The sequence below is a fragment of the Dickeya sp. CFBP 2040 genome (genome assembly GCF_012273755.1).
GTDB classification, from domain to species: domain Bacteria; phylum Pseudomonadota; class Gammaproteobacteria; order Enterobacterales; family Enterobacteriaceae; genus Dickeya; species Dickeya poaceiphila.
Window position 1 is genome coordinate 1 of sequence record NZ_JAAVXH010000070.1, and the last position, 48,179, is coordinate 48,179.

General features: G+C 53.0%; 42 protein-coding genes, 1 tRNA gene and 1 pseudogene. 27 read left to right on the forward strand and 17 right to left on the reverse strand.

Annotated features, from left to right (window positions below; genetic code table 11):
• A partial coding sequence (locus Dpoa2040_RS08530) for a Tar ligand binding domain-containing protein (protein ID WP_371810602.1) occupies positions 1-657 on the reverse strand: 657 nt, incomplete at its 3' end.
• Between the two features lie 663 nt (positions 658-1,320).
• Positions 1,321-2,949: a methyl-accepting chemotaxis protein gene (locus tag Dpoa2040_RS08535; protein WP_168641005.1), complete on the reverse strand. Its 1,629-nt coding sequence runs from the start codon at positions 2,947-2,949 to the stop codon at positions 1,321-1,323.
• A 616-nt stretch (positions 2,950-3,565) separates the two neighbouring features.
• On the opposite strand from Dpoa2040_RS08535, the gene Dpoa2040_RS08540 reads away from it, so the two are divergent.
• The 4 genes from Dpoa2040_RS08540 to Dpoa2040_RS08555 all read left to right on the forward strand — a co-directional run bounded on the left by Dpoa2040_RS08540 (position 3,566) and on the right by Dpoa2040_RS08555 (position 7,069).
• On the forward strand, positions 3,566-4,429 hold the full coding sequence (locus Dpoa2040_RS08540) for a LysR family transcriptional regulator (protein ID WP_168640982.1): 864 nt from the start codon (positions 3,566-3,568) through the stop codon (positions 4,427-4,429).
• Between the two features lie 114 nt (positions 4,430-4,543).
• Positions 4,544-5,665: an S-(hydroxymethyl)glutathione dehydrogenase/class III alcohol dehydrogenase gene (locus tag Dpoa2040_RS08545; protein ID WP_168640983.1), complete on the forward strand. Its 1,122-nt coding sequence runs from the start codon at positions 4,544-4,546 to the stop codon at positions 5,663-5,665.
• 19 nt (positions 5,666-5,684) lie between these two features.
• Positions 5,685-6,530, forward strand: coding sequence for an S-formylglutathione hydrolase (fghA, locus tag Dpoa2040_RS08550; protein ID WP_168640984.1), 846 nt, complete (start codon positions 5,685-5,687; stop codon positions 6,528-6,530).
• A 326-nt stretch (positions 6,531-6,856) separates the two neighbouring features.
• Positions 6,857-7,069, forward strand: coding sequence for a KTSC domain-containing protein (locus Dpoa2040_RS08555; RefSeq protein WP_042873877.1), 213 nt, complete (start codon positions 6,857-6,859; stop codon positions 7,067-7,069).
• A gap of 70 nt (positions 7,070-7,139) precedes the next feature.
• On the opposite strand, the gene Dpoa2040_RS08560 is transcribed toward Dpoa2040_RS08555, so the two are convergent.
• On the reverse strand, positions 7,140-8,228 hold the full coding sequence (locus tag Dpoa2040_RS08560) for an oxidoreductase (protein ID WP_168640985.1): 1,089 nt from the start codon (positions 8,226-8,228) through the stop codon (positions 7,140-7,142).
• Between the two features lie 247 nt (positions 8,229-8,475).
• Between Dpoa2040_RS08560 and Dpoa2040_RS08565 the strand changes: the two genes are divergently transcribed.
• The 3 genes from Dpoa2040_RS08565 to Dpoa2040_RS08575 all read left to right on the forward strand — a co-directional run bounded on the left by Dpoa2040_RS08565 (position 8,476) and on the right by Dpoa2040_RS08575 (position 12,373).
• Positions 8,476-9,987: a sugar ABC transporter ATP-binding protein gene (locus tag Dpoa2040_RS08565; protein ID WP_168640986.1), complete on the forward strand. Its 1,512-nt coding sequence runs from the start codon at positions 8,476-8,478 to the stop codon at positions 9,985-9,987.
• A complete protein-coding gene (locus Dpoa2040_RS08570) occupies positions 9,984-10,991 on the forward strand; it encodes an ABC transporter permease (protein WP_168640987.1) in 1,008 nt (335 codons plus the stop codon). The genes Dpoa2040_RS08565 and Dpoa2040_RS08570 overlap by 4 nt, the downstream gene beginning before the upstream one ends.
• A 194-nt stretch (positions 10,992-11,185) precedes the next feature.
• Positions 11,186-12,373: a sugar transporter gene (locus tag Dpoa2040_RS08575; RefSeq protein WP_168640988.1), complete on the forward strand. Its 1,188-nt coding sequence runs from the start codon at positions 11,186-11,188 to the stop codon at positions 12,371-12,373.
• Between the two features lie 110 nt (positions 12,374-12,483).
• Here Dpoa2040_RS08575 and Dpoa2040_RS08580 read toward each other — a convergent pair whose 3' ends face one another.
• Entirely contained in the window at positions 12,484-13,959 is a 1,476-nt protein-coding gene (locus Dpoa2040_RS08580; protein WP_042870139.1) for an amino acid permease, read from the reverse strand.
• Positions 13,960-14,122: 163 nt separating this feature from the next.
• Positions 14,123-15,001 carry a DNA-binding transcriptional regulator YeiE gene (yieE, locus tag Dpoa2040_RS08585; protein ID WP_042870136.1) on the reverse strand — a complete coding sequence of 293 codons (879 nt, stop codon included), beginning with the start codon at positions 14,999-15,001 and terminating at the stop codon, positions 14,123-14,125.
• A 106-nt stretch (positions 15,002-15,107) separates the two neighbouring features.
• On the opposite strand from yieE, the gene Dpoa2040_RS08590 reads away from it, so the two are divergent.
• Positions 15,108-16,199, forward strand: coding sequence for a YeiH family protein (locus Dpoa2040_RS08590; RefSeq protein ID WP_168641006.1), 1,092 nt, complete (start codon positions 15,108-15,110; stop codon positions 16,197-16,199).
• 78 nt (positions 16,200-16,277) lie between these two features.
• A complete protein-coding gene (gene nfo / locus Dpoa2040_RS08595; protein ID WP_168640989.1) occupies positions 16,278-17,138 on the forward strand; it encodes a deoxyribonuclease IV in 861 nt (286 codons plus the stop codon).
• Positions 17,139-17,203: 65 nt separating this feature from the next.
• Here nfo and Dpoa2040_RS08600 read toward each other — a convergent pair whose 3' ends face one another.
• The 4 genes from Dpoa2040_RS08600 to fruB all read right to left on the reverse strand — a co-directional run bounded on the left by Dpoa2040_RS08600 (position 17,204) and on the right by fruB (position 21,829).
• Entirely contained in the window at positions 17,204-17,914 is a 711-nt protein-coding gene (locus Dpoa2040_RS08600; protein WP_042870132.1) for a hypothetical protein, read from the reverse strand.
• 120 nt (positions 17,915-18,034) lie between these two features.
• Positions 18,035-19,732, reverse strand: a complete 1,698-nt coding sequence (gene fruA / locus Dpoa2040_RS08605; protein ID WP_042870130.1) for a PTS fructose transporter subunit IIBC — start codon at positions 19,730-19,732, stop codon at positions 18,035-18,037.
• Positions 19,733-19,748: 16 nt separating this feature from the next.
• Entirely contained in the window at positions 19,749-20,687 is a 939-nt protein-coding gene (gene fruK / locus Dpoa2040_RS08610) for a 1-phosphofructokinase (RefSeq protein ID WP_016942527.1), read from the reverse strand.
• Complete coding sequence (gene fruB / locus Dpoa2040_RS08615) at positions 20,684-21,829, reverse strand: fused PTS fructose transporter subunit IIA/HPr protein (protein ID WP_168640990.1); 1,146 nt, start codon at positions 21,827-21,829, stop codon at positions 20,684-20,686. The genes fruK and fruB overlap by 4 nt, the downstream gene beginning before the upstream one ends.
• A gap of 333 nt (positions 21,830-22,162) precedes the next feature.
• Between fruB and Dpoa2040_RS08620 the strand changes: the two genes are divergently transcribed.
• Positions 22,163-23,344 carry a sugar efflux transporter gene (locus Dpoa2040_RS08620; protein WP_168640991.1) on the forward strand — a complete coding sequence of 394 codons (1,182 nt, stop codon included), beginning with the start codon at positions 22,163-22,165 and terminating at the stop codon, positions 23,342-23,344.
• A 6-nt stretch (positions 23,345-23,350) separates the two neighbouring features.
• Here Dpoa2040_RS08620 and Dpoa2040_RS08625 read toward each other — a convergent pair whose 3' ends face one another.
• Positions 23,351-23,605 (reverse strand): YkgJ family cysteine cluster protein, encoded by a 255-nt coding sequence (locus tag Dpoa2040_RS08625; RefSeq protein ID WP_168641007.1) that lies wholly within the window; start codon positions 23,603-23,605, stop codon positions 23,351-23,353.
• A gap of 234 nt (positions 23,606-23,839) precedes the next feature.
• On the opposite strand from Dpoa2040_RS08625, the gene yeiP reads away from it, so the two are divergent.
• The 7 genes from yeiP to yejF all read left to right on the forward strand — a co-directional run bounded on the left by yeiP (position 23,840) and on the right by yejF (position 32,231).
• Positions 23,840-24,412, forward strand: a complete 573-nt coding sequence (yeiP, locus tag Dpoa2040_RS08630) for an elongation factor P-like protein YeiP (RefSeq protein ID WP_042870121.1) — start codon at positions 23,840-23,842, stop codon at positions 24,410-24,412.
• Between the two features lie 70 nt (positions 24,413-24,482).
• Positions 24,483-25,460, forward strand: coding sequence for a GTP-binding protein (locus Dpoa2040_RS08635; protein WP_168640992.1), 978 nt, complete (start codon positions 24,483-24,485; stop codon positions 25,458-25,460).
• A gap of 416 nt (positions 25,461-25,876) precedes the next feature.
• Positions 25,877-26,452 (forward strand): bifunctional murein DD-endopeptidase/murein LD-carboxypeptidase, encoded by a 576-nt coding sequence (mepS, locus tag Dpoa2040_RS08640; protein WP_042870117.1) that lies wholly within the window; start codon positions 25,877-25,879, stop codon positions 26,450-26,452.
• Between the two features lie 244 nt (positions 26,453-26,696).
• Positions 26,697-28,508: an extracellular solute-binding protein gene (locus Dpoa2040_RS08645; RefSeq protein ID WP_168640993.1), complete on the forward strand. Its 1,812-nt coding sequence runs from the start codon at positions 26,697-26,699 to the stop codon at positions 28,506-28,508.
• A 9-nt stretch (positions 28,509-28,517) separates the two neighbouring features.
• Positions 28,518-29,615 (forward strand): microcin C ABC transporter permease YejB, encoded by a 1,098-nt coding sequence (locus tag Dpoa2040_RS08650; protein WP_168640994.1) that lies wholly within the window; start codon positions 28,518-28,520, stop codon positions 29,613-29,615.
• Positions 29,612-30,637 (forward strand): ABC transporter permease, encoded by a 1,026-nt coding sequence (locus Dpoa2040_RS08655; RefSeq protein WP_168640995.1) that lies wholly within the window; start codon positions 29,612-29,614, stop codon positions 30,635-30,637. Before Dpoa2040_RS08650 ends, Dpoa2040_RS08655 begins: the two co-directional genes overlap by 4 nt.
• Position 30,638: 1 nt before the next feature.
• On the forward strand, positions 30,639-32,231 hold the full coding sequence (gene yejF, locus Dpoa2040_RS08660) for a microcin C ABC transporter ATP-binding protein YejF (protein ID WP_168640996.1): 1,593 nt from the start codon (positions 30,639-30,641) through the stop codon (positions 32,229-32,231).
• 60 nt (positions 32,232-32,291) lie between these two features.
• On the opposite strand, the gene Dpoa2040_RS08665 is transcribed toward yejF, so the two are convergent.
• From Dpoa2040_RS08665 to rsuA, 3 genes are all read right to left on the reverse strand, one after another.
• Positions 32,292-32,636, reverse strand: a complete 345-nt coding sequence (locus Dpoa2040_RS08665; protein ID WP_042870107.1) for a YejG family protein — start codon at positions 32,634-32,636, stop codon at positions 32,292-32,294.
• A gap of 354 nt (positions 32,637-32,990) precedes the next feature.
• Positions 32,991-34,115 carry a Bcr/CflA family multidrug efflux MFS transporter gene (locus Dpoa2040_RS08670; RefSeq protein WP_246867272.1) on the reverse strand — a complete coding sequence of 375 codons (1,125 nt, stop codon included), beginning with the start codon at positions 34,113-34,115 and terminating at the stop codon, positions 32,991-32,993.
• A gap of 169 nt (positions 34,116-34,284) precedes the next feature.
• Positions 34,285-34,983 carry a 16S rRNA pseudouridine(516) synthase RsuA gene (gene rsuA / locus Dpoa2040_RS08675; RefSeq protein ID WP_042870100.1) on the reverse strand — a complete coding sequence of 233 codons (699 nt, stop codon included), beginning with the start codon at positions 34,981-34,983 and terminating at the stop codon, positions 34,285-34,287.
• Positions 34,984-35,263: 280 nt separating this feature from the next.
• On the opposite strand from rsuA, the gene Dpoa2040_RS08680 reads away from it, so the two are divergent.
• The 3 genes from Dpoa2040_RS08680 to rplY all read left to right on the forward strand — a co-directional run bounded on the left by Dpoa2040_RS08680 (position 35,264) and on the right by rplY (position 37,724).
• Complete coding sequence (locus tag Dpoa2040_RS08680) at positions 35,264-35,503, forward strand: YecH family metal-binding protein (RefSeq protein WP_168640998.1); 240 nt, start codon at positions 35,264-35,266, stop codon at positions 35,501-35,503.
• On the forward strand, positions 35,503-37,278 hold the full coding sequence (locus Dpoa2040_RS08685; protein ID WP_168640999.1) for a DEAD/DEAH box helicase: 1,776 nt from the start codon (positions 35,503-35,505) through the stop codon (positions 37,276-37,278). Before Dpoa2040_RS08680 ends, Dpoa2040_RS08685 begins: the two co-directional genes overlap by 1 nt.
• Positions 37,279-37,436: 158 nt before the next feature.
• On the forward strand, positions 37,437-37,724 hold the full coding sequence (gene rplY, locus Dpoa2040_RS08690) for a 50S ribosomal protein L25 (protein ID WP_042870095.1): 288 nt from the start codon (positions 37,437-37,439) through the stop codon (positions 37,722-37,724).
• Positions 37,725-37,916: 192 nt separating this feature from the next.
• On the opposite strand, the gene Dpoa2040_RS08695 is transcribed toward rplY, so the two are convergent.
• The 4 genes from Dpoa2040_RS08695 to yejK form a co-directional block, all read right to left on the reverse strand.
• The gene (locus Dpoa2040_RS08695; RefSeq protein ID WP_168641000.1) at positions 37,917-39,134 is read right to left on the reverse strand and encodes an OFA family MFS transporter; all 1,218 of its coding nucleotides are present in this window, start codon (positions 39,132-39,134) and stop codon (positions 37,917-37,919) included.
• Between the two features lie 185 nt (positions 39,135-39,319).
• The gene (locus Dpoa2040_RS08700; protein ID WP_042870091.1) at positions 39,320-40,057 is read right to left on the reverse strand and encodes a LytTR family DNA-binding domain-containing protein; all 738 of its coding nucleotides are present in this window, start codon (positions 40,055-40,057) and stop codon (positions 39,320-39,322) included.
• A 23-nt stretch (positions 40,058-40,080) separates the two neighbouring features.
• Positions 40,081-41,781: a sensor histidine kinase gene (locus Dpoa2040_RS08705; protein WP_168641001.1), complete on the reverse strand. Its 1,701-nt coding sequence runs from the start codon at positions 41,779-41,781 to the stop codon at positions 40,081-40,083.
• Between the two features lie 231 nt (positions 41,782-42,012).
• Complete coding sequence (gene yejK / locus Dpoa2040_RS08710; RefSeq protein WP_042870086.1) at positions 42,013-43,023, reverse strand: nucleoid-associated protein YejK; 1,011 nt, start codon at positions 43,021-43,023, stop codon at positions 42,013-42,015.
• Between the two features lie 161 nt (positions 43,024-43,184).
• Here yejK and Dpoa2040_RS08715 point away from each other — a divergent pair, with 161 nt between their 5' ends.
• From Dpoa2040_RS08715 to Dpoa2040_RS08745, 7 genes and pseudogenes are all read left to right on the forward strand, one after another.
• Positions 43,185-43,415 (forward strand): YejL family protein, encoded by a 231-nt coding sequence (locus tag Dpoa2040_RS08715; protein WP_168641002.1) that lies wholly within the window; start codon positions 43,185-43,187, stop codon positions 43,413-43,415.
• Positions 43,416-43,428: 13 nt separating this feature from the next.
• On the forward strand, positions 43,429-45,201 hold the full coding sequence (gene yejM, locus Dpoa2040_RS08720; RefSeq protein WP_168641003.1) for an LPS biosynthesis-modulating metalloenzyme YejM: 1,773 nt from the start codon (positions 43,429-43,431) through the stop codon (positions 45,199-45,201).
• A gap of 78 nt (positions 45,202-45,279) precedes the next feature.
• Positions 45,280-45,356, forward strand: a tRNA-Pro gene (locus tag Dpoa2040_RS08725).
• 191 nt (positions 45,357-45,547) lie between these two features.
• Positions 45,548-46,806 (forward strand): annotated as a pseudogene (locus Dpoa2040_RS08730) (integrase domain-containing protein).
• A gap of 211 nt (positions 46,807-47,017) precedes the next feature.
• Positions 47,018-47,620, forward strand: a complete 603-nt coding sequence (locus tag Dpoa2040_RS08735) for a hypothetical protein (protein WP_231389453.1) — start codon at positions 47,018-47,020, stop codon at positions 47,618-47,620.
• Between the two features lie 187 nt (positions 47,621-47,807).
• Positions 47,808-48,050, forward strand: coding sequence for an AlpA family transcriptional regulator (locus Dpoa2040_RS08740; protein ID WP_246867273.1), 243 nt, complete (start codon positions 47,808-47,810; stop codon positions 48,048-48,050).
• 10 nt (positions 48,051-48,060) lie between these two features.
• Positions 48,061-48,179 (forward strand): transposase (locus Dpoa2040_RS08745; RefSeq protein ID WP_168641004.1); only part of this gene is annotated, 119 nt, incomplete at its 3' end.

Genomic DNA, 48,179 nt, shown 5'->3' on the forward strand with positions numbered 1-48,179 from the left:
CGGCGTCACCAGATAAGCGACCATATAGCGATCACTCAAGAACAGTATGGCAATCCCAATCAACAATGCAGCCAGCAAGATATTTCTACTCAAGGTGATGTAATATTCTACATTCACAATGGTATTGTCGGACTGGATAGCCGCAGCATATTTTTCCGTCAATTCGCCGAACTCCACACTCATCGACGGATATTGTTTCAGGAAAAGTTGCTTAAACGCATCCATTCTCCCTTCTTTTAGCGCTGCCATCATCGGTTCTACCGCATTACCGAGAATCTGTTCCCATGATGAAATCAGTTGCCGAATCAGCTCATCGTTGACACCGACCTGGCGGCTCTGACTGAATTGTGCCAATGCTTCTTTGGCATTTTTAAGCGCTTCTGCCGCAGAGCCGAGCGTTTTTTGCGCATTGTCCATGTCACCCTGCTGTATAAATTCAGGTATACGCGACATGCGTGTTACTGCACGGGAATATTGATCATTACCACGGACCAGAATGGAATAACTTTTTTTCTGAACCTGATTATCACTTAATAAGCCACTGACATTACCCAGCGAATACAAAGTAAACGAGGAAGCAATACCCCATACCATGGTAAATAGCGCAAGGATAATTAACATCATTCTTCTGACAGTAATATTTCTCAAGAAGGTCACAGCAGGCTCCGAATTATTTTTGCGTGATGAGCACGTATGGGGTTATGGTCACCTGCGTTAGCGATTACCGAATGCAATTAAAAGTATTGTTCAGCACTGCTTATTTATATTAGCATCGTGACAAAATAATCCCTGGTCAAACCGGTAAAGACGGCGTTGAAATTAGCAACCTCATCTATCTTTTTGGTATAAAATATGTCCAATTAAGCGAGTAAAAACCCAGTGCAATTTGTCCATTTTATTGTTCGAAAAAATTCGAACTCCTGACAATTTTCAATTTAAAGATTACATTGCAAAAATTAAGCGAGCCTTAATTTTATTAATTACCAGCATTGAGAATCACTATCTTCAACAGAACGTTGTGCTTTCTCCTTCATATCATTGGTAATTTTCATTTCATAGACCATGCTGATTGTTGCTATTGGTATTTCCGTTCAATTGCAGGTTAAGAACCTCTCACAATAGACGTAATTGGTACAACACGTTTTGACACAAGCAACAGTAAAAAGCACAGAAATAATAAATAACAAAAATAGTGAGTTAGCCAGTACCAGCCAGAAAAAACCACCTGTATAAAATACAGGTGGTGGGTATTACGATGATGTGGTCAGAGAAACAGCCATCGTGTTCACGATAAACCTCTGACCATGAGTAAGAAGCCGCTCAGCGCAATGACGGCGAAACTAATGCCAATCGTGACACAGGCGGTATACCGCTGGTGGAATAGTAGCGGTTCTCATCTTCCGACAGATTGAATACGGTGACAGCATCCGCCAACTGCTGAGCCTGGAGTTCCAACGATGCCGCCGCCGATGCCGCTTCCTCTACCAGTGATGCATTCTGCTGTGTCACGCTGTCCATTTCCGTTACTGCCTGCCCTACCTGCATAATGCCGCGCTTTTGTTCTTCCGATGCCGAAGCAATATCACGGAGCAACTCATCCACTCCCATGATGCCATTAATGATGTCGCCCATTGCCGAACTGGCTTGCGTCAATTGTACAGAGCCTGCTGCCACGCGCTGAACAGAATCACTGATCAACGCGCTGATATCTTTGGCGGCCTGAGCGCTGCGTTGGGCCAGATTACGTACTTCGCCTGCTACGACGGCAAAACCGCGACCGGCTTCACCTGCTCGCGCCGCCTCCACCGCCGCATTCAACGCCAGGATATTGGTCTGGAACGCAATACCATTAATCAAAGTAATAATGTCGTTGATCTGGCGAGAGCTGTTGGAAATTCCAGCCATCATCTCTTCCAGTGCCTTCCCAACTTCACCACCGGCAACAGCCCGCTTGGTAGCATCCTGCGCCAACTGGCTGGCTTGTTTCAGGTTATCCGCATTATGGATAACAGTAGCACTCAGTTGCTCCATACTGGCAGCCGTCTGTTGTAGCGCCGCGGCCTGCTCCTCAGTGCGGCTGGCCAGATCATCATTGCCGCTTTTAATCTCGCTGGCACCAACATGCAACGCCGCCGAGTTATCACGAATAACACTCACGGTATCGCGCAAATTGCTTTGCATTTGGCGAATGTAAGGAATCAGTTGCCCGACACAGTTACGGCCAAACTCCTGCAAATTCACACCAAGGCGCCCTTCCGTTAAGGCGCTCAGATGACGTTTGATATCCCCTACCGGTTTAACCAGATAGTTGACCAGATAACGATCGCACAGCAATAACATCACTATCCCAAAAATCAACGCAGCACTCAGCACATCTCGGCTGATCGAGGCCAGATGGTTGGCTTTCGTTAATGAGTCATCAATCTGTATCGTCTCACCATACTGGGCCACATTGTTGCCAAACGCCTGCGCCAATGCGGGATAAATATCCAGATAATAATGCTGGTATTCGTCAAAACGACCAGCGCGGCTGGCATTCAACATTGGAACTAATGCCTGGGAAATGGCTTTATCCCAGGAGTCAGCAATTTGCCCTGCCTGCGTAGCGTTAATACCTTCATGACTGGAGGCACGGAAGGTTGCCAACAATGCACGGGTTATATCGAGATTGTTCTGCACTTTTTGCAGCAGTACCTGAACCTGATCGGTATCTCCCCGTTGTTTAAATAGCGTACTGCGATTAATCAGCGCAATTGACTGGGTAAAAGCTTCACGGCCATTGGCTAAAATAGTGTAATTTTTTTTCTCAATTTGATTGGTATTCAATAATGACTCCACCTTATTTAAAGACACAATGGTGGTAATCGCACTACCTCCCCAGATTAAGGTAAATCCGGTGAGTATGATTAAAAGCATGGCTCTGATGGTGATATTGTTTAAAATTCGTATCATGATGTCCAGATAAGCTAATTTGATTGGAATAATGATTCATCCACAGCGCGAAAAACGCGATGGCGCCGAAGTGAATAAGGTGTTAACCCTAAATAATTCGTACACAGGTAAATTGCGACAGAGAGGAACTCCAGGCACTTATAACAGGTAAGTGACCGGGCCAAGCAACACAGCCACCACACCTGTAACCTGAAGCAATTAAGGGTATTACGGGTAAATGATCAGTCAGTTATGACTGTCAATGTCATCCGTACATATGTCATACAAAAAGAGTATAGGCTCCATGCCAAAACCCGAATCCCAACTTTATCGCTACTCAGCAATAAAAAAAAGCCATACTATTAAAATGTAGCTAATTAAAATGTCACAAAAAATAAAAAAACGGCGATACACACTCAGCGTTGATACCCCAAACCCACTGAGTGACATAAATATGACAATCAATTACGTTATTGAAAATAAATAAATCTCTGAGAATTTATTCAGGTTAAGTGGGCTGGAGTTGCCAGACACCAACGAACTGACAAACAACCCGATTGCCAGTGTCAGACACAACCGTTACACTCAATATAAATAAACAAATTAAGTAAAGTTATTCACAAAAAGAGAATACATGGATCTGACCCAACTGCGTATGTTCTGTCTGGTGGCGGAAACCGGCTCACTGGTACGCGCCGCCGCCCAGCTTGGCCATGTCCCCTCCAACCTGACTACCCGGTTACGCCAGTTGGAGCAGGAACTAGGCACCGATCTATTTATCCGTGAGCGCCAACGGGTTCGCCTTTCACCGGCAGGCCATAATTTTTTGTGTTATGCCCAACGGATTCTGGCGTTGAGCGATGAAGCGCTGGCAATGGCGCAGACCAGTGAACCTGCCGGTCTGTTCGCGCTAGGTGCGGTAGAAAGCCTGCTGATCACAGAATTGCCTGAACTGCTGGCCCTGTACCACCGCCGCTATCCGAAGGTTCAATTATCACTGCGCAGCGACACCTGCGGCGCGCTGCTGGACGCGGTTAACGCCGGCGAACTGGCAACGGCGCTGGTTACCGGCCCGGTGACGCATGACGCCATCAATAGCTGTCAGGTTTTTTCACAACAGTTGGCGCTAATTACCGCGGCAGGCCTGCCACCGGTTTCCCAGGCGGCACAGGTGCGACATCTGCCGCTGCTGACTTTTGCCGCCGGCTGCGGCTACCGTCAGCGACTGGAGAGCTGGTTTCGCGGGCAAGGTATCACACCTGTCGCTATAGTCGACATGCCATCGTATAGCGCTCTGCTGGCAGGCGTGGCAGGCGGCAACGGCGTGGCGATGGTCCCGAACAGCGTACTGAAGACGTTGCCAGCCGCACAGCAGGTCCAGCCCCATCAACTCCCAACTGATATTGCATCGGTGACGACCTGGCTTATCTGGCGGCGGGACGCGTTTGGCCCAAACGTCGAGGCGCTGAAGAAACTGATGATTGAACTCGGCGCCTGATCGCATGTCGTGCCGGCATTCAACGTCAATGCCGCATTCTCTCTGGCTGCCTCTGGGGTATTCCCGCGGTTGCACTCATCTGAACTAGCACTACTCTAAATAAGGAGTTTCACCATGCAAATGATCAAAACCCGTGCCGCTGTCGCCTGGGGTCCCAATCAACCGTTGTCGATTGAAGAAGTAGACCTGATGCCGCCGCAAAAAGGCGAAGTTCTGGTGCACATCCTCGCCAGTGGTGTCTGCCATACCGATGCCTACACCTTATCCGGCAAAGATCCGGAAGGCGTTTTCCCGGTCATCCTCGGCCATGAAGGCGCCGGCATCGTAGAAGCCGTGGGAGAAGGCGTAACCAGCGTTGCTGTCGGCGATCACGTCATTCCGCTGTATACCCCGGAGTGCGGAGAGTGCAAATTCTGCCGTTCGGGTAAAACCAACCTGTGTCAGGCTATCCGCGCTACCCAGGGCAAGGGTCTGATGCCGGATGGTACCCATCGCTTCTTTAAAGACGGTAAACCGATTTTCCACTATATGGGTACGTCTACGTTTGCAGAGCGCACTGTTGTGGCGGAAATCTCTCTGGCGAAAATCAGCAAAGATGCCCCGCTGGAAGAAGTGTGTCTGCTGGGTTGCGGCGTCACTACCGGCATGGGGGCAGTGACCAATACCGCCAAGGTGAAAGCAGGCGACACCGTGGCGGTGTTTGGTCTGGGCGGTATTGGCCTGTCCGCGATTATCGGCGCGAAAATGGCTGGCGCAGGTCGCATCATCGGCATCGATATCAATACCAGCAAGTTTGAGCTGGCCCGGAAACTTGGCGCTACCGATCTCATTAATCCGAAAGATTATGCTAAGCCGATTCAGGAAGTGATCGTTGACATGACCGATGGCGGCGTGGATTTCTCTTTTGAATGTATCGGTAATGTCAATGTGATGCGTTCCGCGCTGGAGTGTTGTCACAAAGGCTGGGGCGAGTCGGTCATTATCGGCGTGGCAGGCGCAGGCGAAGAGATCGCCACCCGTCCGTTCCAACTGGTAACAGGGCGCGTATGGCGTGGTTCTGCCTTTGGCGGCGTTAAAGGCCGCAGCCAACTGCCAGGGATCGTGCAGCGTTATCTGGACGGTGAATTCCAGCTCAGCGACTTCATCACTCACACCATGCCGCTTGAGCAGATCAATCAGGCATTTGATCTGATGCACGAAGGCAAATCAATTCGTTCCGTGGTTCATTTCAATTGATGACAGGAATCTGCACACCATGACGACGTCATTGGAATTACTGGAAGAACACAGATTGTTCGGCGGCTGGCAACGACGCTATCGCCATGCCTCCACCGCACTGAATTGCGACATGACGTTCAGCGTGTTTTATCCTCCCCTCAACGGGGAGGAGCCTGCGCCGGTGTTGTACTGGTTGTCGGGCCTGACCTGCAATGATGAGAACTTTACCCTTAAATCCGGCGCGCAGCGGGTAGCGGCGGAACTGGGGCTGGCACTGGTGATGCCGGATACCAGTCCGCGCGGCGATGAAATTCCGGATGATGCGCAGTACGATCTGGGCAAAGGCGCAGGCTTTTATGTCAACGCTACCCAATCGCCCTGGGACCGTCACTTTCGCATGTTCGACTATATCAGCGACGAATTGCCCGCACTGGTGCGCCAACACGTCAGCGCCAGTGATCGCCTTTGCATCAGTGGGCATTCAATGGGCGGACACGGCGCGCTGATGCTGGCACTACGCCACCCAGGCCGGTTTCGCTCGGTGTCTGCCTTCGCGCCTATCGTCAACCCGACGCAGGTGCCCTGGGGGCAGAAGGCGTTCAGTGCCTATCTAGGGGATGACCAACAACAATGGTTGCAGTATGACAGTTGCCACCTGCTCACTCACAGTAACGCACCGCTGCCGACACTGATCGATCAGGGCGACGGCGACAACTTTCTGCATATCCAGCTTCAGCCAGACCAGCTAAAAACTGCCGCACGTGTCCGGGAATGGCCACTGACGCTACGTATTCAGCCGGGATACGACCACAGCTATTACTTCATCGCCAGTTTTATTGAAGATCATCTGCGTTTTCATTCAAAGCACTTGCATGAAAACTAAGCGAAGTTGTTTAATAATGTGATAAAACTGCACGACGGGATGGTTCAAAACGAGCTATCCCGGATTGTGGCGTGCGATGTTAACAGTGAAATCATCACCAAAATGGGAATCTCTCCTGCTGGACCACGACTAGCCGAAAGATAGATTTCTGTAACCGTAATATCATCTGCCGATGTGCAGGTTAGACAGAAAAATGGTGAGGTTTTTTTCGTTTTTTCGTTGTTTTACTAACGATTTTTTCGACCTTTGGGATCGATATTGACCAAAAAACACCCGTCGCGTAACATAATCGTTACATAGCCACCATGAACAGGGAGCAATTTGTTTTGCAACGCAAACGTGTATCTTCCACTGAGCTGTTTTCTGTCGGTTATGATTCGGAAAACAGCATACTAGAAATAGAATTACTGAACGGCAGCCTGTATCAGTACAAAAACGTGGCGCGGATGATTTATGAAGAGCTGATGGAGTCCAACGCCAAGGCGCGTTATTACGCACGTTACATCAGGAATTCCTTTCCCTATGACAAGTTGCAGTAACACCGCCCTACGCAGTCACACTACCCAACGTATAAATAACGGGGCGGTTTAACAACGCCCCATTATTTTCTTACTCGCTCGCCAGCTCTACTAACCGAAACGCCGCCAGCAGCGATTCTTCGTCCAACGTACCGGGTAAATAATGGATAGATTCCCCCGGCTGCAAGGTACGAGCGATTACCGCCTGCAATGCGGCTTCATCGGCAATATTCACATCCAGTTCCGCTAGCGACACCGGCAACCCGAACACCCGAAACGCCGCTTTCAACTGACTCAGCATCTCGGTTTGCCCCAACAGCGCACATTGCACCAGAATGCCGTATGCCACTTTGGTGCCATGTAGAAAATGTGCTGTTTGTGGCAACACCGTCAAACCGTTGTGTACCGCATGTGCCGCAGCAACACGGGTATAGCGCTCGCCCAACCCACCCACCATGCCGCCGCCGGCAATAATCGCGTCGACGACATCCAGAAAATCCCGATTCAGCGTGCCGGTGTGCGCCGCCTTCAGTGCAGATTCACTTTGACGCAATAGCACGTCACGACTATCCTGCGCCGTTTGCAAACCCAGCCGCACGGTCAGTGGCAATCTCTCCGGCTGCGGGCTTAACACCATGGCTTCGTACCATTTTGCCAGCGTATCGCCAATGCCCGCCAACAGGTACTCTACCGGGGCAGCCAGCAGAATGCGCGGTTCCACCAACACCAGATGGTTCGCGTCATGGAAAATCTCGAACCGCAACGCCTGCCCGGCATCGTTGTACCAGACAGAAAGCGGCGTCCAGGCAGCACAGGTCGCAGCAATGGTCGGTATCGCCACCAGTGGCAGACCAAGACGACGTGCCACCACTTTCGCGGTATCCAATACCGCCCCCCCACCCACGCCAATCACCACGGTACGATCATCTCCGGCCACTGCCGCCAGTCGTGCAATTTCAGTTTCACTACAGTGGGCAGAAAAGCTGGCCGACCGGGCCGCCGGTGCGGCAAAGGCATCTGGCAAATAAGGGCGCGCCGCCGTCAGAGCACGTTCACCATGAATCCAGAACGCACGCGTCAGCACCTCGTCTGGATAAAACTCGCTCAGTTTTTCAATTGCCCCGGTGAAAGAAAAATAATTGGCCGGTCCCACCTGGACCCGGATATCAGTTGAACTCATTACGGATACATTCCTGTCTGAAGGATAATGATTGGTTTAGAACCCGGTATGGAAAAATCATATTAAAAAACATAGTTAGCGATAACTGACTCCAGTCTTAATAACGTTTTTGCTTAAGTTATGCTTTTTCATTTCGTTTCCAGTGCATTCGGAAACCCGTTCAGGCATTCCATTCTGTGATTAATATGCTATTTTTCAACATCGACTTCTTGTCATTGTCGCTGTTAAGAACACATTGTCGTCAATTATGTCCATAAACCTGCGTTCGCGTCTGGAAATGCGCTACATTTCCATCTCTTTTGCCGGCTTCCCGGCCCTCAGGCAGGTGAATTTCACGCTGGAAGGCGGTTCCATCCATGCATTGACCGGAGCCAACGGTGCGGGAAAATCCACACTGATGGCAATTCTTTCTGGTTCTTATGATCATTACAGTGGATATATCCTGCTCGATGGTGAAAAAGTCGCAATTCATTCGCCCCGCGATGCCAAACGCCATGGTATTCACCTGGTGCAGCAAGAAGTGGATGCTGCGCTGGTGCCTACGCTGTCGGTCGCGGAAAACATCATGCTGGATCAGTTAGCGGAAAGCGGCCATATCCTCAACTGGCCTGCGCTCTATCAACAGGCCCAGGCGCTGCTGGCACAGTTGGGCGTCAGCATCAATGTTCGCCAACGACTGGCGCAGTGCACGCTGGCGGAAAAACAGCAAATTCTGCTGGCGCGTGCGCTTTCTCACCGCTGCCGGTTCCTGATTCTTGACGAACCCACCGCCCCGCTTGACCAGGAGGAAAGTGCCCGGTTATTTGCGGTGGTTCGTCGCCTGCAACAGGACGGTATCGGCATCGTCTTCATTTCGCACCGCATCCACGAACTGAAAGCCATCTGCGATACGCTGACCGTACTGCGCGATGGCCAATTCGTCAGCAGCGGCCCCATGCAAGGACTAAGCGGCGGAGAAATTGTTGAGCGGATGCTGGGTCACCGGCTGGATGATATTTTTCCGCCGCGTCGTCCCCAACACGATGACAGTATGCTGTTGCAGGTAGAAGGCCTGCACGACGATACGTTGCTGCACAATATTTCGCTGCGGCTACATAAAGGCGAAATTCTTGGCATCGCCGGTCTTGCCGGCGCGGGCAAGACCGAGCTGTGCAAAGCGCTATTTGGCGCGACCCGCAGCCGGGTTGATTCCGGGCGCTATCAGGGGCGGCCATGGCGACCGACTTCGCCAGCCGATGCGGTACAACAGGGCATCGCGCTAGTACCGGAAGAACGGCGTAAAGAAGGCATCTTTATTGACGAATCCGTCACCATGAATCTCAGCATCAGCGATAGCGACAGCTTTTCTCGTTACGGCGTTTTCGGACATGGTCAAGCGCTGGCCTGGGCGCACTCCCTGATACGGCGCCTGACTATCCGCACTAGTGGGCCGCAGCAGCAGCTACGGCGACTGTCTGGCGGCAATCAGCAAAAAGTGGCAATCGGCAAATGGCTGCGTAGCGACACGCAAGTATTGATTTTGGATGAACCCACCAAAGGTGTGGACATTAAAGCCAGACAAGATCTATTCGCCTTGATTGATTCACTGGCGCGTCAGGGTAAAGGCGTGATTTACGCCTCCGGCGAGTTCTCCGAACTAGTGGGACTGTGCGACCGCATCTGCGTACTGTGGGACGGACGCATCGTCGCCGAGCTGAATGGTGCCGATGCCGACGAAGAGACGTTGTTACTTTATTCAACCGGAGGAACTCCCGCGTGAGTCAGCCAATTGCATCCAACAGCGCCCCTCACGGGGCGATCCCCTTTCATCATCGCCTGTTTGACCTGTTTTATAAGTGGGGAATGCTGATTACCGTTGTCGCGCTAATCGCCTTGTTCGGTATAGCGTCGGACAACTTTCTGGAACCGAACAACATCATCAACATTCTGCGTTCCATCGCTATTGTCACGGTGATCGCCATAGCGGTTTCCATCTCGCTGTCGGTAGGCGGGTTCGACCTGTCGGTAGGCTCAACCGCCTCGCTGGCTAACGCACTGGTGATTTCACTGTTCGTCTGGCACGGCCTGGGCACCACCAGCGCTATTGTTGTGACGCTGGCGCTGAGCCTGCTGGTCGGGCTATTTAACGCCTTTCTGATCGTGGTACTGCGTATTCCTGACATGCTGGCAACACTGGCCAGCCTGTTTGTGATTCAGGGCGTCGCCATGACCTACAGCTATGGCGGCTCCATCACACAGAACATGTTGCTGCCGAACGGCGACATAGCGGAAGGCGTGATTCCCGATATGTTCGCCTCGCTGGGACAGGTGCCGGTGATTGTGGTGATCATGCTGGTGGTCACGGTACTGGTGCAGCTTTATATGTCGCTCACCAAGCACGGTCGGCGCATGTACGCGATTGGCGGCAATCAGGAAGCGGCAAGACTGGCCGGTATCCGTACCGCACGTTACCGCGTGCTGGCCTATTTGCTTTCGGCGCTGCTGGCTGCGCTGGGCGGCATCCTGCTGGCATCCCGCATCGGCTCTTCGCAGGTCAATGCCGGCAGCGGATACCTGATGGACGCGGTGGCTGCCGCCTATATTGGCTTTTCACTGGCTGGTTCAGGCAAGCCCAACGCGCTGGGAACATTGGTCGGCGCGGTCATTCTCGGCGTGCTGCAAAACGGGTTGGTGATGCTGTCCGTGCCTTACTACGCCATGGATATCATCAAAGGCTTGGTGCTGGCGCTGGCGCTGGCTATGACTTACTTTCAAAAACGCTAACCTTCCTAAAACCCGTCGGTATCTACCGGCGGGTGCTTCCATCGGCTTCCTGTCCGCTACGACATGAAAGCATCGACGATAAAAACTTCGGATATAAAAAATCTCGCTCACAAGTGTGATCTACATCGCATTGTCATTATCTATTGACTACAATAAGTTGTTCAAAATTGGTTATACCCGACTGGAATCTGATCATGAAATCCGCTTCCCCCTCACGTTCCACCGCCTGGTTACGCGTGGTTACGCTGGCTGTAGCCGCGTTTATTTTCAATACCACGGAGTTTATTCCGGTAGGACTGCTGAGCGACATTGCCAACAGCTTTGCGATGAAAACCGAAGATGTTGGCCTGATGATTACGATTTATGCCTGGATAGTAGCAGTAGCTTCGCTTATCTGCATGTTGCTGACCAATGGGATTGAGCGCCGAAAGTTGCTGATTGGGTTGTTCAGCCTGTTTGTCATCAGCCATATACTCTCTGCCGCCGCCTGGAACTTTACCGTACTGGTCATTTCCCGTGCCGGAGTAGCACTGGCACACTCGGTATTCTGGTCGATTACCGCCTCGCTGGCGATTCGTATGGCACCGCCCGGCAAACGTGCGCAGGCACTGGGATTAATCGCCACCGGATCATCACTGGCCATGGTGCTGGGGTTGCCGCTGGGGCGGATCATTGGTCAGTACCTTGGCTGGCGCGTGACCTTCATGACCATCGCTGCCGGCGCCACACTGGCCATGATCCTGCTGGCGCGCCTGTTGCCCTTGTTGCCAAGCGAACACGCTGGGTCACTGTCCAGCGTGCCGAAATTGTTCCGTCGTCCGGCGCTGGTCGGCATCTACCTGCTGACCGTGATAGTGGTGACAGCGCATTTCACCGCCTACAGCTATATTGAACCCTTTATCCAGACGGTGGCCAGACTGCCAGAAAATTTCACTACCCTGATTCTGCTGTTGTTCGGTTGTGCCGGTATTGTGGGCAGCATGGTTTACAGCCGCTACAGCGAGCGCTTCCCCCTCGCGTTTCTGGTCACCGCCATGTTGCTGTTGCTGAGCTGTCTGATACTGTTGATGCCGCTGTCCAGCTATCCGTTCGGCCTGACACTGCTGTGTCTGGTGTGGGGGCTGGCGATGATGGCGATTGGGCTGGCGATGCAGGCCAAAGTGTTGTCGCTGGCGCCCGATGCCAGCGATGTTGCAATGTCGATTTTCTCCGGATTGTTCAATCTCGGCATCGGCGGCGGCGCACTACTGGGCAATCAGGTTAGCTTGCATTTAGGGATGGATAAAATCGGTTATGTCGGCGCACCGCTGGTACTGGCAGCGCTGCTCACCATGCTGCTCACCATCTACCGCAACGTACGACTGGTGCACTCACGTATTTGAATTGCCTCTCTTTGGCTTAATACGCACTGATACTTAATACGTGCTGATAAAAACACCCCATAAAAAAAGCCAGCCGGTAAACCCGACTGGCTTTTTTGTTTACGAAACGGTTACTGGTGATGTTCCGGGAAAGTCATCTCGCTGTATTTTACCATGCGCGAGCCTTTCACCAGCCGGTAGCCCAGCCAGATAGCCAGAAACAGCGGAATGCCAACGTAAGTTGCCGTCACCGCATACCAGTCAATCTTATCCGCCAAAAACGCCTGATAGTTCTGACCCAGCGTAATAATCAGACACAGCACAAAAGCAAAGATCGGTCCCAGCGGGAAGAAACCGGAACGGTACGGCAAGGCGTTCAGGTCATGCCCCTGTATGACGTAACCACGGCGGAAACGGTAGTGGCTGATAGCGATCCCCAACCAGGCGATAAACCCGGTCATTCCGGAAGTATTCAGCAGCCACATATACACCGTCTGGTTGCCGAACATTGATGACAGAAAGCACAGACCCGCTACTACCGTGGTGGCATACAATGCGTTACGCGGCACCCCACCTTTAGACAAGGTGCCAAAACAAGCTGGTGCCTTGCCTTCCTGTGCCAGCGTAAACAACATACGGGTGGACGCGTACATACCGGAATTCCCTGCTGACAGCACAGCAGTCAGGATGACCGCATTCATCACCGCTGCCGCCGACAACAAACCGGCGTTTTCGAACACCAGCGTGAACGGACTAACGCTGATGTCTTTCACATCATTACGCAGCAGGTTCGGGTCGGTATAAGGGACTAACAGACTGATGATAAGAATGGCAAAGATATAAAACAGCAAAATACGCCAAAATACCTGACGCACCGCACGTGGAATGTTGGTCTGCGGGTCTTTTGATTCCCCTGCCGCCACACCAATCAGTTCGGTGCCCTGAAACGAGAAGCCGACAATCATCGCCACACCGATCATAGCGGAGAAACCACCAGCGAACGGGGCATCGCCAATCTGCCAGTTATGCCAGCCCGCATGTTCGCCGCCGCGCAGAATACCGATAATCATCAGCACCCCAACGGCAATAAACAGAATTACGGTGGTCACCTTAATCAACGAAAACCAGTACTCCGCTTCGCCAAACCCTTTAACCGAAATGTAGTTCAGCAAAAACATCAGCGACAGAAACAGCGCACTCCATACCCAGCCGGGTACGGATGGGAACCAGTATCCCATTACCAGTTGCGCCGCCACCAGATCAACCGCAATAGTCACCGCCCAGTTGTACCAGTAGTTCCAGCCCAACGCGAAGCCAAACCCTTCCTCCACGTAGCGCGCACCATAAGTGGAAAACGAGCCGGATACCGGCATGAATGCCGCCAGCTCACCGAGGCTGGTCATCAGAAAATAGACCATCAGGCCAATCAGCGCATACGACAGCAGTGCGCCGCCTGGCCCTGCCTGCGACACCGTCGCGCCAGAGGCGACAAACAACCCGGTGCCGATCGAACCGCCAATGGCGATCATTGTCAAATGCCGCGCTTTCAACTCACGGCGCAGTGTGGTTCCCCGCTGTTCGGCGAGGTCAGTGTTGTGTTGAACCATTACAATCCATGCCCTTGAAAATTTGAGGGCGGATTGTAGGCAATCCGCTACCTGCTGAATAGCGTACAGCGCGGATTATAAGAGACCTTCATAACTCACACTGAATCATAAGAAATTCCTCTGAGAGGAGACCACACGCGTTGCACTGATGTTGCCGGCCTGTTTAGATGAGTCCATCACTCTGGCAATACCCCAGAAAACATTGCAGTACGCCGGATAAATGTTTCTGACGATGATGTACCAGATACAGCGTACGGCTCAGTTGCGGCAAAGGAACCGGCAACTCCACCAATACGCCGGTGGCGAGCTGTTCGGCAATGACGTGCCGTGACAGACAACTGATACCGATGCCATGCCGCACCGCGTGCTTAATCGCCTCCGAGTTGCCCAGTTCCATCACCAGCCGGAAATGCGGTAAACGTGCCAGCAACAGATGATCCAATACTTCACGCGTACCGGAGCCATGTTCACGCAAAATCCAGGGCGCATCCGCCAGCATTGGCAACGTAAAATCATGGTCAATCAGCGGATTACCCGGCGCGCAAAACACCACCAGTTCATCTTCCCGCCACGGCTGAGTAATCAGATCGGGATGGTGGCACGGGCCTTCAATCAGCCCCAAATCAACCCGAAATTCGGAAACGGCATTCACCACATCCTGCGTATTGCCCACATACAGTTCCAGTGGAATAGACGGGAAATCCTGACGGTAGCGGGCAATCATCTCTGGCATCAGGTAATTACCAATAGTGCTGCTGGCATAAATACGCAGCGCACCGTTATCACGCCGGAATAACTGCTCGATTTCTACCGATTGCTCCAGCAAGGCCAGCGCCTTGGGATACAACAGACGTCCATGTTCATTGACCACCAGTCGTTTACCGACGCGGTCAAACAGCTGTACCCCTAATTGGCTTTCAAGATCGGCCAATGCGGCGCTGACGGCCGATTGTGACAACGACAGCACCACCGATGCCTGAGTCGTTGAACCGCTTTTCAGCACTTCGGTAAACACTTCCAGTTGACGTAACGTAATATGCATAGGGGCTCTTATCGTAAATATCTATAGGTTATAAATATATAATCAATTTCTATTTTAAGCGTACTGATCATAGGCTGTGCCCTCAACCTCACGATTCAAATCAGGTCTGGCTATGTTTTTATTTTTTCCCAGGGTGCAACGGCTTTTCTCTTTATCCAGCTTATTCAACGCAGGCTACCTGCTGACCGGCATTATCCTGACCGGCCTGCTGACTCAGGGCGCATTACGGCTATCCGCTATGCCGATGATCGCAGGATTGGGGCTAGGCTCCCTGACGCTGGCGATACTGGTGGGCATGGTGCTGGGTAATACCGTTTATTCACACCTGCAACCCTGGTGTGATGCCGGTGTTCAATGGTCCCGGCATTACCTGCTGCGCTGGGGCATCATCCTGTACGGCTTCAAACTTAGCTTTCAGCAACTCACCACCATCGGGGCTGCCGGTCTGGTGATAGACCTGCTGACACTCACCTCCACCCTGCTGCTCGCCTATTGGCTGGGGCGGCGCTGGTTCCAACTGGACGGACATACCGCTTTGCTGATTGGCGCAGGCAGCAGTATTTGCGGCGCGGCAGCAGTACTGGCCACCGCCCCGGTACTGAAAAGTACCGCCGATAAAGTCGCGGTCGCGGTATCCACCGTCGTCCTGTTTGGTACCACCGCCATGTTTCTTTACCCATGGATGTACCAACATTTTATCCAGTATAGCGGCTGGTTATTTACCCCGCAGACTTTCGGCGTCTATCTTGGATCAACCGTGCATGAAGTGGCTCAGGTAGTCGCCGCTGGTCATGCCATCAGCCCGGTCACCGAAAATACCGCAGTCATCGGTAAGATGCTGCGAGTCATGATGCTGGCACCATTTCTGTTTCTACTCGGCCTGTGGCTAAAGCAGCGTCAGCCGGCGCAACAGTCTGTCACAAGCGCCAGCGCGGGTTACCCGTGGTTTGCGCTGGGCTTTGTCATGGTGTGTGGGATCAACTCGCTGGACTGGTTACCGGCAGGTTGGGTCGCCATGCTGACACAACTCGACAACGTGCTGTTGACCATGGCGATGGTAGCTCTGGGGCTGGCGACACGGCTGAACACGCTACGACAGGCAGGAATCAAGCCATTGCTGCTGGCGGCGATTCTGTTTATCTGGCTGGTAGCAGGCGGCGCGGCGATTAATCTGGCAGTACAGCATCTTTTCGCCTGATTTTCGCCTGAAAGAAACAAGGCTACAGTTGGCTATGCGGTAATGTCATAATGCGCAGGCATGAAAAAGGAGAAAAGTATGAAGTATGTCGGAGCCCACGTCAGTGCCTCAGGCGGCGTGGATCAGGCGGCAGCCCGCGCCCATGAGATTGGCGCCACGGCATTTGCGCTGTTTACCAAAAATCAGCGTCAGTGGCAGGCCCCGCCGTTAACGGCGGATATCATTGATCGTTTTCAGGCCGCCTGTGCGCAATATCAATTCACACCGGCGCAGATACTGCCGCACGATAGTTACCTGATCAATCTGGGGCATCCGGACGATGATGCCTTACAAAAATCCCAGACGGCATTTATCGATGAGATGTCGCGTTGCCAGCAACTGGGGCTGACGTTGCTGAATTTCCATCCCGGCAGTCATTTGCGCCAGATAGACGAAAGCACCTGCCTGAGCCGCATCGCCCAGTCTATCAATCTGGCGCTGGACGCAACCAACGGCGTGACCGCGGTGATCGAAAATACAGCTGGTCAGGGCAGCAATCTGGGGTTTCGCTTTGAACATCTGGCGGAAATCATCAGTCAGGTAGAAGACAAAAGCCGGGTCGGCGTCTGCATCGATACCTGCCATGCATTCGCCGGCGGCTATGATCTACGCACTGACGCCGACTGCGAACACACCTTTGCTGAACTGGAACGCATCGTCGGTTTTCGCTATTTGCGCGGTATGCACCTGAATGACGCTAAAAGCGAGTTCAACAGTCGGGTAGACCGTCATCACAGTTTGGGCGAGGGTAACATCGGCAAAACCGTGTTCAGCTATATCATGCGCGACCCACGCTTTGACGGCATTCCGCTGATTCTGGAAACCATCAACCCGGATATCTGGGCGCAGGAAATCGCCTGGCTGAAGTCACAGCAGCCGTTGCCTGCCAGCGGTGCCTGAATCCATGTTGCGGTCAGCGTCTGGCCGCCTATTCATCCACAACGACCTATTCACCTCATCCGCAACTACGCGACCTCTTCTCGTCGTAATTGCGCCGCCCGCTGAAATATCTTGTCTGATACCGTGCGTGGCTTGTGGCCTTGTCCGCTGGGCTGAACCACACACTGAAAGGCATCGCGCAGTGGCATCGGCTTGCCATGCGTATCGCGCCCAATCGCGTATTTATCGTGGAAGGGAGAAATCGCCAGCGCCAGATTCTCAACGATAGTCTCTCTCTCTGCGAAGGCGCTCTTTTTTAGCGACAGCATCTGATTGATGATCGCGCAGTCGAGCAAGGTCCCCGTCAGCCATTCGGTTTCTGAGGCATATCCGGCACACCACCGCAAGTGATTACCACTGGTGAAGGTTTCCATTAGATCAGTATGAGCACCCACAAAACAGGCGCCAAGTAGCAGACCGGTAATATTGAAATGATGGGATAATTCCCCTACCGGCAACAGCACATCACGAATATGCGTACCGCCTAGTTTTTTCCCCTGACCGTGCGCTGCGACATAAATAATGATGTTTTTGAACGGGATTTTGCACAAACAATGTAATGCGGTGCGAAAACTCTTCTTATCGTAGAAATTCGCGTAATACACCTCGGTATCACCGGCAGCTTTGGCAATGCCTTCCATGAACGGCACCACGGATGAACGATTGGCATCGTGCTCGTCCAGCTCCCAGGGTGACTCCAGCACCAAAATTCCACGACTGGCATTATGACGCGGCATAAGGTTCTCCTTCTGTTCCCCTATAGCAAGGCAAAATCATACCGCGATTAGCCGGTGCAGCGGAAAAAACGTAAAAAACGCCGGTCACAGGACCGGCGTTTCAGACGGCTGACAGCCCTATCAGGCTTTAACCAGTTGCTCTTCCGGACGTTTCAGCACAGCGTACAGCACGCCAGCCACTACCGTACCCGCCACGATGGAGAGCAGGTAACCCAACACCGGCGTAATCGCACCCGGAATCAGCAGCACGAACAGGCCGCCGTGCGGCGCCATCAGTTTCGCGCCAATCGCCATGGAGATTGCACCGGTCAGCGCGCCCCCCAGGATACAGCACGGTAGCACACGCATCGGGTCACGGGCAGCGTAAGGAATGGCCCCTTCGGAGATGAAGCACAGCCCCAGCACTACCGCAGCCTTGCCACCTTCGCGCTCGCTGGCAGTGAATTTCTTAGCGGCAATAAAGGTTGCCAGACCCATCGCCAGCGGAGGCACCATACCGGAAGCCATTACGGCGGCCATTGGCGCATACACCTGGCTACTCAGCAGCGTGGTACCGAACACATAGGCCACTTTGTTTACCGGGCCACCCATATCGGTACACATCATACCGCCCAGAATAGCGCCCAAAATGACCGCATTAGCCGTACCCATGGACTGCAGCCAGCCCGTCAGGCCAGTCAGAATTTTCGCAACCGGCGTACCGACGACATAAATCATGATGAGACCGGTAATCAGCGTAGCGAATAGCGGAATAATCAAGATCGGTTTTAACGCCGACATGCTCTGCGGTAATGTCACGTGGTTGCTGATAGCGCGTGCCAGATACCCCGCCAGGAACCCGGCGATGATACCGCCAAGGAAACCCGCACCGGTGCTGACAGCCAGCATCCCACCGACTAAGCCCGGCGTCAGGCCCGGACGGTCAGCAATCGAGAATGCGATATAACCGGCCAGTACCGGCACCATCAGGGCAAACGCCGAACCGCCGCCGATCTTCATCAGCGCCGCCGCCAGCGTTCCTTCTTCCTTGAACGCGGTAATCCCGAACACGAAGGACAGAGCAATACACAGACCACCCGCCACCACCATCGGCAGCATATACGACACACCAGTCAGCAGGTGACGATACGGACCTGCGCCGCCTTTTTTGGCGGACTCGCCGCCAGCCGACGCACCGCTCTGAGCGGATGGCTGGAACACCACCGCTTCAGACAACGCTTTATCAAACTCTTGCGCCGTCTTCTTCAGTGCCAGACCGGTAGACGTACGATACATTTTTTTACCAGCGAACTTGCTAAGGTCAACTTCGATATCCGCCGCCACGATCACCAGATCCGCCTGCTCAACTTCTTCCGGGCTTATCGGGTTTCCAGCACCCACGGAACCGCGGGTTTCCACTTTCACCCACCAGCCACGTTTTTTCGCTTCACTTTCAATTGCTTCAGCCGCCATAAAGGTGTGAGCCACACCGGTTGGACAGGCCGTCACCGCCACAATGCGTTTGGCAGCAGTCGGAGCCGCTGCGCTTGCAGTTGCGGTAGCAGCAGGCGCCTGATACGGCTGCGCTTGCGCCTTCGCTTGTTCCAGGAACTGAGCGGGCTGACTCAATGCCAGCTCCACATCTCCGGCAAACACTTTCTTGCCATTCAGACCGCTGTCTGCCTGTACGGGAGAGCCCAGCACAATGGCCAGTTCCGCATCGGCAAGTTGCTCGGTGAGGGTAAGCCCTGCGTTAGCGGCGGCCGCACCGAGCAAATTTTTCACCAGACGGCTTTTCGCCAGTCCCAGTGATTTATCAAGTATCAGCAGCGTTTTCATTGTTTATCTCCTGCTGTCAGTTAAAGGGTTGTAGATCAACACGCGCCATCATCGCAGCCAGCTGCGGACGATCACTAATGCCTACGTTACTCTGGCTAACGGCCAGCGCTGCCACCGCAGTGGCCAGACGTAACGTATGTTCACTGGACTCACGCATCAATAAGCCATAAATCAATCCCCCCACCATGGAGTCACCCGCACCTACCGTACTGATCACTTCACAGGCCGGCGGCATCGCCCGCCAGGCACCGGACGCATTGACCCATAGCGCACCTTCCGCTCCCAGCGAAATCACGACATGAGCAATACCCTGTTCGCGCAGCGCATGGGCTGCATCAACAACATCCGCCAACGTGGGCAATTTGCGTCCGGCCCAAATTTCCAGCTCGCGGCGGTTCGGTTTCACCAGCCACGGAGAGGCTTTCAGACCAGCGACCAGCGCTTCACGGCTGCTATCGAAAATAATGCACGGGCACTGGCTACGCAGACGCGACATCCAGTCGGTAAACGCATCCGGGTCAACACCGCTCGGCAGGCTGCCGCTGACGGCGACCATGTCAAACTGCCCCAGCCAGCTCAGCGAATCGTTGACGAAACGCTGCCAGTCCTGCTGCGTTACTTCAAAACCGGAGAAATTCAGGTCGGTTACATCGCCATTCTGCTCAGTGAGTTTGACGTTAATGCGTGTACGTCCCGACACCACCTGGAAACGGTTAGCGATGCCCAATTCGCTGAATAACTGTTGAAAGCCATCCTGATTATCTTTCCCCAGGAAACCGCCCACGGTGACATCAATACCGAGATCTTTAAGCACCTTGGCAACATTGATGCCTTTGCCCGCCGCATGAAGTCCAGTCGTCTGAACCAGATTGACTTCGCCGCGCTCAATTTCCGGGCAGTACCCTACTAAATCATAGGCGGGATTTAGGGTAATGGTGGCAACGCGCCTGCTCATGCTGCACCCTCCCCAAGACCAGACTGAATAGCTTCACCAATGGCGTCCAACGCGGCTTGCGCATCGCTGCCGCGAGCGGTAAAGCGCAGACGATGGCCACTCTTGACACCCAACGCCACCACTTTCATCAGGCTGCGTCCGTTGGCCGGTTTGCCGCTGCCATCAAGATTCGTCACCGTTATTTCGCTGGAGAACTGTTTGATAACATTGACCAACATCGCACCAGGGCGAGCATGAAGACCGTGCTCATTACGGATGGTAAATTCCGCCACCAGCGCGTCACTCTCTTCTTCCCCTTCCACGTCCTCTTCGCTGGTCAGCAGCGCCAGCAGTGTGGCTTCGTCAGCAGACAACAGACGGTCAGCCTTGCCGGCGATCAACAACTTACTGAGATAATCCAGCGATGCGAATACTTGTTCATCTGCGGCTGAAACCGTCAGCAACAACGCCACGTTCTCACCATCTACCGCGAAAGGTTCTGTCGGGCGGCTCACCGCCAGGGCACTTACCAGATTGCCGTTCAGGCTGTCGCTCAGCCAGATGCCCTGCCCCAGATGGGTCGGTGTAGTGGCTACCACATGGCTGACAAAGCTGGCATCGACTGCGCCAATCTGTTGCAAACGACCGGCATTCAGCGCCTGCAACGTCATCAGGTTGTCAGTTGCCACATTCAGGCTAATTAGCGAGGTGTCAAAGCGGAATGTCCCTGCCAGTTGTTCGCCCATCAACAATCCGCGCAGTTCATCTGCAGACGTGGTCGTAGCCAGTCGAGCCGCGACGCGGTCATCGCTCAGGACATGAGTCAGTTGACGCAACAGCGCCAGATGCTCGTCAGAGCGGGCTGCGATGCCCAGCACGACATATGCTGTCTGGTCTTCACCCCACGCGATCCCCTGCGGGAACTGGAACACCTGAACACCGGTTTTCTGGACCAGATCACGGGTATCGGTAGTGCCATGTGGAATGGCAATACCACTGCCAAGATAAGTCGAGGTCTGCTGTTCGCGCTGAAGCATTCCCTCAACATATCCCTCGCTTACGCAACCCGCTTCGGTCAGTGCGGCAGCCACCTGGCGGATGGCTTCGTCTTTATTACCGGCGCAAGCACCTAAATGAATATCGTGCTGTGACAACTGAAACATAATGATCCTCTCTCGCTGAACTTGAATCGTTTCAGCTTTTATGAGAAATAATTTGCTGATTTTTTCAAACCATTTCAGCAAAACGCCGCTGAAACGTTTCAAAAATTCTGCGTTTTTCGGTATGTCTATGCAAGCATTCTGCATGGATGAAATGACAGATCTTAGAGGTCACGCACACTTTCGCGCTAAAATCCCACAATCGTTAACGCGTTGTCACACTGCTGCTGAATAGGTGCTGAAGAAAAAAATGGAAACTGGCTTTCGTTTCTACCTCATTGGCGTGACATAATGTGTTGTGTTTTCTTTGCGTTCTTTTTTTAACCTGAATACCGTATGCCTCTTTCTTCTGTTCGCTCGGCCAGACGCCTGCCAGACCTGACATCGTCGGCGTTTCTGGTGATTGCTTTTCTGACCGGAATCGCCGGCGCGTTGCAGCTCCCCACGCTCAGCCTGTTTTTATCAAACGAAGTACAGGTCCGCCCATTCATGGTTGGGTTGTTTTATACCGGCAGCGCGGTGATTGGTATCGTTGTCAGCCAAATTCTGGCCTCTTACTCTGATCGTCGTGGTGATCGCAAAATTCTGATACTGCAATGCTGCCTGCTGGGTGCCTTGTCCTGCCTGCTATACGCATGGAATCGCAACTACTTTGTTCTGCTGTTCGTCGGCGTACTGCTGTCGAGTTTCGGCTCCACCGCCAACCCACAGTTGTTCGCGCTGGCACGGGAACACACTGACCGGGCAGGTCGCGGCGCAGCCATGTTCAGTTCAGTGATGCGAGCACAGATCTCCTTGTCCTGGGTGATTGGACCGCCGGTCTCCTTCGCGCTGGCGCTGGGTTTCGGTTTCCCGGCAATGTACCTGACTGCAGCCGCGGTGTTTGTCGTATGCGGGCTGTTGGTGTGGCTGTTGCTGCCGTCAATGCCTAAACTCCGGGTCAAATCTGCTGCCACACTGGAATCGCCCCGGCAAAACCGGCGCGATACGCTATTGCTATTTAGTGCCTGTACCCTAATGTGGACCTGTAACGGTATTTATCTCATCAATATGCCGTTATATCTGGTCAATGAGCTACGGTTACCGGAAAAACTGGCCGGAGTCATGATGGGCACCGCAGCCGGACTGGAAATTCCGGTGATGTTGCTGGCAGGCTATCTGGCCAGCCGGTTAGGCAAGCGCCTGCTGATGCGGCTGGCCGTGATCGCCGGGCTAATCTTCTATGCCGGGCTGACACTGCTGAACGCGTCCTGGGCGTTGCTGGCACTGCAACTGCTGAACGCGGTTTTCATCGGTATTCTGGCCGGAATGGGAATGCTGTATTTTCAGGATCTGATGCCGGGTCAGGCGGGAGCCGCCACCACACTGTTCACCAACACCACCAGAGTCGGCTGGATTATTTCCGGTTCCCTGGCAGGCATGGTGGCTGAAGTCTGGAGTTATCATGCCGGTTTTGTTATTGCCATCGCCATGCTGGCCGGCGCGGCTGCCTGCATGTGGCGCATCCGCGATGTTTGACTGTTGTCAGGGTGCGGTGGTGTCCTCCAACCGGATAAGATACAACATCGCCTCATCACGGTGATTCAGGCACATATCGCGGCTTGGTTGCAGTCCGCGACACACCGCCGGGCGCAATGGCGAAAAGAACAGCCCACAGCGCATTCGCTCGTCCAGATGGATACAGGGTGTATTGGCTGGTTTTCCCTGCGGCATACCGGGAATCGGGCTGGAGATCGACGGCGCGATACAGCAGGCACCGCAATCAGGACGACATTCCATCATTGACCTCCGGGCATTCCCGTTGCTATTTCAGGCCGCAGAGCCTAACAGGCTGCTGGCCGCAAGGCTACTACATTACATCGTTACTAACGTCGTTTTGATTAACATCGTTCTCACTGCCTTATTGGCAGTTTGTTTCGCCACTGGCAGCCACAAATCCCACTTGCCTGAACCCATCCTGACGAGTAACGTGTCGCCACAAAAATTTCTCTTCTTTTATTTAAGGTATGTTTCATGGCAAGAGCAAATGAGATCAAACGCGGCATGGCCGTTAACTACAACGGTAAATTGCTGCTGGTAAAAGATATCGATATTCAAAGTCCCAGTGCTCGCGGCGCCAGTACGCTATACAAAATGCGTTTTTCCGATGTTCGTACCGGCCTGAAAGTAGAAGAACGTTTCAAGGGTGATGACATTCTGGACACCATCACCCTAACCCGCCGTTCCGTTACTTTCTCCTATATTGATGGCGACGAGTACATCTTTATGGACGAGGAAGACTACACCCCGTATACCTTCAAGAAAGATCAGATCGAAGACGAACTGCTGTTCCTTCCCGAAGGCGGTATGCCGGGCATTCAGGTATTAACCATGGACGGGCAGTTGCTGGCCCTGGAACTGCCGCAGACGGTTGATCTGGAAATCGTGGAAACCGCGCCGGGCATCAAAGGGGCATCCGCCAGCGCCCGCAACAAACCCGCTACACTGACTACCGGCCTGATCATTCATGTTCCGGAATACCTGAGCGCCGGTGAAAAAATTCGTATTCATATTCCTGAGCGCCGCTATATGGGTCGTGCGGACTGATTATCACCGCGGATACTACCTGCGTCTGGCACCACGCCAGACGCATTTCTGCTGACGTAAGGAGTTTCCTGTGCTGACGAAAGTAAACCTGATCACCGGCTTTCTCGGTAGCGGCAAAACCACCACCATCAGGCACCTGCTCGCGGGTAAGCCCGAAGAAGAAACCTGGGCGGTACTGGTCAATGAGTTCGGTGAAATCGGCATCGACGGCGCATTGTTGAGCGACACGGGCGCACTGCTCAAAGAAATTCCCGGCGGCTGTATGTGCTGTGTCAACGGTCTGCCGATGCAGGTGGGACTCAACATGCTGTTGCAGAAAAAACCCCACCGGTTACTGATTGAACCCACCGGGTTGGGGCATCCAAAGCAGATTCTTACGTTACTGACCTCGCAAGCCTATCAACCGTGGCTTCAGTTGCAGGCTACGCTGTGTTTGCTGGATGCGCGTCAGCTTAGCGACAGCCGCTACACCGACAATGAAAACTTCCGTGATCAGCTCGCCGCTGCTGACATCATCATCGCTAATAAGGAAGATACCTGGCAGGCAAGTGACCGCGACGCGCTGCAACACTGGTATCAACAGCAGGGTCAGGCTCGCCGCCTGATCACGGTGTCTCAGGGGCAGTTGGATACGGCTGTGCTGGAGTTGCCGCGAGAAAATCACGCCGTTCTGCCGGATGCCCGTCATCATCATCACGACACGCCAGCCAAAACCGGCCTGGCCGCACTAAAACTGACGGGTCGGGAAAGCTGGCGTCGGGCATTGAATCAAGGCCAGGGCTATTACGCCTGCGGCTGGATTTTCGATAGCGAGACGCAGTTCAACACCGCCAGTCTGCTTGACTGGGTGCGTCTGGCACCGGTAAGCCGTGTTAAGGGCGTGATGCGTATCCCGGAAGGCACGCTGGTAGTCAACCGTCAGGGGTTCGACCTGCGCATTGAAACGCAACCCGCTTCACCGCCGGACAGCCGTATAGAAATCATTAATGAGTCTGAAGCGGAATGGAACACACTGCAAAAGCAGTTGCTAAATGCCCGTTTAATGTAAGTAGTATAAGTAGTTATACGCCGCTGACGCAGGAGATAACCAGTCAGAATGTCTGACAACGCGCCATAGTCTCGGTTATGTCTCGTCCTGCTCGCTTGCTGCAGATTTTTATAGGGTTGATGTGAGAGATTTCATCACGAAATCATATCAACAAAAAAGACAAAAAAACTCGCAATCTGTTTTTCGTTAAGGTATGGTCGTCGGGGTCCGTAATTTATGGGTAGACATCCGGCCAGTCAAATAACCGTTGCCACACCGATAATAATGTGCGGTGTTGCACAAATCGGCTGATGAGTAATTGTCCCATTAAAAGTAGTGTTTTAGTCTGACACACGTTTTGTTTGCCGTAGATACAGCGTTCATAAACACAGCGATAACGATTGAATCGTTAAGGACATCAAGGGAACATAACAACAATGGTCAAATCTCAACCGACTCTGAGATATATCTGGCGGGCTTTGCCTGCTATGGCAGTAGCGATAGCGCTTTCTGCCTGTACCAACAATACTGCAAATCTTAATAATCAAACTGATAGGCATGTGGTTAACGGTGGTGACCCTTCACTACAAGCCTCTCAGGATGAATTCGAAGCGATGGTTCGCAACGTGGAAGTTAAATCCAGGTTGCTTGAGCAATATGCCAGCTGGAAAGGCGTACGCTATCGTCTCGGCGGCGACAGCCGCAAAGGTATTGATTGCTCTGGTTTCGTTCAGCGCACCTTCCGTGAACAATTCGGTATGGATTTACCGCGTTCCAGCTACGAACAGAAAGATATCGGCGTTCAAATCCAGCGCAATAGCTTACGCCCAGGCGACCTTGTTGTATTCCATGCCGGTTCTACTGGCCGTCACATGGGAATTTACCTCGGTAACCAGCAGTTCGTTCATGCTTCCACCAGCATCGGTGTGACGATTTCCAGCATGGATGACAGCTACTGGAAATCACGTTACCGTGAAGCGCGCCGCGTGCTGAAACAAGGTCCGCACAGCTGATTTTATTTTTCCTTGATGTTATCTAAAGAAATTCGAAACGCCGCTCGTCAGACAGCGGCGTTTTTTATTGCTTATTTATGCCAATAACCATCTGGGCCGATTAACAGTAGGTTTGAGGTCTTATTCATGGTAAAACAGAGCGCCATATCGTCCGGCATCACGATTATCAGGAATTTCAGGCACTTTCTCCGGTAACCTGCTGTTCACACGGAGAAACAGAGATTATCAGGAGGCTGTCATCTCGATGTTTACTCGTGCAATTCTCGCCATCTTGCTGTCTGCCTGCACCTGGCTCGCCCATGCCGAGCCGACCATATTACAGACTTATGCGTTTGCCACTCTCGGCGAACCGAAATATCAGCAGAATTTCACCCATTACGACTACACCAATCCATCAGCCCCCAAAGGCGGTAAAGTTACCTTTAGCGCGCTGGGTACCTTCGATAATTTTAACCGTTTTGCGTTGCGTGGCCTGGCTGCCGCTCGCACTGAAAGCCTCTACGATTCGTTATATGTCAGCTCGGAAGACGAACCGGGCAGTTACTACCCACTGATTGCGCTTACCGCACGCTATGCCAGTGATTACAGCTGGATAGAAGTGGACATGAATCCTGCTGCGCATTTCCATGATGGCACGCCGGTTACCGCCGATGACGTCGCGTTCACGTTTACTATGTTTATGACACAGGGTGTGCCACAGTTCCGCCTGTACTACAAAGGCACCGAAGCCAGCGTGATTAACCCACACCGGGTACGCTTTACCTTCCCTACCCCAGACAAAGAAAAAATGCTGGGGATGTTAACGCTGCCGGTCATGCCGGAGAAATTCTGGCGTGACCACAAACTCAGCGACCCGCTAAGCACGCCTCCGCTGGCCAGCGGTCCCTATCGCATCACCGATTACCGCATGGGCCAGTACGTGATTTATTCCCGCGTAACCGACTACTGGGCCGCTAATCTGCCGGTCAACCGTGGCCGCTACAACTTTGACCAGTTACGTTACGACTATTATCTGGACGACAGTGTCGCGCTGGAAGCCTTCAAAGCCGGGGCATTCGATTTGCGTATTGAGGGTTCACCTAAAAACTGGGCAACCCAGTACGAAGGCGGCAATTTTGCGCGTGGTTACATTCTGAAGAAAGATGAGACCAACCAGGCAGCGCAAGATACCCGCTGGCTGGTATTTAACATTCAACGACCGCAGTTTAGTGATCGCCGGGTGCGTCAGGCACTGGCTATCGCCTTTGACTTCAACTGGATGAACAAGGCACTGTTTTTTAGCAGCTATCAGCGCCCCTACAGCTTTTTCCAGAACACCGAGTACGCCGCACAGGGGATGCCATCAGCAGCAGAACTGGCCTGGTTGACGCCGCTGAAAGATAACCTTCCTGCGGAGGTCTTTGGTCCGGCATACCGCCCGGAGGAGTCCGATGGCAGCGGTTATGACCGCGCTGGTCTGCTTAACGCGCTGCAACTGCTGCAACAGGCAGGTTGGGAATTGAAAAATCAGGTGCTGGTGAATAAAAAAACCGGTCAGCCGTTCCGCTTCGAACTGTTGCTGCCAAGCGCCGCTAACTCTATCTACGTATTACCGTTCCAGCATAGTCTGGCACGGCTCGGCATCCACATGGAGGTACGTAGCGTTGACAGTCCGCAATTCAATAACCGGTTTCGCAAGCGCGATTTCGATATGATCCCGAAGCTATACCCGGCGATGCCTTACCCCAGTTCAGATCTGGCCGTCAGTTGGAGTTCCGGATATATCAACTCCTCCTATAACTCGCCGGGCGTACAGGACACGGCTATCGATCAGTTGATTGACAACATCATTCGCCATCAGGGAGACAAAACAGCGCTATTGTCGCTGGGCTCGGCGTTAGACCGGGTACTGACCTGGAACCAGTTCGCCATACCGATGTGGTATTCCAATCACGATCGTTTCGCCTACTGGAACAAATTCGCCATGCCGGCAACCCGCCCGGCCTATACGCTGGGCATCGACAGTTGGTGGTATGACGCAGCTAAAGCAGCCACCCTGCCGGCAGCGCGTCAATAAGGAGCCGATGTGGGAACTTACCTATTACGTCGATTATTACTGGTGATCCCCACGCTATGGGCCATCATCACCATCAACTTTTTTATTGTGCAAATCGCACCGGGCGGCCCGGTCGATCAAGCCATTGCGTCGATTGAAATGGGCAAAAGTAGCGGCTTCGGTGCTGGCGGAAACGACGGCGGTGGGCTGGCGCGTGGACCGGGCGGCGGTAAACCATCGGTGGAAAACACCTATCGCGGCGCCCGTGGGCTGGACCCGGAAGTGATCGAGGAAATCACCAAACGCTACGGGTTTGATAAACCGCTGCACCAGCGCTACTTCAAACTGCTTTGGGATTATGTTCGGTTTGACTTCGGCAACAGCCTGTTTCGCGGTTCATCAGTCATTGCCTTGATTAAAGCGAGTATGCCGGTTTCGATATCACTGGGGTTGTGGAGCACGCTGATTATCTATCTGGTGTCGATCCCGCTCGGCATTAAGAAGGCGGTGCGTACCGGCTCGGCTTTTGATGTTTGGAGCAGTACACTGATTATTGTCGGTTATGCCATTCCCGCATTCCTGTTCGCTATTTTGCTGATCGTACTGTTCGCTGGCGGCAGCTACCTCGACTGGTTCCCGCTGCGTGGGCTGATATCGCCGAATTTCGACAGCCTGTCCTGGTTTGACAAAATTACCGATTATCTGTGGCACATCGCGTTGCCGGTGCTGGCGACAGTCATTGGCGGTTTCGCCACCTTGACCATGTTAACCAAGAATTCGTTTCTGGATGAAATCAGCAAACAATACGTGATCACCGCCCGCGCCAAAGGACTGGATGAGAAACGGATTCTCTACCGCCACGTGTTTCGCAACGCCATGTTATTAGTAATCGCCGGTTTCCCCGCCACCTTCATCAGCATGTTCTTTACCGGCTCGCTGCTGATTGAGGTCATGTTCTCCCTCAATGGCCTTGGCCTGCTGGGATACGACGCCACCTTACAACGCGATTACCCGGTGATGTTCGGTACGCTGTACATTTTTACCCTCATCGGCCTGCTGCTGAATATTCTCAGCGACATGACCTATACGTTGGTTGACCCACGTATCGACTTCGAGGAGCGCCAATGAGCCGTCTAAGCCCGATTAATCAGGCGCGCTGGGCGCGCTTTCGCGCTAATCGTCGCGGCTACTGGTCGCTATGGGTTTTTCTGGCGCTGTTTGTCGTTACGCTGTGTTCCGAGTTGATCGCCAACGATAAGCCGCTGCTGGTACGTTACAATGGACAGTGGTACGCACCGTTCATGGTGGATTACAGCGAAACCACTTTCGGTGGTCAGTTGGCAACACCGACTGATTACCGCGACCCCTGGCTGGCGCAGCGTCTGGAACAAGGTGACTGGGCGCTGTGGCCGCTGATTCACTACCGCTACGACACCATCAATTACGCCACTCAGAGTGCGTTTCCGTCGCCTCCGTCTCACCAGAACCTGCTCGGCACTGACAGCCAGGGGCGTGACGTGCTGGCGCAAGTGCTTTATGGCTTTCGTATTTCCATTCTGTTCGGACTGGCGTTAACGCTGCTGTCAAGCCTGATTGGTATCGTGGTAGGTGCTTCTCAGGGGTATTACGGCGGACGTGTCGATCTGTGGGGACAACGCGTTATCGAAGTCTGGTCCGGAATGCCGACGCTATTCCTGATTATCCTGCTCTCCAGTGTGATTCAGCCAAATTTCTGGTGGCTGTTAGGCATTACAGTGCTGTTTGGTTGGATGGCGCTGGTCGGTGTGGTGCGGGCGGAGTTCCTGCGTACCCGCAATTTCGACTATATCCGTGCCGCACAGGCGATGGGCGTGAGTGATCGGTCAATCATGTTTCGTTGCATGTTGCCCAACGCGATGGTCGCCACCCTCACCTACCTGCCGTTTATTTTGTGTGGTTCCATCACTACCCTGACCTCGCTCGATTTTCTGGGCTTTGGTCTGCCGATAGGTTCTGCTTCGCTCGGTGGACTGTTGCTGGAAGGGAAAAACAACCTGCAGGCGCCGTGGCTTGGCATCACGGTCTTTATGGTGCTGGCGGTAGTGTTATCACTGCTTATTTTTATTGGCGAAGCGGTCCGCGACGCCTTTGACCCAGGCAAGGCGCATTGATATGTCGGCACAACCTTTACTTGAAATCCAGAACCTGAGTATTGCGTTTCACAGTGGTGACCAGCAGCGACAAGTAGTTGATGGCGTCTCGTTCAGTATTGCTGCAGGCGAAACACTGGCGCTGGTTGGCGAATCCGGCTCTGGCAAAAGCGTCACCGCGCTGTCGATACTGCGTCTGCTGCCCTCGCCTGCGGTGGTCTATCCGCAAGGTGATATTCTGTTTGCCGGTGAGTCACTGCTAAACGCCAGTGAGCAACGGTTGCGCCAGATGCGCGGCAACCGGATTGCGATGATCTTTCAGGAGCCGATGGTGTCGCTCAATCCGCTGCATACCATTGAAAAGCAGTTGGCGGAAGTGCTCTCGCTGCACCGGAACCTGCGCCATGAAGCGGCCCGCGGCGAAATCGTCGGTTGTCTTGAGCGCGTAGGTATTCGCCAGGCGGCACGGCGATTGTCGGACTTTCCCCACCAGCTTTCCGGCGGTGAACGTCAGCGGGTAATGATCGCCATGGCACTACTGACGCAACCCGATCTGTTGATTGCTGATGAGCCAACTACCGCGCTGGACGTCACTGTACAAGCGCAAATTCTGGACCTGCTCAATGAACTGAAGCAGGAACTGAACATGAGCCTGTTGTTTATCACCCACAACCTGAATATTGTACGTCGGCTGGCAGACCGGGTAGCCGTGATGCAGGCCGGACGTTGTGTTGAACAGAACCGCACCCGCGAGTTATTTAGCACGCCGCAACATCCCTATACCCAACAATTGCTGGATGCCGAACCAACCGGCGAAGCATTGCCGCTCCTCCCGGATGCCTCCACGCTGCTGGATGTCAGAGAACTGGGCGTCAGCTTCGCCATCAAACGTGGCCTGTTGCGTCGCACGGTAGGAGAAAAATCCGTGTTGCAGGCGCTCAGTTTCAGCCTGCGCCGCGGCGAAAGTATCGGGCTGGTCGGCGAGTCCGGTTCCGGCAAAAGCACCGCCGGGCTGGCGCTACTGCGATTATTACGCAGTCAGGGCGAGATCTGGTTTGATGGCCAACCGCTGCACCGTTTTAACCGCAAGCAAATGTTGCCGTTTCGTCACCGTATTCAGGTAGTGTTTCAGGACCCAAACGGTTCGCTGAACCCTCGCCTGAACGTGGAACAGATTATTGCTGAAGGGCTACGGGTACATCACCGCTTAAGTGCGGCAGAGCAAACACAACGAGTTATCCAGACCATGCAGGAAGTCGGGCTGGACCCGGAGAGCCGTCATCGCTATCCATCAGAGTTTTCTGGCGGCCAACGCCAGCGTATTGCTATCGCCCGTGCACTGATCCTGCAACCGGAACTACTGATTCTCGATGAACCGACTTCATCGCTTGACCGCACGGTGCAGGCACAGATTCTGGCGCTGCTGAAAGCCTTGCAACAGACCCATCAACTGGCTTACCTGTTCATCAGTCACGATCTGCACGTGGTACGCTCACTGTGCCATCAGGTGATTGTGCTGCGGCACGGCGAAGTGGTGGAGCAAGGCGACTGTCGGCAGATCTTTGAACATCCACAGCAGGATTACACCCGACAGTTACTTCAACTATCAGTCTGATTTATCACGGCATGGCGGGAATCGATGTGATACAGCAGCATCGTAACCGATGCTGCCGATTCAGAAAGGGTATTGGGCGCACACAGATTCGGCTATCGCCACACCGACGTTTTTCAGGCGACACATCGCGGCACTTTCGTCCTGACGATACAAAAACAGGCAGGGTTCACCTTCCCACTCCACCACTGCGCATTGTAGTTGTATCTCATCCAGCGACTGGTTGAGATGGCGCATGATCTGGCGAGCCTCATCGCCGTCATGACTGAGCAGTTTAAAACCAATCAGATAACTGTCGTCATCGGTGCTGCAAAGCGGAATCGGTTCAACTTTGATGCCAGTAAAACCCGATAACCAGCGGTAACTTTGCGGCAAGCGATGAACTACCGAAAGTTGGAGAGTATTCACAGCGGTCTTCCTCAGCTAAGCTGCCATAAATTCACAAAATTATAACATAAAGCGATAAGTTTTTTTGCTATACCCCCCTATTTTTATCACCACAAGAATACAAAAAAGCAACATATTTCGTGATGAGTCCATCCCATCAGTATGACGCTCAGATTAGTCACCGTTCAAAACGTTAACAAGATCACGATTCTGATCGATTTCGCGCTATATGTAACCTTTTATTCCCAGCATCTCAACCAATTTCTTCGAATTGTTCACTTTTGGTTCAATATTTTTACATTTAAAGAACAACAAACGAACACTGCCAGCAATACGCTGGCAGCCCAATCAGAAAAGAGCGTTGTGGAACGAATCTTAACGCCGACTGGCGTAGAGGAATAAACCGAGTGCCCCTGTCGAGCAGAACGCCATAGCGCTTACCATCGGCCAGGCACTATGGAAGGTCGCCTGTGATAACAATGTGCCCACCAGCGATCCCAGTCCGAAACGCATGGTACCGGCCAGCGACGACGCCGTTCCGGCCATATGGGGAAAGTCATCCAAAATCACCGCCATTGCATTGGACGCCACCGTAGCGACACACCCTACGAATAACGCCACGCCAATCACCAGTGGAATAAATCCAAGATGGAAACCGCAGACTACAATCAGCCATATTCCCATCGCAAACTGGATAATCAGCCCCAGCCGGAACATGAACATCGCCCCCATGCGCGCCACAATGCGGCTATTGAGCAACGTCATCAGAAACAGAAACACGATATTCAGTGCAAAGTAATACCCAAAGTGCTGGGGAGACACGCCATTCAGATCGATATATACAAACGGCCCGGCGCTCAAAAAGGCAAACATGCCGGAGAACGACAACCCGCTGGCAAACATGTAATTGAAAACACAACGATGGCGGACCAACAGGAAAAAGTTCCCCACGGTGGTACGTAAATGGAAGTGCTGCCGCCGCTCCACCGGCAAGGTTTCTTGAATGAACAACCACACCAGAATTGTCGCCACCAGCGACGCGGCAGCGATAGTCCAGAAGATAGCGTGCCAGCTAAGCCAGAACAGTAACGCACCGCCAATAATCGGTGCCAGCAGCGGCGCGACAGTCATCACCAGAATGACAAACGACATCATGCGTGAGAATTCATCCTTCGAGAACCTATCCCGCATCAACGCATTGATGACTACACTGGCCGACGCAGCCGACAAACCATGCAGAAAGCGCATATGAATCAGTTGCTCAACCGTTTGCGACAACGCACAGGCGGCCGCTGCCAGCGTAAAAATCAGCACCCCACCCAGAATAACCGGCTTACGGCCAATACTGTCCGACATTGGGCCGTAAAAAACCTGCCCAATAGCGAAACCGAGCACATACGAACTCAGTGTCATCTGTACCCGGCCTGGATCGACCGAAAACTCTTTTGCGATCACCGGTAATGCAGGTAAATACATATCGATGGCGATGGGCATCAACATCGATATCAACCCCAGAATAAAAATTAGACCAACGCGCGAAGATAAGAATGGTTGCACGAAAGCGACTCTCCAGATAAGCAATGGTTTCCCGCCACGATAGCGGCGGGCGGCAGGATGTTATCGATAGATACGGTGAAACAGAGATACGGCGAAACAACGGAGGGCCAGACTAGTGTCCGATACTGGCAACCTCTTGCGGCGTCAGTGGTCGATACTCGCCCGGCTCCAGCGAGCCATCCAGTGTAATAGCGCCAATGCGTTCACGATGCAGCGCCACCACATGGTTACCCACCGCAGCAAACATGCGTTTTACCTGATGATAACGGCCTTCGCTGATAGTCAGCCGTACCTGATGTTCAGAAACTGGCGCAAGCGTTGCCGGGCGAGTCAGATCCTTCTCGCCGTGTAATTGCACGCCAGCCTGAAATTTCTCTGCCGTGTCCGGTGCCAGCGGCTGTTCCAGTGTCACCAGATAGGTTTTTTCGCAGTGGTGTTTCGGAGAGGTAATACGATGTGACCACTGACCGTCGTCGGTCAGCAGTACCAGACCGCTGGTATCGATGTCCAACCGTCCGGCGGCGTGCAGTTTGTGTGCTACCGGTTCATCGATAAAATACAAAATCGTCGGGTGATCAGGGTCGTCGGTTGAGCACACATACCCTTGCGGCTTATTGAGCATAAAATAACGCGGCCCGTTCTGCTGTTCGAGCACATTATCGTCAAACGCCACTTCATGTTCCGGCAGCAGTTTGAATGCCCCATTTTTTATCACTTCGCCGTTTACCGTCACACGCTGTGCACGCAGCTCGCGCGCTACCAGCGAACGGCTGATCCCCAACTGCTGGGAAAGAAATTTATCCAATCGCATTAATGAATTGCTGCCTATGGTCGTCACACATTACCGGTCAGGCGCAACGCCGAGCATCGCCTGATAGGAAAAGGTATCGGCTTTCATATCAGATCTTTCACATCAGATATTGATATAAACCGCCTGTTGATACTGTTTAAAAAAGCATAATAAAAGCAACTTTACTCTTTTTCCGTCCTGACGGTTATCAGTCAGAAAATGAAATAGATAAAGAGTATATACCCGTCATCTCGCCATATTGGCGATGATTCATCACCCGATAATTATCAGGAGACCTATTATGTCATCGATTCACGGTCATGAAGTATTACATATGATGATGGCTGCCGACAGATCCTTTACCACCGATGAACTGATTGCCGCCATTGAAGCGCGTTTTGGCTGCAATGCCCGCTTTCATACCTGTTCCGCCACCGATATGACCGCTGCCGGGCTGGTGCAATTTCTGGCTGACAAAGGCAAATTCATTGCGCAAGATAACGGCTTTACTACCCACGAAAGCAAAATCTGCCGCCACTAATGTCATTTACACTGCGCCCGTACCAACAAGAAGCGGTTGACGCCACCCTTACCTACTTTCGCCAGCATACTGCTCCGGCGGTAATCGTTTTGCCTACCGGTGCCGGCAAAAGCCTGGTGATTGCCGAGCTGGCACGGTTGGCGCGTGGACGGGTATTGATACTGGCGCACGTCAAGGAACTGGTAGAGCAGAATCACGCTAAATATTGCGCACTGGGCTTGCAGGCGGATATTTTCGCCGCCGGGCTTAATCAGCACGACAGCGAAGGCAAAGTGGTGTTTGGCAGTGTGCAGTCGGTGGCGCGGCATCCCGACAAATTTGATGCAGCCTTCTCGTTGTTGATCGTCGATGAATGCCACCGCATTAGTGACGATGAAAACAGCCAATACCAGCAAATCATTCAGCAGTTGCAACAGGCCAATCCCCTGTTGCGGCTGCTAGGATTGACGGCTACTCCCTATCGTCTGGGCCGGGGCTGGATCTATCAGTACCATTATCACGGCATGATCCGCGGCGACGATAGCTGCCTGTTCCGCGACTGCATCTACGAATTGCCGTTGCGCTACATGATCCGACACGGTTTTTTGGTGCCGCCACAGCGGCTGGATATGCCGGTGGTGCAGTATGACTTCAGCCAACTGGCGGTGCGCAGCAACGGATTGTTCGGCAATGGATCGTTCAGCGATGCGGAGCTGAACCGGGAGCTAACGCGTCAGCAGCGAGTCACGCCGCATATCGTCCGTCAAATTACGCAGTACGCCGCTAACCGGCGAGGCGTGATGATTTTCGCCGCCACGGTTGAACACGCACGGGAAATTGAAGGGTTATTGCCAGTTGGCGAGGCCGCGCTTATCAGCGGTGAAACACCCACACCACAGCGGGATGCGCTGATCGTCGCCTTCAAACAGCAACAGTTGCGCTATCTGGTTAACGTCTCGGTGCTGACGACGGGCTTTGATGCACCGCACGTCGATGTCATCGCTATTTTGCGCCCGACCGAATCCGTCAGCCTTTATCAGCAAATTATTGGTCGTGGCTTGCGTCTGTTCCCCGGTAAAACCGACTGTCTGATACTGGATTACGCCGGCAATCCGTTTGATCTCTACACCCCTGAAGTCGGCCACAGCAAACCGCACAGCGATAGCCAGCCGGTGCAGGTATTCTGTCCGCAATGTGGTTTCGCCAACCTGTTCTGGGGGAAATGTACCGCCGATGGCAGTGTGACCGAGCATTATGGCCGCCGCTGCCAGGGATGGCAGGCGGACGAACAAGGGCGGAGGCAACAATGCGATTACCGCTTTCGTTTCAAAAGCTGCCCACACTGTGGCGCGGAAAACGATATCGCCGCACGGCGCTGCCAGACCTGCGATGAAGTACTGGTAGACCCAGACGACATGCTGAAAGCGGCGCTGAAACTGAAAGACGCGCTGGTACTGCGCTGCAGCGGCATGAACCTGCAACACGGCATCGACGCCAAAGGTGAATGGTTACGCATCACTTACTACGATGAAGACGGCGCGGATGTCAGCGAACGTTTCCGGCTGCACACTCCCGCTCAGCGCAATGCGTTTAACCATGTTTTTCTGCGGGTGCATCAACGTGCGCCCGGCATCCCGTTCCATTGGCAACGCGCCGACGACGTGGTGGCCCAGCAGGCATTGCTGCGTGCACCGGACTTCGTGGTGGCACGCCTGCAGGGCAAATTTTGGCAGGTGCGGGAAAAACTGTTCGATTATCAGGGCCGCTATCGCCGCGCCCATGAACTGCGCGGCTAATTCCGCTATGGTTTTATTTGCCCGCGCCGCCATATTCCGCTAGAATCTCGCCCGCTTTTATTTCGAATAACCGTATCGTTATTTAAACCAAAAGCAGGGTTATCCTGCCTGTTGCTGGGTCGCCTGTAACAGGGTCATTTTATTAAGTAGAGAAAGCAATGATTACTATCAACGCAGAAGTACGTAAAGAGCAGGGTAAGGGTGCGAGCCGCCGCCTGCGCACTACCGGTAAATTCCCCGCTATCGTTTACGGTGGCAGCGAAGCACCGGTTTCCATCGAACTGGACCACGATATCGTTAAAAACCTGGAAGATCGTAACAGCGAAGCGCTGTACGGTGAAATCGCTCTGGTTATCGATGGCAAAGAAACTAAAGTAAAAATCCAGGCTGTTCAGCGTCATCCGTTCAAGCCGAAACTGACTCACATCGACTTCGTTCGCGTGTAATTACACAAACAACGTTTCGACGAGCCAGCAAAAACGCCGCACACCCTGTGCGGCGTTTTTGTTTTCTCCCATCGACAGATTCCCGCTATCTTGCCAGAACGCCACCCTACTTATCGTGTTCCACTCCAAAAAAAACGCTACCGCCATCAATATAATGGCGGTAGCGTGACTATACGCATTCAGGTGAACTTATCAGGCGTGACTACCCTGTGGAAGTAATGGCGTATCCTGCTCGTGCGGCGCTTTCGGCGGCTGGATGCACAGGGTTATTACCAACGAGACTACCGACAGCAGCGCAATAGCGATAAAGGTACTGTGAAATCCACCCAACGCGGCGGCGGTAAAGGAACCGGCCAATGGGCCTAAACCAAATCCCTGATAAATCAGCCCGTAGTTTTTACTGTGATGTTTCAGGCCAAAGAAATCAGCCACAATTGCCGGATAGACGGTAATATTCCCGCCAAAACAGAAAGCTACTGCCCCTGTGCACAGGAAGAACGTCATGGCATTCAACGGCAGGAAGGCCATTACCGTCACCGCCAATGCCGTCACCAGCAGCGTAAAGTTCAACACCCGCAAACGTCCCACTTTGTCAGACAAATAACCCAGAATCAGCCGACCCGCGGTATTGCAAATCGCAATCGCCGATACCGCGCTGGCAGCCGTCACTGCATCCAGCCCCGCCATTTTCACGCCAATATCCTTCACAATGCCGATCAGATACAGCCCACTCATGCAGGAGGTAAAGAACACCACAAACAGCAGCCAGGCTTCTTTACGACGCAACATCTCACTGACAGTAAAGTTGACGTTACCGCCCTGAGCCGTTGCCTGAGCGGGTTGTACCGGTGCATCGTTCAACAGCATGGCACCGCCGGTAATCATCAGCAAAGCCATTATCCCCCACCAGAAGAAAGTCTGGGACACACCGACCTGTGCCAGCAACGCGCTGTTGATGTACTTGAACACCAGACTGCCGGTCCCGTACGCACCGACCGAAATCCCGGCAATCACGCCTTTACGATTCGGGAACCATTTAATCAAATTAGATAACGTAGTGATGTAAGCGCTGCCGTCGGCAAAACCCACCACCACCCCTATCAACAACCATAACATCGGCAACGACGACACCCTGGACGTCGCCATCAGTGCGGCACCCAGCACCAGACCGGCGATAAGCGTCAGCTTGCGGATACCGATGCGTTCCTGGATACGCCCGGCAAACAGTGTGGCAAACGCCAGAAAAAAGCTGGTGAGGGAAAAGGTCGTCGCTACGGAACTGAGCGGCCAGTTGAATTTGTCAACCAGCGGCTGATTGTAAAGACTCCAGGTGTATATGGTCCCCAACCCCATTTGGGCCAGGATGGTCCCGGCAACAATAATGCCGCGATTGACTGGTTTTCCGTTCATAACGGTAGCCTCGATTTTTCTGGTGTGAACACAAAGCTGGCAAAGTGGCCAGCGAATGGCACCAGTATAAATAGGGGCGATAACCACAGATTTACTAACGGCATGAACGGCATGAATCAGGGAATGAAATGCACCCAGAACGGTATGGATGCACGTTTTAATGTCCGACGTCTGACCTCTTACCGCTACAATCGCATCAGTTGGCGAAATTCGCGCACTTTACTGCGACTGACCGGCACCTGAAAATCCAGATCGCTCAGTTTGAGGATATAGGTGTTGTTGAACCAGGGTTCGATCTCGCGGATCTTGCTCAAATTAACGCAGTATGACCGGTGGCATCGGAAGAAATACGCTTCCGGCAACCGGCTACAGAACTCGCTTATGTTCATCGACATCACGAATTCATCACGCCGGGTATAGACAAAGGTCAGTTTTTCATGGGATTCGGCGTAATAAATATCATGAATGTTGGTGACGATAATCCGCTTATCCTTCACCAGATTGATGGTCATTGGCGCCGGACGGTTACTGTCACTGCCGGTATGAGCAGGTGATTGCTGTTGCTGCCACGCCGCTTCAAGCTTCTGCAACATGCCGATAATCCGGGTTTCATGATAAGGCTTGAGGATATAGTCGAACGCCTCCAGCTCAAATGCCTCAACCGCATGATTTTTATACGCAGTAATGAAAACAATCAACGGCTTATGGGCAAACTGGCTGATGTTTTTCGCCAGCATGACCCCATCCAGCGAGGGAATATTGATATCAAGGAAGATCGCATCGACCCGGTTATCTTGCAGATATTTCAATACGTCGAGGCCATCATCAAATACAGCATCTATCTCTATCTGACTGTGTTGTTTGATAAGCCAGCTCAATTCCTGCTGCGCCAGAAATTCATCTTCAACAATGATCGCTTTCATGCTTTTCTCCTGCCGCAGCCTGTTCACGAGGGAAACGCCACCGTGCTGTCTGCACGATTAACGTTGTCACGGGTAATAAAAAATTCGATTTCCGTGCCGGGGTTAAGTCGGTGAATCCGCAGCCCTTCGCCATACAGCAGTTTGATCCGGTGATGGACATTGAGCAGACCAATCTTGTTGCCCGGCAGTTCATTATGCTCAACGCGAGCTATCACCTCGTCACTGATGCCGCTGCCGGTATCCCGCACCGCGATCCGAATGCGTTCCCCCTGCTCCTGAATGCTCAGCGTCACCACGCCTTTACCTTTACAAGGGCGGATGCCGTGTATAATCGCGTTTTCAATCAGCGGCTGAATCAGCAGGCTGGGAATATGACAACTCACCTCTTCATCAATGGCGTAAATCACTGTCAGTTTGTCGCCAAAACGGGCCTGCTCAATGGCGATATAATCCTTGACCTGATAGAGTTCGCTTTTAATATCAATCAGTTCTTCGTCATTGCGTTCCAGATTGTAACGCAGGTAGCGCGACAGGTTGATAATCAGCTGACGCGCCGTATCCGGGTTCAGCCGAATGGAAGTAGAGATAGCGTTAAGCGCATTGAACAGAAAATGCGGATTGATTTTGCTTTGCAGCGCCCGTAACTCAGCGCGGTTCGCCATGTCACGCAACTGCTCAGCCCGTGAGACTTCAAGCTGGGTGGAAATAATCTGCGACAACCCAATCGCCATCTCTTTCAGCGACCAAGTAATGCGGTGTGCCCGTTGGTAATAGATTTTTAGCGTACCGGTCACTTCACCTTTTTCCCGCAACGGAATCACAATCATCGAATGAATTTCCGGGGTGCGGTACGCCTCATCATTATTTTTGATGATGATTTTTCCACTCTTTAGCGCCAGTTGCGTTGTCGGGCTGAGGTCGCGATCACCACTGTGATAATTCTCTTCCCCTACCCCAACGTAGGACAGCACCTGCGTGGTATTGGTGATCGCCACCGCATCGGCATGGATGTCGCGGCAGATAATATCGCATACCGCACTCAGCGACTGACTATTGATGTGGCGGAACAGCGGCAATGTCTTGTTGGCGATATCTAGCGCCAGCTTGGCTTGCCGGGCGGCAATCGCCTCCTTTTCCCCTTCCACGCTACTCACCAGCAATACAATCAATCCAATACTGACCGCCCCCAGAATCATCGGAATCGCAATATGAGCGACAATATCCAGCCCCAGAGAAAATGGCCGCGCCCACAGCACCACCAGCAACATAGTCAGCGACTCGCACAACATACCGCCAGCAATACCCACGCTCCAGTGACGATCACGCGGGATGCGGCGGTGAATCCAGGCAGAGATAAACCCGGCCACCATACTGGTGATCAGGCAAGGCACCGACGTAATACCATGAATATCGATAAGATAACGGTGAACACCGGCGATCACGCCGGTGGTGATGCCGACCCATGGCCCGAACAGGATACCGCCGGATATCACCGCTACCACGCGCACATTCACCAATGACCCTTCCACATTGATGCCGGACCAGGTGCTAAACAGCGCGAACAGCGAAAAGATGGCGGTGACTACCGCCAGGTCAAAGCGGGAATGCTCATCCTGCTGAAGCAGCTGACGAAAATGTCGTGTTCGGGTCAGGAAAAACAGGCAAATAAGCATCAGCGCCGCACGGTCATAAACCGCCAGCACCATGTCAAAGATCGAACGCACGGGAATCTCACCACCTATACAGCCGAATATTCATCATAAAACACGGGGCAAGCACTGCCAAACCCGTTTGCAGTCAGAGACTATTTCTGCCTGAACTATTGCTGTATGAATTGTTGTATGAATAGTGCGCTACGTGAATTGAATACAGGAATAAAACACTGCGTGATAGCGCGGGCCTGCGTCGAGGCTCCCATCACAGGAGGCCTCGACGTAGACGAAAGAAAGGGAAAATCAGCGATCGCCGCCGCCGAACCGACGCTGCAACTGGTCGCGCAGATTAGGTGGCGTACCTTTGATGGTCAACGTATCCGTAGCCGGATCCCAGAAAATACGTTCGCCTAACAGCAGCGCATCGAAATTAATGCTAAGCCCGCCGCCGCTGCCGGCAAATTTGGTCAACTGCCGCAGCGTACTGCGATCTGCGGGAAAACTCTCTTCCAGTTCATAACCCTGCTCAGCAGTAAACGCCTGAAAGGTTTTGTCGCCCAGCGGCGGCAACTCTTTCGACAGCGCTTCCAGCTCAATTTCTTCACCCGCCTGCAACTGCTCGTTACAGTAGCTGTATACCTGCTGCCGATATTGCTGACGTTCGTTCTTATCCAGCTCCGCATCGGCGCAGTAATCATCCAGCGCTTTCAACAGCCCTTTGTTCTGCGCCTTGGTATCCAGCCCTTCCGCCGCTGCCAGAAAATCCATAAAAAAATCAGATACCTTACGGCCAACACGACCTTTCAGGAAAGTCAGATAGCGGGTAGATGTCGGGCTGGTTTCCCATTCGGTCAGATCGATACGCGCCACAATATCCGCATGATGAATGTCCAGATAATGGGTGCTGCTGATATCCAGCTGTTCGTTGACCCGCAGGCTATTGCAGCTGTTCAGCACCGCAATCAGCAAATACTCCACCGCCAGATACCGGTACTGACAAAACAGCACCACGCCCCCCTCAGCAAACGGATATTTTGCCAGTTCATCACGTAACCGACCGGTAGCCGCGCGGGAAAATGCCAGAAAATCATCATCACCTTTGCGGCAGGAACGTAATGCCGTCGCCAGTTCGCTCTCTTCATTAAACAGACCGTACGCCTTGCTTTTCGCGCTGTAAACGCGGTGCAGCTCCGCCATCATATCGCTGACCGCGCCGTTCACGGTCAGCAACGAATCGCGCAGCACCATTTCCAGCGACTGCTCGTCACGCTTGATTAGCTGATGCAGGGCAATCTGGTCGATATCCAGACTCATGGTAAACTCTCCTTCTGATAAGGAGCGTATTCAAGCACCAGCGGTTCCGCCATGCAACTCAAAGCATCCCGATTCTGAAACGCGGTGTTGATAAAAGTGCGGAAAACCACGTCTCTATACGGTAATATATTTGCCTTTCATCACCTGAGATACACGATTTTATGCCACAATCATCCCGTTATAGTGACGAACAAATCGAACAGTTGCTGTCTGATCTGGTCAATGTGCTGGAGCAGCACCACACCCCGACCGACCTCGCACTGATGGTGCTGGGTAACATGGTCACCAATCTGCTCAATACCAGCATCGCTAATCCGAAACAACGCGAAGCGCTGGCGGGTTCGTTTGCCAGCGCGTTGCAGGCGTCCATAAAAACCAACGACATCCACTGATGCTGGCCCGTTTATGGTAACCAACCGTCCGTGCTACCGAGAAAAAGTCTCCCAGATGATAAGCTGGGGGCACTGGTTTGCCCTGTTCAACATTCTGCTCGCACTGGGGCTGGGTAGCCGTTATCTGTTTGTTACCGACTGGCCATCATCGCTGCCAGGCCAGCTGTATTCATTGGTAAGCTGGCTGGGGCACTTCAGCTTTATTGGTTTTTCCGCTTACCTGCTGATCATTTTTCCGCTGACATTTATTGTGATGTCGCAGCGGTTGCTGCGCTTCCTGTCTGCGGCACTTGCCACCGCTGGCCAGACGTTGCTGATTGTTGATGCCTCCGTATTCAGCCGGTTCCATCTCCACCTGAACATGACCGTTTGGGATCTGGTCACCAACCCGGACCAGAGCGAAATGGTGCGTGACTGGCAGTTGCTGTTCATCGGCGTACCAATGCTCTTCATGATGGAGATGTTGTTTGGCACCTGGTGCTGGCAAAAGCTACGCAGCCTGAACCGTCGCCATTTCGCCAAACCCATGGCAACAGTATTCATCGTGGCGTTTTGCTTATCGCATCTGATGTACATTTGGGCTGACGCCAACTTCTACCGTCCGATAACCATGCAGCGCGCCAATCTCCCCCTTTCCTACCCGATGACGGCACGCCGTTTCCTGGAAAAACACGGCCTGCTCAATGCACAAGAATATGAGCGCCGTCTGGCATTACAGGGCAATCCGGATGCGGTGTCGGTAGAGTATCCGCTGAGCGACATCAGTTTCCGCGACGCCGGCAGCGGCTATAACCTGTTGCTGGTGGTAATGGACAGCGTACCGGACCAGGATACACCGCACTCCATGCCCAATCTGGCACGCTTCGCTGAAGAAAATGTACGTTTTAGCAATCATTTCAGCGCCGGTACTCAGCAGGATGGCAGCCTGTTCAACCTGTTCTATGGCATCTCCACCACCTATATGGATGGCGTGCTGGGCAGCAGCAAACCATCTGCGTTGATCGACGCATTAAGCCAGCAGGGTTACCAGTTTGGCCTGTTCTCAGCCAGCGGATTCAGCAGCCCTTTGTACCGTCAGGCACTGTTGTCTGATTTTTCGCTTCCGCCGGCACAACCGCAAAGCGATGAAGCCATCACTACCCAATGGACCAAATGGCTGGATAGCAATACCGATGCTCACTCGCCCTGGTTCTCATTTATCGAATTTAATCACAGCACGATAGGCAGCAATGGTCGTTCGCTTTCTGCCAACGAACAACAACGTCGTTATCGTCAGGACACCGTCAGCATTGATGAACAGATTGATCGCATCATCTCTACGCTGCGGGAGAAAAACCTGCTCGACAAAACGGTGGTAGTGATTACCGCAGAGCAGAGCAGCGCCGAACGCCTTAAAGCCGACGACCCGTCACCGTTAAACCGCGAACACCGGCAGGTGCCGCTGGTGGTGCACTGGCCGGAAACCCCAGCGCAAACCATTAGCAAAATGACCGACCCGAAAGACGTAATGACCACGCTAATGCAGCGTTTGCTGCATGTTAAAACTGCGACGGAAGATTACTCTCAGGGTGAGGATTTGTTCAGCGCCGGACGGCATACTAACTGGCTCATCAACGGGGACAACAATGGGCTAACCATTATCACGCCGCAGCAAATCATTCTGTTGGGGCGCAACGGCAGTTACCGCGCTTACGACCCTGATGGACGGCGGTTACCCAGTGAAAAACCCCAGTTGGGGCTACTCTTACAGGTGCTGACGGCTGAACGGCGATTTATTGCCAACTAACTGCCTAAATCTAAAGCGGTCGCTTGGGGCGGCTATTGCAATCACTCCGGGAAACGGTAGTATAGGCGCCCACAACATCGGCACGTAGCGCAGCCTGGTAGCGCACCGTCATGGGGTGTCGGGGGTCGGAGGTTCAAATCCTCTCGTGCCGACCAAATACCACTTCCGTAAGTACCGGTTACTGACGGAAACCCCACAGAAACCCGCATCCTCTCTGAGTTTGCGGGTTTTTTGTTGCCTGTTATCTGCCGGGATACCCCGTTTACAGCCGGAAACTTTGGGACTACGGTTTTATGGGACTAACTCGGCATAGTCCCATAAAACCGTAGTCCCAAAGGAAACGATCATGGCAATTCAGGCAAAGCCCCTTACCAACACGGAAGTCAAAGCCGCCAAAGCGACGGATAAAGAATTGTCATTGCATGACGGCGGCGGGTTGCTGCTGTTCGTCAAACCATCTGGTACAAAAACCTGGCGCTTTCGCTATTACCATCCACAGACCAAAAAGCGGACTACGCTCACCTTTGGCAGTTATCCAGCGCTCTCTTTGGCCGACGCCCGCCAAATGCGCGAAGCAGCCAAAGCACTTTTAGAAAAAGGCATCGATCCGCAATTCCACCAGCAACAGCAGCGCGAACAAGAGCAGGCAATCAGCCTGAACACGTTCGCCAAAGTCACCGCCGACTGGTATGAAGTGAAAAAATCTCAACCATTGGCCGCGAACACCATCAAAGATATCTGGCGCTCCCTGGAAAAGTACGTGTTCCCGTTCATCGCAAATCAGCCTATCAGCCTATCAGCCAGCTTACCGCCCGCCATTTCATCACCGCGCTGGAGCCGATACAGGCCAGCGGCAAACTGGAAACCGTTAAACGGGTTAGCCAGCGCATCAACGAAGTCATGGACTATGCCGTTAACTCCGGCCTGATACCGGCTAACCCGGCGGCGAAGATCCGCAAAGCATTTCAGACGCCGGTGAAAACCCATATGCCGACCATCCGGCCAGAGGCATTACCTGGCCTGATGAAAACGCTATCGGTCGCCAGCATCGAGCTACAAACCCGGTTATTGATTGAATGGCAATTGTTGACCGTTGCTCGCCCGGCTGAAGCCGCAGAAACCCGCTGGAGCGAGATAGACCTTACGCAGAACACCTGGACAATCCCGGCAGGCCGCATGAAGATGCGCCGCGAGCACGTCATTCCCCTGCCCCCACAAGCGTTAGCCATTCTGGACGCCATGAAGCCAATCAGCGGGCACCGGGAATATCTGTTCCCTTCCGCTAAAGACCCCAAACAGCCAATGAACAGCCAAACCGCTAACGCCGCATTGCGTCGCATGGGCTACAAAGGCGTGCTGGTGTCCCACGGCTTGCGCGCTATCTTCAGTACCGCCGCCAACGAAGCAGGCTTCCCGCCGGACGTCATCGAAGCCGCATTAGCTCACGTTGACACCAATGAAGTGCGCCGCGCTTACAACCGCTCCACCTATCTGGAGCAACGCAAGGTACTGATGTGCTGGTGGGGTGAGTTTGTTGAAACAGCCGCCACCGGGAAAGCGATGGCCGCAGACGGCGCAAAAGGGCTACGAGTGATTAACGTCTAATACTGTTTATTTATACAGTTATTTGTTGATTCCTGTTACAGCACTTCCTAAAATGGCGCTATCCGGTGAAAACCGATAGAAACTAGTACATTGCACTAGCCCTATCACCACGGGCCTTTGCATTCGACACTCTAGCCGAGGGAATATGCTGAAAATACCCAGACACATGCGGGGACTGATCGAGGTCACAGCACAACAGGTTGCTAGCGTTATGGCATCGCAAGGTAACGAAGATGCGCCTGTCTCTTACTGCGTTGATGACTTCCTGCCTGACTCCGTTCCCTATTACCACCATGAAGCTGAAACCGAAAACTATCTACAAACCATTTTTCAGGCGGTCAGATTTGGCGTAATAAAACCGATCCGCGCCTCAGCGACGCACGCATGGGGCGACACCACCAACATTTGGACAACCAAGATTGACGTAGACACTATCAATCAACACACGGAAATTCACGATGCCACCTTCCTGGCTACCGAGATTTGGCCGTGGGCTAACCAATTACTTTCTGATGATTCCCCCTGGTATGGCTTTTCCGATCCCAAAAAAGACACTCCATTACCAGAAAATTGGGGTGAATTCGCCAATCGTGATACCGCATTACTTCTTATCGCGGGTTTGGCAAAGGCGCTTGAAGGTAAAAGCGGTGGTGTTTATAAGTGGGGCAACAAGCTGAACCAGAAAAAACTGGCGGAAGATGCCGCGCTTGCGGTGAGTTGCGCACTTGGCACCGGTGAACCCGACAAAACAGAATCTTTTCGTAAGTTAATTGGCGAAGCGCTGGCAGCCATGTCGCTTAACTCAGACGCATAATTGACGATCACAGACAGAGTAACGGCCAGATCAGATTCTGGCCGTTACCAAACCAGCACCACTCATTACCTAACTCTATTTCTGACCCAGCCAACTATTTCCCCCGACTTACCACACTTTGACCGGTAATCCCGGTTAACTATTCGTACCGAACGGATAGCATCGGTTTTACTGGAGATCTTTGTTTATGAGTCTGTTAGAAAGAAAAATCCTGCTGAAAAAAGAAGTGAAAGCTATTTTGCGCGTCAGCTCTGACAGCAGCTTTCAGGAAATGATCAACGCCGGGGAATTCCCGAAAGGCTTTCGCATTGGCCTGCGCCGCGTAGGTTGGTTTGAAGATGAGGTTAACACCTGGCGGTCATGTAAGTATCCCAGCAAACCGAACCATTCACTTTTAGAGATCTTCCGACATACTGATTATGTCCCTTGAGGAGATCGCCATGCGTAAAGCCCGATTCACTGAACACCAGATCATAGCCGTTCTGAAGTCCGTTGAAGCCGGACGGACCGTCAAAGACGTTTGCCACGAAGCGGGAATATCCGAGGCTTTGTATTACAT

Excerpts from the sequence above, each read along its gene's own strand:
- rsuA (WP_042870100.1), bottom strand. The coding sequence starts at position 34,983 with ATGCGATTGGATAAATTTCTTTCCCAGCAGTTGGGGATCAGCCGTTCG.
- Dpoa2040_RS08575 (WP_168640988.1), top strand. The coding sequence starts at position 11,186 with ATGAAATCCGCTTCCCCCTCACGTTCCACCGCCTGGTTACGCGTGGTT.
- yieE (WP_042870136.1), bottom strand. The coding sequence starts at position 15,001 with ATGCATATTACGTTACGTCAACTGGAAGTGTTTACCGAAGTGCTGAAA.
- Dpoa2040_RS08695 (WP_168641000.1), bottom strand. The coding sequence starts at position 39,134 with ATGAACGGAAAACCAGTCAATCGCGGCATTATTGTTGCCGGGACCATC.
- Dpoa2040_RS08625 (WP_168641007.1), bottom strand. The coding sequence starts at position 23,605 with ATGGAATGTCGTCCTGATTGCGGTGCCTGCTGTATCGCGCCGTCGATC.
- fghA (WP_168640984.1), top strand. The coding sequence starts at position 5,685 with ATGACGACGTCATTGGAATTACTGGAAGAACACAGATTGTTCGGCGGC.
- yeiP (WP_042870121.1), top strand. The coding sequence starts at position 23,840 with ATGGCAAGAGCAAATGAGATCAAACGCGGCATGGCCGTTAACTACAAC.
- Dpoa2040_RS08715 (WP_168641002.1), top strand. The coding sequence starts at position 43,185 with ATGCCACAATCATCCCGTTATAGTGACGAACAAATCGAACAGTTGCTG.
- fruB (WP_168640990.1), bottom strand. The coding sequence starts at position 21,829 with ATGTTTCAGTTGTCACAGCACGATATTCATTTAGGTGCTTGCGCCGGT.
- fruK (WP_016942527.1), bottom strand. The coding sequence starts at position 20,687 with ATGAGCAGGCGCGTTGCCACCATTACCCTAAATCCCGCCTATGATTTA.
- Dpoa2040_RS08560 (WP_168640985.1), bottom strand. The coding sequence starts at position 8,228 with ATGAGTTCAACTGATATCCGGGTCCAGGTGGGACCGGCCAATTATTTT.
- Dpoa2040_RS08685 (WP_168640999.1), top strand. The coding sequence starts at position 35,503 with ATGTCATTTACACTGCGCCCGTACCAACAAGAAGCGGTTGACGCCACC.
- yejK (WP_042870086.1), bottom strand. The coding sequence starts at position 43,023 with ATGAGTCTGGATATCGACCAGATTGCCCTGCATCAGCTAATCAAGCGT.
- yejM (WP_168641003.1), top strand. The coding sequence starts at position 43,429 with ATGGTAACCAACCGTCCGTGCTACCGAGAAAAAGTCTCCCAGATGATA.
- Dpoa2040_RS08645 (WP_168640993.1), top strand. The coding sequence starts at position 26,697 with ATGTTTACTCGTGCAATTCTCGCCATCTTGCTGTCTGCCTGCACCTGG.
- Dpoa2040_RS08545 (WP_168640983.1), top strand. The coding sequence starts at position 4,544 with ATGCAAATGATCAAAACCCGTGCCGCTGTCGCCTGGGGTCCCAATCAA.
- Dpoa2040_RS08735 (WP_231389453.1), top strand. The coding sequence starts at position 47,018 with ATGGCATCGCAAGGTAACGAAGATGCGCCTGTCTCTTACTGCGTTGAT.
- Dpoa2040_RS08565 (WP_168640986.1), top strand. The coding sequence starts at position 8,476 with ATGTCCATAAACCTGCGTTCGCGTCTGGAAATGCGCTACATTTCCATC.
- Dpoa2040_RS08680 (WP_168640998.1), top strand. The coding sequence starts at position 35,264 with ATGTCATCGATTCACGGTCATGAAGTATTACATATGATGATGGCTGCC.
- nfo (WP_168640989.1), top strand. The coding sequence starts at position 16,278 with ATGAAGTATGTCGGAGCCCACGTCAGTGCCTCAGGCGGCGTGGATCAG.
- Dpoa2040_RS08700 (WP_042870091.1), bottom strand. The coding sequence starts at position 40,057 with ATGAAAGCGATCATTGTTGAAGATGAATTTCTGGCGCAGCAGGAATTG.
- Dpoa2040_RS08740 (WP_246867273.1), top strand. The coding sequence starts at position 47,808 with ATGAGTCTGTTAGAAAGAAAAATCCTGCTGAAAAAAGAAGTGAAAGCT.
- Dpoa2040_RS08600 (WP_042870132.1), bottom strand. The coding sequence starts at position 17,914 with ATGCCGCGTCATAATGCCAGTCGTGGAATTTTGGTGCTGGAGTCACCC.
- rplY (WP_042870095.1), top strand. The coding sequence starts at position 37,437 with ATGATTACTATCAACGCAGAAGTACGTAAAGAGCAGGGTAAGGGTGCG.
- mepS (WP_042870117.1), top strand. The coding sequence starts at position 25,877 with ATGGTCAAATCTCAACCGACTCTGAGATATATCTGGCGGGCTTTGCCT.
- Dpoa2040_RS08670 (WP_246867272.1), bottom strand. The coding sequence starts at position 34,115 with ATGTTGATGCCCATCGCCATCGATATGTATTTACCTGCATTACCGGTG.
- Dpoa2040_RS08655 (WP_168640995.1), top strand. The coding sequence starts at position 29,612 with ATGAGCCGTCTAAGCCCGATTAATCAGGCGCGCTGGGCGCGCTTTCGC.
- fruA (WP_042870130.1), bottom strand. The coding sequence starts at position 19,732 with ATGAAAACGCTGCTGATACTTGATAAATCACTGGGACTGGCGAAAAGC.
- Dpoa2040_RS08620 (WP_168640991.1), top strand. The coding sequence starts at position 22,163 with ATGCCTCTTTCTTCTGTTCGCTCGGCCAGACGCCTGCCAGACCTGACA.
- yejF (WP_168640996.1), top strand. The coding sequence starts at position 30,639 with ATGTCGGCACAACCTTTACTTGAAATCCAGAACCTGAGTATTGCGTTT.
- Dpoa2040_RS08580 (WP_042870139.1), bottom strand. The coding sequence starts at position 13,959 with ATGGTTCAACACAACACTGACCTCGCCGAACAGCGGGGAACCACACTG.
- Dpoa2040_RS08540 (WP_168640982.1), top strand. The coding sequence starts at position 3,566 with ATGGATCTGACCCAACTGCGTATGTTCTGTCTGGTGGCGGAAACCGGC.